This window comes from Paenibacillus sp. LC231 (assembly GCF_001860525.1).
Taxonomy (GTDB): Bacteria; Bacillota; Bacilli; order Paenibacillales; family Paenibacillaceae; genus Paenibacillus_AQ.
On sequence record NZ_JFOM01000017.1, the window covers coordinates 57,672 to 99,660 of the forward strand.

At 48.4% G+C, this 41,989-nt stretch carries 29 protein-coding genes; 24 read left to right on the plus strand and 5 right to left on the minus strand.

All coding sequences use genetic code 11. The features are described from left to right. Positions 1–9: 9 nt before the first annotated feature. From AK95_RS14315 to AK95_RS34520, 9 genes are all read left to right on the plus strand, one after another. Positions 10–906: a carbohydrate ABC transporter permease gene (locus AK95_RS14315; protein ID WP_071220662.1), complete on the plus strand. Its 897-nt coding sequence runs from the start codon at positions 10–12 to the stop codon at positions 904–906. 31 nt (positions 907–937) lie between these two features. Then, positions 938–2,608, plus strand: a complete 1,671-nt coding sequence (locus AK95_RS14320; protein ID WP_071220663.1) for an ABC transporter substrate-binding protein — start codon at positions 938–940, stop codon at positions 2,606–2,608. Positions 2,609–2,623: 15 nt separating this feature from the next. Continuing rightward, on the plus strand, positions 2,624–3,496 hold the full coding sequence (locus tag AK95_RS14325; protein WP_071220664.1) for a sugar phosphate isomerase/epimerase family protein: 873 nt from the start codon (positions 2,624–2,626) through the stop codon (positions 3,494–3,496). Positions 3,497–3,819: 323 nt separating this feature from the next. Beyond that, complete coding sequence (locus tag AK95_RS14330; protein ID WP_071220665.1) at positions 3,820–4,302, plus strand: RrF2 family transcriptional regulator; 483 nt, start codon at positions 3,820–3,822, stop codon at positions 4,300–4,302. 21 nt (positions 4,303–4,323) lie between these two features. Next, positions 4,324–5,316: an LLM class flavin-dependent oxidoreductase gene (locus AK95_RS14335; protein WP_071220666.1), complete on the plus strand. Its 993-nt coding sequence runs from the start codon at positions 4,324–4,326 to the stop codon at positions 5,314–5,316. Positions 5,317–5,456: 140 nt separating this feature from the next. Next, complete coding sequence (locus tag AK95_RS14340; protein WP_071220667.1) at positions 5,457–6,203, plus strand: DUF4184 family protein; 747 nt, start codon at positions 5,457–5,459, stop codon at positions 6,201–6,203. Between the two features lie 32 nt (positions 6,204–6,235). Further along, positions 6,236–7,090, plus strand: coding sequence for a protein phosphatase 2C domain-containing protein (locus AK95_RS14345; protein WP_071220668.1), 855 nt, complete (start codon positions 6,236–6,238; stop codon positions 7,088–7,090). Positions 7,091–7,253: 163 nt separating this feature from the next. Next, positions 7,254–8,447 (plus strand): epoxide hydrolase family protein, encoded by a 1,194-nt coding sequence (locus AK95_RS14350; RefSeq protein ID WP_071220669.1) that lies wholly within the window; start codon positions 7,254–7,256, stop codon positions 8,445–8,447. Between the two features lie 100 nt (positions 8,448–8,547). After that, on the plus strand, positions 8,548–8,718 hold the full coding sequence (locus AK95_RS34520; RefSeq protein WP_194542573.1) for a hypothetical protein: 171 nt from the start codon (positions 8,548–8,550) through the stop codon (positions 8,716–8,718). 134 nt (positions 8,719–8,852) lie between these two features. On the opposite strand, the gene AK95_RS14355 is transcribed toward AK95_RS34520, so the two are convergent. The 4 genes from AK95_RS14355 to AK95_RS14370 all read right to left on the minus strand — a co-directional run bounded on the left by AK95_RS14355 (position 8,853) and on the right by AK95_RS14370 (position 15,265). Further along, positions 8,853–10,085, minus strand: a complete 1,233-nt coding sequence (locus tag AK95_RS14355) for a Ger(x)C family spore germination protein (protein ID WP_162487577.1) — start codon at positions 10,083–10,085, stop codon at positions 8,853–8,855. Then, positions 10,054–11,586, minus strand: coding sequence for a spore germination protein (locus AK95_RS14360; RefSeq protein WP_071220671.1), 1,533 nt, complete (start codon positions 11,584–11,586; stop codon positions 10,054–10,056). Before AK95_RS14360 ends, AK95_RS14355 begins: the two co-directional genes overlap by 32 nt. Before the next feature lie 3 nt (positions 11,587–11,589). Then, positions 11,590–12,678, minus strand: a complete 1,089-nt coding sequence (locus AK95_RS14365; RefSeq protein ID WP_071220672.1) for a GerAB/ArcD/ProY family transporter — start codon at positions 12,676–12,678, stop codon at positions 11,590–11,592. A 532-nt stretch (positions 12,679–13,210) separates the two neighbouring features. Then, positions 13,211–15,265, minus strand: a complete 2,055-nt coding sequence (locus AK95_RS14370) for a GxGYxYP domain-containing protein (RefSeq protein ID WP_071220673.1) — start codon at positions 15,263–15,265, stop codon at positions 13,211–13,213. A 319-nt stretch (positions 15,266–15,584) separates the two neighbouring features. Between AK95_RS14370 and AK95_RS14375 the strand changes: the two genes are divergently transcribed. The 15 genes from AK95_RS14375 (at position 15,585) to AK95_RS14445 (ending at position 40,346) form a co-directional block, all read left to right on the plus strand. Further along, on the plus strand, positions 15,585–16,733 hold the full coding sequence (locus AK95_RS14375; protein ID WP_071220674.1) for a GntR family transcriptional regulator: 1,149 nt from the start codon (positions 15,585–15,587) through the stop codon (positions 16,731–16,733). 166 nt (positions 16,734–16,899) lie between these two features. Then, positions 16,900–19,119: a hypothetical protein gene (locus AK95_RS14380; protein WP_071220675.1), complete on the plus strand. Its 2,220-nt coding sequence runs from the start codon at positions 16,900–16,902 to the stop codon at positions 19,117–19,119. Positions 19,120–19,159: 40 nt separating this feature from the next. Next, the gene (locus tag AK95_RS14385; RefSeq protein WP_071220676.1) at positions 19,160–22,228 is read left to right on the plus strand and encodes an alpha-mannosidase; all 3,069 of its coding nucleotides are present in this window, start codon (positions 19,160–19,162) and stop codon (positions 22,226–22,228) included. Between the two features lie 52 nt (positions 22,229–22,280). Further along, entirely contained in the window at positions 22,281–23,207 is a 927-nt protein-coding gene (locus tag AK95_RS14390; protein ID WP_074961845.1) for an ABC transporter permease, read from the plus strand. Between the two features lie 12 nt (positions 23,208–23,219). Further along, complete coding sequence (locus AK95_RS14395) at positions 23,220–24,116, plus strand: carbohydrate ABC transporter permease (RefSeq protein ID WP_071220677.1); 897 nt, start codon at positions 23,220–23,222, stop codon at positions 24,114–24,116. Between the two features lie 72 nt (positions 24,117–24,188). After that, on the plus strand, positions 24,189–25,847 hold the full coding sequence (locus tag AK95_RS14400) for an extracellular solute-binding protein (protein WP_071220678.1): 1,659 nt from the start codon (positions 24,189–24,191) through the stop codon (positions 25,845–25,847). A gap of 164 nt (positions 25,848–26,011) precedes the next feature. Beyond that, complete coding sequence (locus AK95_RS14405; protein WP_071220679.1) at positions 26,012–28,015, plus strand: glutaminase family protein; 2,004 nt, start codon at positions 26,012–26,014, stop codon at positions 28,013–28,015. A gap of 24 nt (positions 28,016–28,039) precedes the next feature. Further along, positions 28,040–31,258: a glycosyl hydrolase gene (locus AK95_RS14410; RefSeq protein ID WP_071220680.1), complete on the plus strand. Its 3,219-nt coding sequence runs from the start codon at positions 28,040–28,042 to the stop codon at positions 31,256–31,258. A gap of 265 nt (positions 31,259–31,523) precedes the next feature. Continuing rightward, on the plus strand, positions 31,524–33,125 hold the full coding sequence (locus AK95_RS14415; protein ID WP_071220681.1) for a CehA/McbA family metallohydrolase domain-containing protein: 1,602 nt from the start codon (positions 31,524–31,526) through the stop codon (positions 33,123–33,125). 192 nt (positions 33,126–33,317) lie between these two features. After that, positions 33,318–34,133: a MerR family transcriptional regulator gene (locus AK95_RS14420; RefSeq protein ID WP_071220682.1), complete on the plus strand. Its 816-nt coding sequence runs from the start codon at positions 33,318–33,320 to the stop codon at positions 34,131–34,133. Between the two features lie 70 nt (positions 34,134–34,203). Then, positions 34,204–34,887 carry a DUF554 domain-containing protein gene (locus AK95_RS14425; protein ID WP_071220683.1) on the plus strand — a complete coding sequence of 228 codons (684 nt, stop codon included), beginning with the start codon at positions 34,204–34,206 and terminating at the stop codon, positions 34,885–34,887. 208 nt (positions 34,888–35,095) lie between these two features. Beyond that, a complete protein-coding gene (locus tag AK95_RS14430; protein ID WP_071220684.1) occupies positions 35,096–36,769 on the plus strand; it encodes a ribonuclease J in 1,674 nt (557 codons plus the stop codon). A gap of 276 nt (positions 36,770–37,045) precedes the next feature. Further along, positions 37,046–37,996, plus strand: a complete 951-nt coding sequence (locus AK95_RS14435; protein ID WP_071220685.1) for a carbohydrate ABC transporter permease — start codon at positions 37,046–37,048, stop codon at positions 37,994–37,996. 61 nt (positions 37,997–38,057) lie between these two features. Then, positions 38,058–38,927, plus strand: a complete 870-nt coding sequence (locus tag AK95_RS14440; protein ID WP_071220686.1) for a carbohydrate ABC transporter permease — start codon at positions 38,058–38,060, stop codon at positions 38,925–38,927. 39 nt (positions 38,928–38,966) lie between these two features. After that, positions 38,967–40,346, plus strand: coding sequence for an extracellular solute-binding protein (locus AK95_RS14445; protein WP_071220687.1), 1,380 nt, complete (start codon positions 38,967–38,969; stop codon positions 40,344–40,346). Positions 40,347–41,255: 909 nt separating this feature from the next. Here the strand turns inward: AK95_RS14445 and AK95_RS14450 are convergent. After that, positions 41,256–41,747, minus strand: coding sequence for an NUDIX hydrolase (locus AK95_RS14450; protein WP_071220688.1), 492 nt, complete (start codon positions 41,745–41,747; stop codon positions 41,256–41,258). Between the last annotated feature and the right edge of the window lie 242 nt (positions 41,748–41,989).

Sequence of the window (41,989 nt, forward strand, 5' to 3'; positions counted from 1 at the left end):
AGGACTTGTATGCAATCACCTGCCATGAAGGAATCCGGCTCGGATCGCGTTTTTACGGTGGTCAATTATGCGATGTTATCCGTTTTCCTAATCATTGTGTTATACCCGCTCATTTATGTAGTCAGCGCCTCATTCAGTTCAAGCAGCGCGGTTTTGTCAGGAAAGGTATGGCTGTGGCCCGTCGAACCGACGCTCGAAGGCTACCGTGCGGTATTCAAAAATACGATGGTTGCCAAAGGCTTCATGAATACACTGTTCTATACGCTGGCAGGCACTGTGATCAATCTTATTCTGTCCATCATGGCGGCGTACCCGTTATCACGCAAAGATTTTCGGGGCCGCAGCGTGTTCATGCTGTTGTTCGTGTTCACGATGCTGTTTAATGGGGGGCTGATCCCAACCTATCTGCTGGTGAAGGACCTCGGCATGATTGACACGATATGGTCGATGCTGATCCCGGGGGCGCTGTCGGTGTGGAATGTCATCATCATGCGCACGTATTTCCAGACGACCATCCCACAGGAACTGCTGGAGGCTTCACAGCTGGATGGCTGTACCGATTTTCGCTTCCTGTGGCGCATCGTACTGCCGCTTTCGGGTCCCATCTTGGCCGTTATTGCTTTGTTCTATGCGGTTGGACACTGGAATCAATATTTCAACGCCATGATCTATTTAAAGAGCGCGGATTTGTACCCGCTCCAACTCGTGCTTCGCGATATTCTGGTTCAGAACGAGGTGAATATCGAAATGCTGGGCGACGCTAAAACCGCTGCGGCCCGGCAAGGGCTGCGGGAGCTGTTGAAATATTCGCTGATTGTCGTGACCTCGGTTCCGCTATTGATCGTATATCCATTTTTGCAGAAGTTTTTTGTTAAAGGAGTCATGATCGGTTCGTTAAAGGGATAATCCATCCATTATTTCAGGAGGGCGGGACGTTATGAGAAAAAGAACGAGGGTTATTATGGGCGCTTTCACCGCATTCAGCATCCTTCTTGCAGGCTGTACGGGTTCACAGAGCCCGAAGGGCTCGGATGAAGCGCCAAATGCCGGTACCGAGCCAATCGCCTTATCCGAACCGGGGACCTATCCGCTGGTTCAAGAGAAAACCACTTTAAAGGTGATGGTGCGGGGAAATCCGCTGGTCGAGAATTTCGAAACGAATGATTTTACCAAGTGGTACGAAGAAAAAACGAATGTGCACATCGAATGGGAGGTCGTTCCGGAGCAGAGCATACAGGAGAAGTTGAATCTTGTTCTTGCCAGCGAGGATTATCCCGACGTCATTATGGGTTTAAATATTTCGCCGGCGCAGCAGATGATATACGGCTCGCAGGGTGCTTTTCTTCCGTTGAATGACTTGATTGAGAAGCAGGGGACGAATACGAAGAAAATGTTCCAGGACAATCCGGAGATCCAATCTGCGATCACGGCGCTGGACGGCAACATCTATGCGCTTCCGGAAGTGAATGAATGTTATCACTGTTCCATGAGCCAGAAAATGTGGATTTATGAGCCTTGGCTGAAAAAACTCAATCTGAAGATGCCGGAAACCACGGATGAGCTGTACGAGGTGCTGAAAGCTTTCAAGGAGCAAGATCCGAACGGAAACGGCATGCAGGACGAAATTCCTTTGTCGATATCTCCGAAATCCTGGAGCTCCTCCATCGATGCGTTCCTATTAAATTCATTCATCTATAATCCGGTTTACGGCTCGAGTTATAAGCATATATTCATTAAAGACGACAAGCTTGACGTGGCTTTCAACAAACCGGAGTGGAGGGAAGGCTTGCGGTATATGAACAAGCTGTATGCTGAGGGGCTTCTCGCTCCGGAGTCGTTTACGCAGGATGACAATCAATTGATACAGATCGGCGAGAACCCCGATACCGTGCTTCTTGGCGCTTCAACAGGCGGCCATCAGGGTATATTTACCCAACTCCTCGGCGAAAGCGGAAGATGGTTGGAATACAAGACCGTGCCGCCGCTCAAGGGACCGAATGGAGTTCGATACGCTGCTCTGGATTCCACCGGAATGAATCCGGGTGCATTTGTCATCACGAAGAAGGCGAAGCATCCTGAGCTCGCCTTGCGTTGGGCGGATGGTCTGTACGAGCGGGAGCATACGCTCCGAAGCGTGTATGGCCGCCCGGACCAGGAATGGCGTGAAGCGAAGGACGGAGAGGTCGGCATCAACGGGGAGCCTGCGGTCTGGTCTGAGCTAAAGTCTTACGGCACGGTGCAGAATATCGCCTGGATTCAAACCGGCCCAAGCTTGCGGACGAATGATTTCCGTCTGAGCGCTGTTGCCAAAGGGGACGACGATCTGGAAGTCGTTTTGTACAACGAGACGAAGAATAAATACGAACCTCACAAACCTACCGATGTCAGCACCGTGCCGCCGTTATTTCTGACCAACGAGCAGGCATCCGAGGTTGCGGATCTGTCCAAAACGATCAATGATTACGTGGATGAAATGATGGCCCGTTTCGTGATTGGCGATGCCGATCTGGATAAGGACTGGGATGGATACGTCCAACAGCTGGAGGCCATGAATGTAGCCCGCTATCTGGAAATCTACCAGGAAGCGTATGATGGAAGAAGCAAATAAAGGAGGGATCCTAGAATGAGGGTTGGTGTGAGTACCTACAGCCTGCTGCCGGCTATTCGTGCAGGCGAGATGACGGTGCTGGATGTTGTGGAATGGATCGCCGAGAACGGCGGACAGCACATGGAGATTGTACCCTATGGATTTACGCTGGAGGACAATCCCGAGCTTACTGACGCAGTGCGTGAACGGGCGGCGGAAGTTGGTATCGCGTTGTCCAATTATTCCATGCCCGCTAATTTCGTCCAGGAGAGCCGGGACGACTTTGATTCTGAAGTGGAACGAATCAAGCGACATGTGGATACGGTCAATCGGCTGGGAATGAAGCATATGCGTCATGACGTGACAGCTTTCACGCTGCCGCCTGAGAAGATGGGCATTGATTATGTGGAAACCCATCTGGATAGGATTGTGGAAGGGTGTCGTCTTATTGCAGATTACGCAGCCGGGTATGGTATTACGACCACGATCGAGAACCATGGCGTGAGCGTACAGGCGAGCGACCGTGTACAGCGTGTGCTTCAGGCGGTCGACCGACCGAACTTCAAGACAACTCTGGATATCGGGAACTTTCTATGCGTTGACGAGCAGCCGCTGGTTGGCGTGAAACGCAACCTGCCGCTGGCCTCGCTCATCCATGTGAAAGACTTCTATTATCGTCCGTTTGATCAGGACCCGGGTGGGGGGAAATGGTTCAGAACATCCCATGGCAATTACCTCCGAGGCTCGATCTTCGGCCAAGGTGATATCGATGTCCGCCGGATTCTGCGACTCATTAAGAATGAGGGTTATGACGGAGACATTACGCTGGAATTCGAAGGTATGGAAGAATGCCGGGAAGGAACCCGGCTGGGTCTGGACAATCTGAAGCGGTTATGGGACGAAGCGTAGAATCTTCCTCCAAATCCATTGGAGATTGAGTTGCTTCATAGTATATTGAATGCACAAAAGAAACCGTTCCTTTCGTAAATGGTGTGGGTAGCCCCGCCATTTTACCAAAGAACGGTTTCTTTGCGTCTAAATAAGTAGCATTCTGCACGACATAGCGGAGAGGGCGAATCGATTCCGGACAAGCGTAAGCGCTCGCTTTTACCCCGTTTTACTTTCCGTTCGAATTCATATAATATATAACGTGGACATTGTTTATCCGATTTAATCATGAATGGTTATATGAGTGTGTAGTTTAGATCATTTTCCTGAATGAGGTGCTGTTTATGCATATGAAAACCGGCGTGGAACAGTCGGTGTACGCCCTGGTTCTGCTGAATATGCTGCCGGACAAGGCCGTGCTGCCCGGGGAAGCGATCAGCCAACAGCTGGGGACATCGGCAACCTATTTTCAGAAACTGTTAAGGAAGCTGGTAACAGCAGACATCATCACGTCTGTTCCAGGTATCAAGGGTGGTTTTAGATTAAAGAAGAAACCCGAGGATATCCGTGTATACGACGTATACCTTGCGGTGGAAGGGCAGCAATCCCTCTATTCATCCCACGGAATACTGGTAGACATGCTGGACTTGGAAAAGGAAGAAAGCTGCTGCCTGTTATCCGATTTAATGGAAGAAGCAGAGTCATCCTGGAAAGCCGTATTAAAGCGAGAGACCATCGCTTCGCTGTCGGAAGAGATGCGCGGTGAGCGCTTTAAAGACAAGGTGGCGGCTTTAGAGGACTGGATCAATAACAAAATGGTCATTTGACCGAGGAAGGGATGAACTTTCATGAGATTAAGCGTATTAGATCAGGCACCCGTAACAAGCGGCAACACAGCGGAAGGCGCCTTGAATAAAGCGGAAGAACTGGCTGTCTTGGCAGATGAATTGGGATACAGCCGAATGTGGATGGCCGAGCATCATGGCGGGAATACCTTTGCCAGCTCCGCACCCGAAGTGACGGCAGCCCGGCTTGCAGCCAAAACCGACCGGATTCGCATTGGCACCGGCGGTGTCATGATGATGCATTATTCACCCCTTAAACTTGCGGAAGTGTTTAAGACGTTAAGTGCTTTTACCCCGGGGAGGATTGATTTCGGTGTAGGACGAGCACCAGGCGGTGATACGGGTGCCATGTACGCTTTGTCTGAAGGACGGCAGCTGATGCTTCATAACATGTATGATAAGCTGGCCGTTACCATGCAGCTCCTTCGTGACGAGATCCCGGAAGATGAACTCTACGCCAAGAACGCCGCTGCTCCAACCGGAGTTGCCCTGCCTGAAGTGTGGCTGCTGGGCTCCAGCGGCAATAGCGCGTTAAAAGCGGCTCAGATGGGAGTCGGCTACTCCTTCGCGCAATTCTTCAACGGAGCGATGAGCAACGAAATATTGGATCATTACCGCGATAACTACCAGCCGTCCATATTCATGGAAAAGCCTGAGATTAACGTATCTTATATGGTGACGACGGCCGAAACGAAGGAAGAAGCCGAGTATGAAGCGCTGCCGCAGGATATTTTCCGGTTGATGATGAGCAAGGGCCGGATTACGCAGGTGCTGACGCCCGAGGAGGCTCAGAATGTGTCCTTAACGGAAATCGACCGGATGGCTATCCAGGAAGGGCGCAAGATCCATCTTGTGGGAGCAGTAAAGGATATCGCGGCACGCTTACAGGAAGAGCAAGCGCACTACGGATTCCAGGAAGCCATGATATGCAGCATTCCGCATTTGCAGGAGAAACGGCTGGAGGTTTACCGACTGCTCGCACGCGAATTGCTGTAATATCAAGTAGATGAGGGATAGGCGGATGCCTGTCCTTTTTTTGTATAGGTATAATTTCTTTCTCCCTTACGAGTACGAATCTGTTAGAATAGTTAAAAATTAGCTATGTTCAACAACATTCGCAGCAGTTAGGAGATCTTATGCCGTTTACGTTCGCTCATCCTGTCATCACGATGCCTTGGTGGAAGAAGAAATCGCTGCCGGTATCAGCCCTCATTATCGGCTCCATGGCACCGGATTTTGAATATTTCATCCGATTTCGGGCATCTGGCATATGGAGCCACGAGGGTCCTGGCATCTTGCTGTTCAACCTTCCCGTGATCTTGCTCCTGTACGTTATTTTTGATACGGTGGTACGCCCCGTTCTATTCGTATATTTGCCTTCATGGTTTCCATACCGATGGGATCGGGGAGGGAAGGTGCCGGCCACTTTTAAAGGTTGGCTTGTCGTAATGATCTTGGGTTTAGTTGGCGTTGGCACACATCTATTATGGGATCAGTTTACGCATCAAGGTGCCTGGATCGTGAATCAGATTCCTTTTCTTACCCATTGGATACATATCGATTCCGTACAAATTCCGGTATATAAATTATGTCAGCACGGCAGCAGTCTGATCGGACTGGTCCTGATCGTATGGTGGATTCATCGCCATTTGTATGTAGTACCAGCGCAAAGAGAACATTCATATTCGGTTCTGCCATTTTGGTGCGTATTTATAGTGATCTATATTCTGGTTATGCTCATGGCCATGCTTACGGTTGTTGATGGTGAAGGGATGACGTTTGTATTCCAGCTTGTCGTTCCGGCTATCAGCAGCTTCATGCTGGCCCTGCTTGTAACATGTCTTGCCTTTTGGCGGGTTGCAAGGGTCAAGTTGCAAAGCTAGTAATTAGAATCGGAATCGACAGGAGGAGCGTTATGGTAACCGTTGAGCAATTCACGCATAGGGGAATCCATTTCTTAAACGAAGATGCACTTGTCATAAACGAACAAGCCTCATTGTATGGCGTGTTAGATGGAGTTTCATCCATCGTTCCATACCTCAGCGACAAGAAGGAAACCGGAGGTTACATCGCTGCCCAAACCGTGAAGAAGTACTTCGAATCACTGGACCGGGTTGTACAGCTTACGGATCATGTTGCGGAAGCGAACCAAAAGCTAAGAGAACTTATGCTGCAAGCCAATATTAACATGAAGAATAAAGAGGGCCTCTGGGGCACTGCCCTTGCTCTTGTTCGAATTCAAGAGGACCGTATGGAATTTATTCAGACAGGCGACTGCATGATTCTTGCCGTCTACCAAGATGGGGAGGTTCGCCCGTTAACCTGGAGACAAGTCGCTCATTTGGAATCTCCGGCCATCGCAAAATGGGAGGAGGGCGTGAATAAGGGATTATCCAATCAAAAAGACCTTCACGGGACGGTTATTGATATCATCAGGGCGAATCGCTTTCAGAGTAATACGAATGGAGGCTATGGCGTATTGAACGGAGAAGCCCAAGCTGCCCATTTTCTCGAATACGGAAAGATCAACAAGTCACGCTTAAAACACGTGATCTTGTTAACGGATGGTTTGTTCTGGCCTGATCGCGATGTTCCGAGTGATCGATCCTATTGGAGCTATATCGCGCAGTGTGTACTCGAAAAGGGGCTTGAGCAGTATGCACATGAATTACTTGAGATCGAAGAGGCTGACCCTGAATGCTTAATCTATGCAAGATTCAAAAAATCCGATGATAAAACAGGCATGGTGCTTCACTTTAACAAACCATAGATGGCCAATTATTTCTGCAGAACCCGCATATATGTCGGGTTCTTTCTTTATTTCGGAATGAAGAGGCACGCTCACATGATGATAAATCTTCCGCGAAACACTGACATATCGTCGTCAGTGTTTCGCTCTTATAATGGGGAAAAATCGAGAGCGAGGTAATCCAATGTCTAACAATCATCAAGATACCAAGTACCAAGATTCTGAAATCTCCACCCGCCCCTTTCACATCGACATTCCTCAACAAGACATTGACGATCTGCGAGCACGTATAGCTCATACTCGGTGGCCTTCCCAATTACCTGGAGGAGAGTGGAATCGTGGGATTCCTGTCGCGTATCTTAAAGATCTGGCGGAGTACTGGCAGAATGAATATGACTGGCGAGAGTATGAGCAAAAACTTAATGCATTTCCGCAATTTATAACGGACATTGAGGGTCAACAGATCCATTTTCTTCATGTACGATCTCCCGAGCCTCATGCCTTACCGCTGATCATGACCCATAGTTGGCCAAATTCCATTGTTGAATTCATGAATATCATTGGACCACTTAGTAATCCAAGAGCATACGGCAAAGATCCAAGTATGGCATTTCATATCGTGGCACCATCACTTCCCGGGTTCGGATTCTCGGCTTTTCCGGAGCGGACAGATGAGAGACCATGGAGCATCAAACGCGTCGCCCGTGTTTGGGCCGAATTGATGCGCAGGCTCGGTTATGATCGTTACGGTGCCCATGGCAATGATGCAGGCGCATTAGTTTCCCCCGAGCTGGCTATCCTTGATGCTGAGCATATGATTGGTGTTCATATTACAGGAGGGCTGGGTATCCCCATGGGAGATCCAAATGAATTGGAGGGGCTAAGCGAGGAAGAATTGGCTGAAGTTGCCTACTTGGCTGAACTGTTTTCCGGTGGGAGCGATTATGCATCATATCTGTCCAACCGGCCGCAGACGCTCAGTTATGGATTTAATGACTCGCCGGTGGCTCAACTGGCTTATTTTGTTGAGAGGTTTAAAGAATTTGACGGTTGGCCTATTAATGCGGAAGAGGTTCCGCTAGAGCCCATCCATAAAGATCTGCTCCTCACGAACGCAACGCTATATTGGTTTACGGAGACAGCTGCTTCGTCTTCCTGGACCTATTATGAGGGTGCAGCCGGGATGCCCACAAATCAAATGAAAGCACCGACAGGGGTTTCCCATGGGGGAGGTTCTGTATTCCGGCGTATTGCAGAAGCCAAAAACGACATTATCCACTGGTCGAATCGCGAAAGTGGCAGTCATATGGTTGCCATGGCAGAGCCGGAATCACTCATTGAGGATATAAGAGCATTTTTTAGCAAGCTTACCCGATAGGACAAGAATCACGAATACGATATAACCGTACTTTGCCTAACAACATTTTCATATCGAATTCATATTTTATGGTAATGGCATGGAGTGGGAGGTATGTCGTATGGGCCAAGGAACGCAAAGAAAACGCAGACAACAAGCAGCATCAAAAAAAGCTACGGTTAAGCAATTGGCGTTCATTGCAGCTATCTTAGTATTGATTGCCTCAGCTATAGGCCTTTACGTCGCATATGATGACTTGTTTGAGGATGACGATGTGGACGTTATCATCTAACCAAGATGTTATATACCAATATCAAAAATTCGCTTTATCATATATGCCATATGGAGTTTCCTCCAAATCAAAGGCAGCCGTTCTTGACTATAAGAACAGTCTGCCTTTATTATGGGTTCTTTAATTATAGAGTGTCAGGAGTCTGCTTCGTCTTTAGTCGTAGGTGTAATCGGACTATTATGATGAGGGAGCAGCTTCATGCCGGCGTGATCCAGATGGATTTCGACGTGAACTGTCTCCAGTGCGCTTGGATCGATCGCTTGAGCAGATGACTGATTGACTTTTTTCCAAAGCCGGGTGTTCCTCCTGAACAACACGTGCTCCAAGCTGAATAGGTCCGTTTTTGAAGCAGCTCCATTTTTAAACGTAGTCAAAATTTCCTCGCGTACCCCCTTAGCTGCCTGTAATTCAAAATCCGTTTTGTTCATATCATCGAGTGCTTCCACTACGTTTCCACTTAACTTGACGCTAACGCGGTATTTGGGCATGCCGTTGACAATGTTTAGTTTCACGCTGATTTTAGGGTTGGATAATACCGCGACTCCTGCTAATTCACCGTTCTGATTGGTAATCGGGATGTGGGAACGCTTAGTATCGGCTTCCAGCCAGCGCAAACCGGTAAGCTTGTCATTGGTGAATAAGCCATTGGATACCCCTTTGGATATAGCAAATACTCCGTTAATCTCTAACTTCGGATCTTCTTTTTGGTTACGGCTCCATGTCTCTGTATCAATCGTGAGATTTGGAAGCAAAACCGTCCAGCCTGGTTCTGTCATCAGTGCCATGAAATCGAAATATCGGATCGGTTCAATATATGATCTCTGATTATATTCGTCAATAGGTTCATGGGCTAATGTATTTAAGGGGGAGAGGTTGAAAAACGCCGGGATATTCATCAATTCCTCGATCGATTCCTTTGTGCCAAATACCCAAGGCGTCATGCGAACCTCCTGGTAGCGACCGATGGTATCCAGTTTCGTTAGGACATTCGATTTCAATACGTTATCACTAATGATAATACAGGAAATATGACTCCAGATCGTACGTTCCTGCGCAGAGTCATAAATGTTATTGATCGCCAAGTCCAAGGTTTTTCCCTTTGTTTTGGACGTCCAAATTTGAGAGGGCTTATCAGACTTTCCTGAATCAATTTTGGCTACGGAAGTGAAATCCATCATCTGGGTGTAAACGACAAAGTTCCCGTCTTGTTGATCGATCCCGATGGCAGTAATGTAATTGATGTCTTGAATCTCTTTAATGTCCCAGCAGCCGGTTAACAAATTGAGCACTACGATTAACCACATTAATTTTATGAATCTGACGCAGGTTGTCATTTCATCCAGGTTCCCTTTCTTCAGATGTGTCATCTATCGTTTGAAGCATTTGCGGTCGTTTTTTGTTGAAAGCCCATGGTTTTTTTAAGAGGGAACTCATCAGATCTTTGAACGTTAATGGCGATAGGGGAGCTAAGTAAGGAAGTCCGAAGGATTCGAGAACAGAGAGGTATGCGACAAGGCTTAATATGCCAATGAAGAATCCGAGCATACCCAGCAAGGCGGACCAGATGAGCACATAGAGTCGAATAATGCTGACCGTCCCGCTTAGCGTCTGATTGACTAAAGTAAACGTCGCGACCGCGGTCGTTGCAGAGACAACCAGCATGGTTGGTGAAGTAAGGCCCGCACGGATGGCAGCATCACCGATAATGAGACCGCCTAAAACCGCGATGGTTTGACCGACTGCTTTGGGCAGCCTGATGCCAGCCTCTCTGAAAAGCTCGAACATACCCAGCATCAATAAGATCTCCATGGGGGAGGAAAGCGGAAGCCCGAATCTGGAAACAGTGACGGTCGCAAGAAGTAGAAAGGGGAGCTGATCGATGTTATAGCTTGTCAGGGCAATCCAAAATCCCGGCAGCATAATGGCGAGAAAGAGACCCAGCAGCCTGAGAAGCCGTTCAAAGATTACAAAGTAGTAGGGGAAGTAGGAATCTTCAGGCGTTTTTAATAATTCGATCAAATTGCAGGGTGCAATTAACGCCATTGGTGAACCATCCACAACTATAACGAAACGTCCTCGAAGCAAACACTCCACTACAAAGTCCGGTCTGCCGATATAGTCCATCAGCGGAAACAGGGAGAGGGTGGAATCGGAAAGAGCCTCCTCCAGTTGGCCGCTGGTTATAAGTGCATCGACATGGATGCCTTTTAATCGCTCTTTAGCCTCGTTGACGACTTCAGGGCGTATGATATCGGAAATATATAGAAGTGAAACTCGGGTCTGGCTGCGATCTCCAATGACCATTTGTTCATTATGGAGTGTGGCCGTGCGCAGCCTTTTTCGGACAAGTGCCACGTTCGTGGTGATATCCTCCGTAAAAGCGTCCCTAGCCCCTTTTATGGCCACCTCGGTATTGGATTCATCAGGCTGTCTATTCGGACGAGCGGCGATATTAATGGAATAACAGCATTTTTCTGTTGTAAAAAACAGGATCATGTGCCCTTCGAACAAAAGCTTTACAACGTCGGCATGCTGGTTAATTTCACTCCATTCCATCGATTTATCCAATTCTCTGGCCAGTGGTTCCCACTCATTGAAGTGCTCCAGCTTTTCTTCCAGATCCGGCAGCACATATTGGGTCATCAGTGTGGGATCAACCATACCTTCGTTGTAGATGAGCAATGCAGGAAACGCTCTAACCTTCTTTGCCGGAAAGGATTTGATGACAACGTCTGCGGAAGAGGCAAACATGGAACGCAGGGCATTCTCATCCAATGTATCGAGAGCAGGCTTGCGGCGGTCAACTGCAAACGGAGCTTGTTTCGATTGTTGACGGAACATTCGATTTCGAGGTCTGTGATGTGTCATCGTCTACCCGCCCCCTTTGGTTTTAGGTTTAAATGTTACTAGGATCGCAATGAATAGCGTTAGCACAGACAGGAAGCCAAGGAATGCAGTAGAGTATTTGCCGAGAACGAATAACTCGATTTGTCGATCGATTACCGGTATTAAAGAAAAGACAGTCAGTGCGACACCCACCCCTAACAAATACCAAAGGCGTCGTTTGGATTTTTTAAATGTTATACCATCGGCCATAATAAACAGGAAAAGAGAGATGCGGATTAATGTCCCTGATATCCATTGGTATAGAGCCAGAAAATCGACATGCGTTATATATTTCGTAATGGTGACCAGCATCCACTGTTCGTATGCAGGGTAGCGGGATTCCATCGCGGGAACAGGACCGAATGTGGCGATTGCTCCCATCAATGGTCCTAGCGTCAGCCCGCCGAGAAGAACCGATAAAATAACAATCGAGAGGTAATTCATCTTTCGTTTCATATGATGCTGAAGAAAGATCAGCACAATCATCTCCATGAACCCGCCTCCGGCTACGATCATGCTCTTGAGCATAGGAGTGTAACCTTCAACGAATAGCGGAGTTAACAATGAGTAGTCCTTATATTGAAGATTCGACACAGCTACAAAATGGCCCAATACCCACACAACGGGGAGCAAAATGCCGGATATGATCGCTATCGAGCGAATCCCGTTATTGGCCACATAGACGCATAGCAGAATAATGGTCAGCGAGACGACCGTTTTCGGCGTTTGCGGCAGGTAGGTAACCCGAATCCATGTCACCGTTTCTCTTAATATGACTATGGACATCCAAAAAAAGTAGAGTGACATGATGCATATAAATATCCAGCCGATGATCGGACCAAAACCATCTTTGAACCAGGCGAATATCGATTGTTGCTGTGTTCGTTTCATGATAAAAAACAAAATGTAGACCCAGCCTATATGCAGGATCATGGTCAGCAGGGTGCCCATCCATGCGTCACGGCCCGCGTACTGCAGAATAAGCGGAATCAGGATAACATGATTGGTGATACCCAAGGACAACAGCATGATGAAATAGACCTCAATCAATGATATCTTTTTGCTAGTGGGCATTATACTAATCTCCATATGAGGGAATACATGCTAATCGATATAGTGAGTATTCACCATTTGCCGCATTTTATGTATAAGGGGAAGAGTTCGGTCTCCTGTCGAATGGATGTGGTTTTTGCGATTACCCAAGAAATAATCAGGAGAAATCATCTGGATGCAAGCTGCCGAGACTGCGGAAATCGGATGGGCTGTTGTGCGGAGGGAGAGGAAATGTACTGTTTACGGAGGATACATGGTGGAGATCATGGAGTGGCGAGTTTCTATTGCTTCATGAATTAGGAGGATGATCGTATTTAATTAATGTTATTAATTAAATTAATTAACCACATTAAATGAATACAGCGAATAGTGATTATGATATTAATTAACGGCATTAACTAACCATATTTAATGTCATTAATTACCCCTCCTAAATCCCGTAACCAAGGGGTGGGGAAGGATCTCTATTCCATCATAAAAAAACATCGCAGATCCCAAGAAAATCGGACCTGCGATGCCATTATACGTCTGCCACTTGTTTAACTGGAAATCGTCATTTCTTGATTGGCAAGTTGTAGCTTTCACGGATCAAGGAGAAATAATGATCGGCGCGAACGACTTTGAAATCTGCCCCGAGCTGTTCGGTCAGCGCCAGCGCATCGGAAGGGGTCATGCTCCATGCGAGCATACCGAGCGAGATGAACAACGGTGATTTACCATCCCAATTCGCTTTGGCATCATTGAGCACCTGCAATCCGTCTTGAACGGTGCTGATCCCCCGGATCGTAGACACGGGCAGGCTGTCGCCGATAATTTCAACCCCGTATTTGTCTTCATAACTAATAAATAAACCAGGTACGTTATATTCCTCCTCATAAGCTTTTGCTTTAAACGGTGATAACGGCACATTTTCGCCATCGATTCGGTTCAATACATAAGGGATTGTCATTCCTGTCTTTTTCATATATTTCTCGGTTTGCTGCAAAAACTCACGGAAGCTTGCGTCAGGCCATGGACTCGGATAGAAGTAACCGGCACCGGACGGTCCGGCAATGAGCAAATCGTTCTCCGTTGCCGTGTTTAGATAGTAATTCAATATGGCAGGGGCACCTTCATAGAGCAATGGACTTGAAGTCCAGTTTATCGGAACCTTGCCTCTGGCCGGGTCATCCCACATGACGCGCATGCGATGCTGATTATATTGAAAGTTGTCGCCTTCCGTAAAGGTATAGGTCACATAAATTTTGTTCTCAAGCCCCGGCTGTGGAGGTGTTTTCTCCAGCTTGAACTTCGGCTTGGTTCCTGAGAACACGGTCAGATTGCTGAACCAATCGGCTGCCAGCACATAGACGCCGTAACGGGAGGCTATCTCGACCGAGCTGAACTCGCCTTCCACATCATTGCTGAACCAGCCGAGGTAAGGGGTGCCCGGCTCCACATCGGACATGATTTTCTCGAAAAGCGCTTTTTGCTCAGGAACATTGGAATCGAGCCAGAATACCATCGCTTTATTGGCAACAGCGTAATCTCTTAAATAGCCATAAGGCTCCTGCTGCTCTGCAGAAGGCGGACGGATATTCCCCGCCGAAACCTTGTACTGGTTCCACATATCAACTTCTGCGGTCAGTATCTCGGTTCCCGCAGGCGGAGTGAATTCATATACAAAATAACTGCCGTTATCGGCAAAGCGGTGACCGCCTTGGCCTTCACTGAACTTGGAGTTTTGCCGATCATAGAGGTATGACTCTTCTTCAGGCGTTCCTGCGATGAAGCTTGCTATCTCTTTGCCGTCAGCCTTGATCGTAACTTCATGTACCGCGGGTCCCCAGCCATCCTGGGTAAAAGCATCATCAAAGCGCAGATAAACGGATGATTCTCCCAAGAGAGAGGAGAGGTCGAGGTTGTAAGTATCACGGTTGCTCGCATCTCGCACCTGCTGCTTCTCTTCCGCAATCGTTACGAACGATTCAGGCATTCCGGAAGGAATACGAATCGCTGTATCCGGATCCAGCCCGATCAGCATCTGATGAGTTGTCTGCTCCCACAGATGCTCATATTGCCAGGTGTATGCTTCAAGTCGATTATCGAATTTACCGCGAAGATCGTCCAGGATCTTCAAGTCGAATGGAGCTTTGGACAATTTGTCGGCCAGCTCAGGACTGGCAACGACCGCATTTTTCAAACCTGCGAGCGTGGTGGCGACATTAATCGTATCAGGAACTTCCGGATCATATACAATCATGCCTTTTGCCTCGCTGCGATATGCGGAGAACACATCCCAATAGTCTTCATGAAGCGTGTAAGGCACATCGATATCGTTAAGCCAGGTCAATTTCCCTTCTTCCTGGGATTCAATCAAATAGATTCGGGGCTGTTCCCTGTTTACGATTCCCTGCAAGGTCCCTAACAACAATTTGATGTCGCCTGGTGCATCATAAATATCTGCGACGTCCAGATGCTTAGGCTTCTTGAAACTTGGCAGTTCACGATGATTGGAGCTGTCAGTTTGCGCTGATTGTGGATTCGTTTTCGAAGCATAAGCTGCGCTGGTCGTTAATGAAAAAGCACATAGGATAGCTAAACAGAGAATCGTGAATCTACGAGCCATGGCGAATTCACTCCTTGTTATGAACTATGATCAGAATTTAAAGCGTGTGTTCATCCGCAAACATCGATCCTCCTTTTTCGGCCCAGTAGCCGGTCAACACTTCGCTTATCAACACATATTTAATATATTCAAGTAGGGTTTTACAAGTGGTTCGACAAAACTTCCTATAATTCTTGAAAATCAGGCAAATTAAACAGTGGTATATCAAGAGTTTGCCTTTCATGACTGGTGATCGTCTCATGCTTGTTTATTGCGCTTGTATGTGTAAGGATATATTATATATTTCAAATATCATGAATGAATTGGTGATGTGATTAGAATGAGTGCAAACGATCGAATTCCGTTGTATCAGCAAATCCAGGACTATATCCGACACGTCATAACAACAGAAAATATGAAGCCTGGGGACCGCATTCCGACAGAGAAGGAGCTGATGGATCAGTTTCATGTCAGTAAAATAACGGTTGCCAATGCCCTAACCGGATTAGCGAATGAGAAATTAATTGCCCGGGTGCCGGGTAAAGGCAGTTTTGTAGCAGAGGAGGCCGTTTTCTTAACTGCGGGCCAGTCATCAACTGCGAAGCTTAAGGGAAAAGAGGGGAAGCTGGCCACGGGCATTATTGGCGTGATCATGCCCACCATCCATGATTATTTCGCGATCAGGCTCATTGAGGGAATCCAGGCTGCGTTGAATGACGAAGGTTATCGCAGCATGATCATGCTAACCGACGGCAAGCTGGAAAAAGAAAAGAATGCCATCAAAGAGCTGAAGGCTCTCGGAGCCGAAGGCCTGTTGATTTTCCCGGTCGACGAGGAGAACTACAACGAGGAAATACTGGGTATGAAGCTATCCGGGTTTCCTTTTGTGCTGATTGACCGGTATTTGCCTGGGGTCGAGACGCATTATATTGCCGCTGATGGAAGGCGCGGCACGAGGCTCGCCGTTGAACATCTATGGGAGCTTGGACACCGGGACATCGCCATATGCTCGGATTCTCCCCTGCAAACGGTCACGGTTCAGGAGCGGATCGAAGGGTACATTGATGCATTAAAGGACAAGGAAGCATTAATCAATCCGGCGCATATGATTACGGATTTCAAACCGCTGAGTGTGCTCAAGGATGCCGAAGCTCATCCATTGTACCGATATATCCGAAATCGCATGGTTACCGCCTATATTTCGCTAAACGGAAGATTGGGCGTCCAAATCTATCAGATGGCCAAGCAAGCGGGACTTCGCGTCCCGGAAGACGTTTCGATCGTCAGCTTCGACGATCCGACTTCCATCGTGGAGGAATTCAGCATATTTACCCATGTCAAACAGTTTGAATGGGATATGGGATACCAGGCTGCCGGTAAACTGCTCGAAGTATTGCGCGGTCATGGAGAAGTAAAGAGCTACAGCAAATTGCTGATTGAGCCGGAGCTGGTCATTCGCCAAACGTCGGGTCATGTTCCACTAACGTAATACTTACGCTAAGGAAAAGCCTTTTCCGTTAACTAACGGAGAGGGCTTTTTTTATTTCTCACTAAAAAAACATATTGAATATATTAATATTATATATTATATTCTAGAAAATGATGGATAACCAAGAAGCAAGAGTGCAGCTAACCAGAGCAGGGAGGTTTAGAACGTGCCAAGAGACCGCAGAGAAGAACGAACCGGTTTTCAGGAATCGGCTCCGTATCATCCCGACTATGATCTTCAGACTGACTTTGTGATGGTCTACGGAATTGATGAAACGATGCCGGAGCGCATTCAGAAATGGAAGGATAAAGGATATATCGTCCATCTGATGACAGGAGTCGCATGGGGGACATACAACAACTACCTGGACGGGAAGGTTGACGGCTTATCTCATTGGGATGAAGCACAGACCGATCGTCACGGAGAGATGATCCTGCATGGCAAAAAACCGGTTATTCCTTACATGGTGCCAACGATTTCCTTTGGGCGCTATCTGGCGGATCGAATACGCGTCGCGGTTGATGCGGGCGTAGAGGCCATTCATCTGGAAGAGCCCGAATTCTGGGTAAATGGCGGTTATTCGGAAGCATTTAAGCGGGAATGGCTGCTGTATTACAAAGAGCCATGGATTCCACCGCACGCTTCTCCTGACGCGCAATACCGGGCTTCCAAATTGAAAGCGTATTTATACACACGCGTGCTGGACCGGTTATGTGCAGAGATGAAGGATTACGCCCTGCATCGTTACGGCCGAGTCCTTCGCTTTTACGTTCCGACTCATTCCCTGATCAATTACACGCAGTGGCGAATTGTCAGCCCGCAATCCGGGCTCGTAGAGCTTCCGTCCATTGACGGGTACATTGCACAGATCTGGACGGGGACATCAAGGACGCCGAATGTGTATGAAGGACTGCGCAAGGAGCGGACGTTTGAAACCGCTTACCTTGAATATGGCGTGATGCAGGAGCTGGTCCGCGGAACCGACAGACGCATGTGGTTCTTGCATGATCCGATTGAAGATAACCCGAACCACACTTGGGCGGATTACAAACAGAACTACTTAAAGACCGTGGTCGCCTCACTGCTGCATCCCGGAGTGGCCCATTACGAAGTTTCACCCTGGCCGCGAAGAATCTTTAAAGGAACTTATCCATCTGAAGACGGCTCGGGTAAGGAATCCATCCCGTCTGACTATGCAACGACGCTGCTCCAGGTCATGCACACGCTGGGCAATATGGACCAAGAAGTGATCGAATCGGCAGAGGATGAGTTGCAGGTTGGCGTTCTTATTGCCGACTCCGCGATGTTTCAGCGGATGAAGCCGGATCCGGAAGCGCCCGATGCCGGCAAATACGATGGTACGGACCCTGAAGGCTTTCAGGCGGAAGGGGACACGGAGCTTCTCGATTTTTCCCCTTTTTACGGTCTGTCGCTGCCGCTACTGAAATATGGAATCCCGGTTCGTCCGCTTCAGCTGGATAATGTAAGGCGGTATCCGGGTTATTTGGCTCCATACCGCGTGCTGGTTCTGAGCTATGAGTTCATCAAACCGGAGTATCCGGACATTCATAATGCTCTTGCCCAGTGGGTGCAGGATGGCGGGGCGTTGATCTATGTTGGCGATGACAGCGACCCGTATCACGGCATTCGTTCATGGTGGAACAATGACCGCAAGGATGAACCGTTTGGCTCGAAGTATAACTCGCCGCGGGAGCATCTGTTTGAGCAGCTTGGCCTGAAGGGGAAAGCGGAAGGCGTCCATCCGGCAGGAAAAGGCATCGTGTGCTGGTTGGATCAACATCCGTCTGAACTCACCCTATCCAAAGCGGGGGCAGACCGGCTGCGGCACGCCGTCCAAGCCACGCTGGAAGCACATCACGGCGCAGAACGACCGTGGAATCCCAAACATTATTTCAAACTCAAGCGAGGCCCTTATCTGATCGCTTCGGTTCTGGAGGAATCGATCTCCGATGAGCCGTTGAACATCTCGGGCCCGATTGTGGACTTGTTCGATTCGGAGCTATCCGTTCTGGATCAGGTTACGTTAAGCCCCGGGAAACAAGCGCTCCTCTATGATGTTGAGGCCGGACGTCATTCGGACGGCAAGGTATCCGTCATTGCCGCTTCCTCCCGAATCGAGGATCTTGTCCAGACCGAATCAGGCTTCCGATTCATTGCAAGAGGGCCGTCCAATCTGCAGGCAAGCGCGAGATTGTATTGCCCAACAGAGCCGATATCTGTTCAGTACGTTATTCAGGATCAAGCCGTACCTGCTGGATGGGTATGGGATCCGAAGTCGCAAACCGTGCTGCTGCAGTATGAACATGGCGGCGTGAATCATGCAGAGATCCAGGTGGATTGGACAGCAAGCGAAGTTCATATGTGAATCTGCAGCCGATTGACGCACTAGAGAGGAGCAAATCATCATGCCATACGAACCGATAAGGCCGGAACGGTTAAAACAAATGTTAAACCAGCTTCGGGAAGCGATATATGAGCCGGTTGCCGAGTTGGAAGTGAAGGCATGGGTTACGCCTGAGCCCGTATCGTTCATGGATCGAATGACGGGTGCGCCAATGACGCTTGTCCACGGAGAACGATGGGGCAACCTGTGGGACTGTGCCTGGTTCCGATTTACCGGCAGCCTTCCGGAAAATAGCCGTAAGGAAGACTACGTTCTTTTACTGGACATTAACGGCGAGTTGTGTCTGGTGGACCGGGAAGGATCTCCGGTCCAGGGATTGACTACCGTGAATTCGGAATTCGATTTTTCATTAGGACTCCCCGGCAAGCGTGTTGTCCTTCTTCATGACATGTACATGAGCGGATCTGACATTGAAGTATGGGCAGATGCAGGCAATAACGATCTCTTCGGCAAATACCAGGGAGGTACTTTGAAAGAGGCTGTCATCGCAGTCTGCCGGGAAGACATTCGAGGCCTCTATTACGATGTCGAAGTCCTCTTGGAAGCTGCCGAGCAGCTTCCTGCCGGAACCGCGCGCAAAGAGAGAATCTATCAGGCCCTCTATGACGTATCACTGAAGTTAACGGAATTCTCGCCGGAGCAGGTCAATCAAGCGAAGAAGCAATTGGGTAAACAATTAAGCTTGCAAGGGGGCGATCCGGTTTTAACGATCAGCGCGGTGGGTCATGCGCATATCGATCTGGCCTGGTTGTGGCCCATCCGCGAAACGATCCGAAAAGGCGCCAGGACGTTCTCGACCGCGCTTCGCATGATGGAACGCTATCCGGAGTATGTATTCGGCGCAAGCCAGCCCCAGCTGTACGATTGGATGAAGCGGCATTATCCCGCGTTATATGAACAGATCAAGGAGCGGGTACGTGAAGGCAGATGGGAACCGCAGGGGGCCATGTGGGTGGAGTCGGATACCAATGTGCCGGGCGGCGAATCTCTGGTGCGCCAGATCCTGTACGGCAAGCGGTATTTTCAGCAGGAGTTCGGTTTGGAGATGAAATCGCTCTGGATGCCGGATGTTTTCGGTTACTCCGCTAGCCTGCCGCAGCTGCTCAAGAAGTCGGGCGTGGATTACATGATGACCCAGAAGCTCTCCTGGAGCGAATATAACCGGCACCCTCACCATTCCTTTCTATGGGAAGGGATTGACGGCTCCGCCGTATTAACGCATATGCCGCCTGAAGATACATACAACAGCCCGGCAGCCCCGCGTTCCATCGCCAAAGCGGAGCGGGATTATTTAGATAAGAACGTATCCAGTCATGCCTTGATGCTCTTCGGCATTGGGGACGGCGGCGGCGGTCCTGGTGAAGAACATTTGGAGCGCCTTGCACGCGAGAAGAACCTGCTTGGTCTATGCCCTGTCATACAGGAGCCCTCGTGGAAGTTCTTTGAGCGATTGAACGAAGAACGCGATTCATTCCAGACGTGGCGCGGGGAGCTTTATCTGGAAAAGCATCAAGGCACCCTGACCAGTCAGGCGCGAAGCAAGCGGTATAACCGGAAGATGGAGAAAGCACTGCGCGAGCTGGAGTTTGCTTCCGTGCTGGCTGCCCGGTTAGGCAGGACATACCCGTCCGAGACACTGGAGACGATCTGGAAAGAAGTTCTGCTGTATCAATTCCACGACATTCTGCCGGGCTCTTCCATTAAGCGGGTATACGACGAGTCGTTGGTACGTTATGAAGAGCTGCTATCAAACACGGAAGCTATGATTGCCGAGACCTACCGCTATCTGGCAGAACACATTTCACACGATGCCAAAGCTTCTCCCGGAACGGTTGTATTTAATTCGCTGCCTTGGGAACGCCGGGAGTGGCTGCGCACGAATGGAAGATGGCATCACGTGTTGGTTCCATCGATGGGCTATACCGTCATACCGGATGTCGCCGATGCTGGAGCTGAAGATGAAGTGGCGTCAGGCATCGAAATGCTTCCGGAGACACCGGAAGCAGAATTAGACGTTACAGTTTCCGAGCGAAGCCTGGAGAACGACAAACTGATCGTGAAGTTTGATCAAAACGGGGGCATTCTATCGATCCTGGATAAGGCGGAAGCTCGCGAAGTCATCCAGCAAGGCCGCTCGGGTAACGATCTTCGCGTGTACCATGACGAGGGGGATGCATGGGATTTCCGTCATGACTATTCGGCGAATCCGGGCAAGCCGTTAAACCTCCTCGCGATACAAAAGCTGCGGGACGGCCCGCGAATCGGGCTGGTCTTCGAGTACGCATATGGCGAATCTGCGCTGACGCAGACCGTTGTGCTGACGGAGGGCAGCCAGCGTATCGATTTCGAGACGTCCGTCGATTGGAGAGAGAACGGCAAGATGCTAAGAACCTCGTTCCCGGTCAATATACGTACGGATCAGGTTCATTGCGAGATCCAGTTCGGCAGCTTGAGCAGGCCGACCCACCGCAATACGATGTGGGATTTTGCGAAGGACGAGATTTGTGCCCATCAATGGGTTGATTTATCGGAGCCGGATTATGGGGTTGCGCTGCTCAATGATTGCAAATACGGCCACCGGGCGATCCATAACGTGCTGGATCTCCATTTGCTCCGCAGCAGCTCTTATCCGGATCCGGATGCGGACCGTGCGGAGCACCGATTCACATATTCGTTATATCCGCATCAAGGGAACCATGTGCAAGCCGAAATCTATCGACGCGGCAATGAGCTGAACATCCCGCTTCGTACGATTTCCTTGGCTTCCATGCCTGACCAAGCGACAGGAAAGCTCCCGTCATCCAAAGCATTTCTGCGGCCGGATCATCCGAACATTATGGTGGAATCGGTCAAGAAAGCCGAGGATGGCGACGACATCGTGGTTCGTCTGTATGAAACATCGGGAACACATGCCAGCACGACACTTCATTGTGGATTTGAAGCGACCGAAGCCTGGACGACGGATCTGATGGAAAACATCCTTGCAGCTCTGCCGCTTGGCGAAGCATCCAACCAGATTGCGTTATCCTTTACGCCATTTGAAATCATTACGCTACGGTTGAGATTATAACTTGAATAACCCGGGGCGGCCCGTCCGCCCCAATGAAAGGAGAGGTGGGAATGTGAGCAAGTCACGATTAACCAACAACCGATTCATGAAACGAATCTGGCAGCACAAGCTCTTTTACTTGTTCATGCTGCCAGGCATCGTCTGGTTTTTTCTATTCTCTTACGTGCCCTTATACGGAATTCAAGTTGCTTTCCGAGACTATACCTTCGTCGGCGGCTTCACCGGGAGTCCCTGGGCAGGATTCAAGTATTTTGAACAATTCTTCAATTACTATCAGTCCGGTGACATCATTCGCAACACGGTCATCATCAGTCTCATGAAGCTGCTGATCGGATTTCCGATGCCGATCGTGCTTGCGCTCCTGTTAAATGAAGTTCGGAAGATGAAATTCAAGAAGACGATTCAGACTCTATCCTATTTGCCTTATTTCGTATCCTGGATCGTGGTTGTTACGCTCATGCAGCGTTTACTGACTCCATATGGCGGTCCGGTCAATGACTTGCTGGGATCGTTCGGGGTCGAATCGATCCAGTTCCTGAACAACCCTACCTGGTTCTATCAGATGATTGTCGGGTCCGATATCTGGAAGAACATCGGCTGGAATTCGATTATCTTCATGGCCGCCATTGCGGGTATCGATCAGCAGCTCTACGAAGCCGCCAAGATCGATGGCGCAGGACGCTTCAAGCAGATGTGGCATGTGACACTGCCTGGTATCCGCAACGTGGCCATCATCTTATTTATTCTTGCCGTGGGAAATCTGATGAGCGCCGGGTATGAACAGCTCCTTCTCTTGAATGGTCCTGCGACTGCCAGTATGGGCAGCGTGCTGGACGTGCACGCCATCAATTCCGGTATCCGGGAAGGGCGTCTCAGTTACGCCGCTGCAGTCGGGCTATTCCAAAGCATTATCGGGCTCATCCTGGTTCTGACCGTCAATCGCATCGCCCGCAAAGTCAGTGATGTATCCCTGTTCTAAGGAGGTGACGTAATGAAACGTAAATGGTCTTTTTTCTCGATGTTCAATTACACCGTTCTCGCCATCATCGGATTTTCGATGATCTATCCGTTTATTTACATTTTGGCGTATTCCCTTAACGACGGGAAGGATTCGATGATGGGGGCGATTTATTTTTTGCCCCGTAAATTCACGCTGGAGAACTACGCCCAGGTATTCGATAACGCCCGCATCTGGAAGGCGTACCAAATTACGCTCATGCGCACCGTGCTGGGTACATTCCTGCATGTTGTGCTGTGTACGCTCATGGCCTACGCGCTTTCCAAAAAGACATTGCCTGGCCGCTCCTTTTTCACCTTTTACATCTTCTTGCCGACGATTTTCAGTGCCGGGTTCATCCCGTTCTTCATCACGCTGCAAAAGCTGCATCTGATCAACAGCTTCTGGGTGTATGTGCTGCCGATGCTGTTCAATTTCATGCATATCGTCATCATCCGAACCTTCCTGCAAGGCATACCCGAGGAGTTGGAGGAGTCTGCCCGCATTGACGGGTACGGCGATTTTCAAATCTTCGTGCGGATTATACTGCCGCTATCGGGCCCGGTGCTTGCCACCATCTCCTTGTTCATCGGGGTGGCCCATTGGAATGATTGGTTCTCGGGTGCTTACTACGTATCCAACAAAGATTTGATACCGGTGCAGACCCTTTTACAAGAAATGCTGACGGAAGCTGAAGCGCTGTCGAATTCGATGCAGCGAGCCGCGCAGCAGGGCGGACAGACGATTGGCGGAACCAGCGGTGCTGGCGCGACGCCGGAATCGCTCCGGATGGCCTTGCTTGTCATTACGGTCTTCCCGATCTTGTGCATTTATCCGTTCCTGCAGCGATATTTCGTAAAGGGGGTTATGATCGGTTCAGTTAAAGGTTAGGTCATCCTGACCCGGAATTTGTCCAAAGCTTTACCAAGATCATTGATATCCATATTCCAGGAGGCGATTGGTTTGAAGAGGATTTGGTCGAAAGGCGTTTCCGCATTGCTCGTGTCCATCATGGTTGGAGGTTTGCTGATCAGCTGCACGAATTCATCAGGGAACGGAGATAACGGAGAAGGGGCAGAAGGAGAGAATTCATACAAACTCAAAATACTACACAATTGGAACGGTTCCAACGGTTCTGATGCCATAACGCCCGTGGAGGAAGTCATCAAGGAGAAAACCGGCGTCACCCTCGAGTGGGAATATACAAAAGGCAGTGAGACGGAGAAGGTTAACCAGATCTTCGCCACGCAGGATTTGCCGGACATTTATACCGGGCCAGCCTGGGGCGGGGAATTGGATGGCATCATTAAGGCTGCCAAAGAGGGACAATTGGTGGATATATCGGACAAGCTGAAGGATTATCCGAACTTGTCCAAATCGATTGCGGAAGAAAATGTACCGCCGGCATTATATGAGAAAGCGATAGACGCCTACGACGGCAAAAAATATTTGCTGCTGCAAAATCAGCCGGCCACGAACGAAGATGGCATGGATTGGCTTTATGGTTTCTATGTGCGCAAAGACATCGCCGAGAAAGTCGGCGTCGATCCGCAATCCGTTGTGACGAAGGAGGATTTCTACAACTTCCTCAAAAAAATCAAGGATGCCAATCTGCAGGAGAACGGCCAGCCGGTCTTTCCTCTGGGCGGTTTCAGTAACGGCTGGGCCGTTGGCATCGGCAACACCATGTTTTATTCCGGAGCGAGTTACGTCGACAAAGGCGACGGCACGGTTGAACATAACTTCTTCACCAAGGGTTATGAAGAATACACGCTGTTTTATCGTAAGCTGGTTGAAGAGGGGCTGATGGATCCTGAAGCCTTCACCCAGACAGACCCGATTGCCAAGGAAAAAATCAATCAAGGCCGCATTGCCATCCTGGCTGCGCACTATCCGGCCATCCTGGATGCTTCCAAGGAGTATGTCTCTTCGCATCCGGGCAGCGACTACATTCCTCTCGGCCCGTTGGAGCGCGCTGACGTTGAGCCGGACAGGCCTGTTGATCTGGGGATTCAGGGAAATAACGTAACGGCGATCACGAAGAACTGCAAAGGCGCTTGCGTTGACGCTGCATTGAAGTTCCTGGATTTCATGGCTTCCGACGAAGGCTTTATGCTTGCCCGGTACGGTGTGCAGGGCGTTCATTGGGACATGAAGGACGGCAAGCCGGTCGCCAATCAGGAATGGTTTGACAAATTCAGCACGGACACCAACATGAAGCTGTGGAAGAACGAAGGCATCAGCATCGGTCTGGAATCGCTGACAGGGCTTGACCGCATCAATTCCGCTGCGGGAGGAGACATCTGGGCGGAACAAGAAAGGCTTGAAGCGATGGAGAACGCTCGCAAAATCCTCCGTCCGAACGGCATTCACGTAATAACAGCTTATAACCCGGGTGATGTTATCACGAAGGCGCCGGAATGGGAGATGCTGAAGCCATCGATGGATCGAATGGGAGATGCGTGGAAGGAAGCGGTATTTGCCAAATCGGATGAAGCGGCGATGAGCATTATCAATGAACTACGGGAACAGCTCCGTAAAACCGGATATGAGAAAGCGATGCAGTTCACGAACGAAAATCTGATGGGGAAAGACGTGGTAACCGTTCAGATGCCGAACTGATGACTTCCAACGTCAAGGGAGCCCGGTAAAACGAAAGGCTTCGCAGCACCTTGGCCATCAAGGGGGCGGAGCCTTTTGGTGCTCTCCTTGGTTTTTGTTTCCCCATCACAAGGATATAGAAGGCATCGTCAAGAATAAACAAGACATGAAGGAGTTGATGTCAGATGACAACGAAATTCAGACCTCCATCCGTACCGCTGGTTACCGTAGATCCTTACTTCAGCGTCTGGTCCGCGGCGGATCATCTCAACGATGATCATACCCGGCATTGGACTAACAAGATTCAAGGTATGGTCGGCCTTGCGATCATCGATGGCTTGCCCAGACGATTTATGGGGAGGGTAGCAGCGGCGGATTCAGCAGAACGTCCCGAGCTTGAAGTTCTCCAGCAAACCGATTTGACGGTTGAGCCGGTAACTACCCGTTATACGTTCCAAGGGGAAGGCATTGAGCTTCAAGTTGAGTTCACCACGCCTTTATTACTGAATGATCTTGATCTGTTATCCCGGCCCGTAACGTATGTGACAGTTCAGGTTCGTTCGAAGGATGGGCGCGAACATGATGTGAAGCTCTACTTCGATGTTACAGGCGAATGGTGCGTAAATACACCGGATCAGCAAGTGACCTGGGAGCATCGCGTTATCGATGGACAATTGAATATGATGGCGATGGGTACTGTCGAACAGCCGATCCTGCAGCTTGCCGGAGATGATACCCGAATCGATTGGGGGTATATGGTGCTGGCGGTTCCCCGTACGGAACGCATCCAGACGGTCATTCATTCTGTGTCAGGCCGTGAGTTGTATGTACGAACTGGTCAATTACCTCCGGAAGATGATCAGCAGAAGCCGCGGGCCGTATCCAATCATACCCCCGTTATGGCAGCCGAAATTGATCTGGGCCCAGTACGGGATGAATGGGAATCTGAGTATCTGATGCTTGCGTATGATGATATTCATGCCATCGAATATTTTAACCAGCCGCTGGATGCTTACTGGAAGCGAAACGGATTGACGTTCCATGACATGCTGTTACAGTCCGCCGCCCAATATGAAGTCATCATGCAGCAATGTGAGAGCTTCAATCGCGAGCTGATGGCAGAGAGCCTTGCCGCAGGCGGTGAAAAATACCGGGATATCTTGGCCTTGACGTATCGACAGGCAGTAGCCGCGCATAAATTGGTTGCCGATGAAGCGGGACATGTGTTGTTTTTTTCCAAGGAGAATTTCAGCAACGGATGCATCGCTACGGTCGATGTCAGTTATCCGTCGATTCCATTGTTCCTGAGATACAATCCTGAAATGGTCAAGGGGATGATGCGCCCGATTTATAAGTATGCCATGAGCCCTGATTGGCCGTTCGATTTTGCGCCTCATGACGTGGGAACATACCCCAAAGCCAACGGCCAGGTGTATGGCGAGAACAAGCTGGAATACCAAATGCCGATCGAAGAATGCGGGAATATGCTCCTAATGGCTGCCGCGGTATGCAAATATGAAGAGAATGCGGATTTTGCCCGGGAGCACTGGGAACCTCTTACCGCTTGGGCGGGATATCTACTGCAGCATGGACTCGATCCGGATAATCAGCTGTGCACGGATGATTTTGCCGGACATTTGGCGCATAATGCGAATTTGTCCATCAAAGCGATCTTGGGCATTGCCGCGTATTCGTACATGTGCGAACTGCTGGGCTTACAGGAAGGGGCCTCTTATCTTGAAGCCGCTCGGAATATGGCGAATGAATGGATATCCATGGCCGATGCAGGTGATCATTATAAGCTTACGTTCGACAGCGCAAACGATACCTGGAGCATGAAATACAATCTGGTATGGGATCGCCTGCTGGAATTAAACCTGTTTCCAAAAGAAGTTGCTGCCCAAGAGCTGGACTATTATAAGTTGAAACAGAATCGTTACGGCCTTCCGCTGGATAGCCGCGATACGTATACAAAAGCGGATTGGCTGGTATGGTGTGCCTCCATGAGTGCCAAGCAATCCCAGTTTGAAGCCATGATTGCGCCCTTATGGGATTTCATGAATGAAACCTCTGCTCGCGTTCCGGTGACCGATTGGTATGACACGATTAGCGGCAAACAGATGAACTTCCAGAATCGCTCCGTTGTCGGTGGTTTTTTCATCCGGTTGCTTATGTCCCGGTCTGAATGAAATCTGTAATAAGACAGGTGATGCATGTTGAATAACGTTAATGTTCAGGCAGAAATAGCCCGTAAGGATCTAATGCAACTGAAGCAGCAATTCGAGAATCCGGATGCCACCTATCGCCCGCAGCCGTTCTGGTTCCTGAATCATGAGCTCACGAAGCCGGAGCTGGAAAGCCAGATCCAATCGATGTATGAAGCGGGTGTCGGCGGTGTTGTTCTGCATGCGCGTCATGGGATGCAAACCTCTTACCTGTCACCGGCATTTATGGAAGCTTTGGAGTTCTGCACCCTGGAGTGCAAGAAACGTAATATGGTCGTCTGGCTGTACGATGAGGACAATTGGCCAAGCGGAACGCTGGGCGGGAAACTGACGCGTCAGCATCCGGAATATCGCATGCGTTACTTAAGGATTGAAGAGAAAAGATATACGTTTGACGGACAACAACAAGGATTGAAGCTGGATTTTGCGCGTTATGATCACAATGAGCTTATTGCGATTTTGGCTTACCCTGCCGTCGAGTCAGAAGGGGAGTGGCTGCTCTGTGATGAACCGGAGGATCTTACGCATGTATGGGGCAGGGAATGGACGCCGACTACGGAGGATCCTTATATCGTGCTGGCCTGCTGGTCCTGCGAAATCGCGGAAGGCATTACGTTTGCCCAAGGTTACTACTTGGATACGTTGAATCCGGAAGCCGTTCAGACTTTCATCCGGATGTCCTATGATCCGTTTCAGTCCTTGCAGGAATACTTTGGCACAACGATTCAAGGTGTTTTTACCGACGAACCCGGGCTAATGATCCACGATGGTTTCTTTGGGGTAGAAGCGATTCGGACGGCAGTTGACGATGTAGGCGCTACCCTGCCGGGCATGGTTTTCGCTTGGACGGAAGGGATGGCGGAGCGATATCAGCAAGAGAACGGCTATGATCTCATCCCGCGGTTAGGCGCCTTGTTATATAACATGGCTGATGGCAGCCGGTCAACGAAGCAGCAGTATTATGATACGATAACACGCTGGTATGTTGAGGGTTATCATCATGCGATTCGTTCATGGTGTGAGCGGCATGGACTGCTCTACATCGGACATACGCTCGAAGAGCCGATCTGGGGACAGGCTAGATCGCAAGGCAATCAGACCCGGGTGCTGCAGCAGTTTCACTACGCTGGCGTGGATTATTTAACGCCCGGCATCGGCACGAAGGAGAATCCGCATCGGATCGTGTCGGTAAAGACGGCAGCTTCTGTCGCTCAGCTGAACAGCAAGGAACGGGTGATCTGCGAATCGTTTGGCGCAAGCGGTCACGGCTATTCCATGCGAGAGCGGCGACTGGATGCCAACTTCATGGCATTTCTGGGCGTTAGCCTCTTCATCCCGCATGCGTTCTATTACTCGTTTGCCGGGTATCGGAAGACCGATTTCCCGCCGACGGAATTCAAGCATGCGCCTCACTGGCCGCATTATCGTGCTTTTGCCGACTATCTCGGTCGACTGAGTCTGCTTGGCGCGAGCGGTAAACGTACACCGGAGGTTCTTCTGCTGTCACCTATCCATACGGTATACGAAAATATGTTCGTATCCGGTCAATCGAATAAACATCCCGCTTCCGATGCTCTATTCTCGCTCCTGTCGGATCGGATGCTTCGCAGATCCATTGATTACGACTATGTAGACGAATCTCAGCTTCGCGAAGCCAGCCTTATGGATGGAGAAGGGGTACGATTTAACGGGTGTACGAACATATATTCGGTTTTGATTATGCCGGAGATTGAGGTCATGTCGAAGGACATAGCCGCACAGCTCGTTTCTTATGTTAAGCAAGGCGGTACTCTCATTGCCGTAGGAGCGATACCGCGGCATAGCGAGTGCTTGCATCATGATCCGGAACTGGCGAAGCATATGCATGCGCTGTTTGATTCGACTCCGCAGCATAATGAATTACGATCCATCGGCAAGGGGTATACGCTGTTTTATTCCCTGGAGAACCTGCCATTTCCTGATCCGATTGATTCGTTGTGTGAACGTGTAAGCGGGTTATTAAGGAAAACTCCTGTTTTACGATGGAAGTTGATCGAAGGACAACATGAGGATTTGATTAGTGTGGAACGTGTGTTCGGGTACCGGGTATTTGTGTGGCTGATGAACTGGTCGGAGAATTCCGTTTCCATGAAGCTTGATGCAATGGAGGTGAAGTACCGAATCGAAGAATGGGGCTTAGAAAGCGGAGAAATACGCCGGTTAGCCAGCGATTTCGTTCTTACCTATGCACCTGGAGAGCTGCGAGTGCTATCGGTTGTACCTGAGGAGAGCACAATTGGTTCAATAGAACAAATGTTCGATATGGAGTGGGAAGACGGGGATGTAGTCCTTCTTGATAATCTATGGCGTTTCCAGACACTCGAACCTAATGTTCTATTACTGGACCAATGGCAGGTCACGCTGAATGACCGACAGTCCAGGATGAACGCTACGATGCCTGGGCAAGTGAACACGTATCGTACAACGTTTACCATGACGAAGGAATTGCTCGAACGCTTGCAATCACCGAGCGGTGGCGGGCTTCCGTATCAATCCAATAACAACCCATCACCGAAGATCGAGCTCATTCTGGACGATGTGGAGCAGAAAATCCCTTCCCATATCGGTTTCCTGCAGCGCAGGCGCAACCTTGAAATCTTCGTGAATGGCGTAAGACAGAATGCGCTGCAGCCCTCTACTTGGCAGGATCAACACTATGCTAGCGTGGATATCACGCCGCATTTGTTAGCGGGTGAGAACGAACTTGAGATTCTGACGGTTTCATTGCTGGAGCCGATGCCGGCCATTTCATTTCCTGCATTTTTGATCGGACCCTTTGTTATAGAAGATCGGGTGAGGCTAAACGCGAGTCCGGAACGTATGTTTGGTTGTTGGGCTTCTGCCGGCTATCCTTATTATGCGGGAGCGGGAGAATACTCCCAGCAAGTGGATCTGACCCAAGTTAGCTTGGCTCCAGGTGAGGAATTATGGCTGGAAGCTGAAGATATAAGGGAGACAGCTTCTTTATATGTGAATGATATGGAGGCAGGGATTCGATTGTGGCCTCCTTATCACTGGAATATCGCGCCATATGTTGAGCAGGGGAGCAATTGGATTACCATCCGGGCAGCCAATACGCTGGAGAACTTATATGGAAAGACTGCATTGCCTTCTGGGATAAATGGAAGGGTGAAGCTGGTGCGTCGAACTTTGTCTAAAAGATTGTAATCTTAAATGGATAGCTTTGAAAATGACTGCAGCCGAGTTTAGGTTGTAGTCATTCTTTTTAAAGTTTACATAATATTAAATATGTAACCCATAAAGTATAGAACTTGCGTATTTCATGTTTCAAGGGTGGTATTTTTTCATAGAGATATATTGAATAGGGAGCTTCATTCTTACACAATCAACGATTTACGATAACATTCTCTTCATCATGGAGGCTTACACTTAAGAAGTTTGACGAACGATATCAATTTGGAGGTGCCATGAAGTGCAGCTAAAGAAGAAAACCATCATGGTTTTGGCGCTCAGCTTGTCCATTTCTTCGCAAGGCATGATTGTTCATGCAAAGGAAGATGGGGCTAAGATTAGGCCGGAAGGAAACGGCAAATGGATGACAGGGGAGTATCACGCGCATACGTATCAATCCGATGATGCCAGCCAATCCCTGCAGGAATTGCTGGACAACGGATTCCAGAAGTATGGCCTGGATTGGATCGCGGTCTCCGACCATCTTAGAGTTTCTAAACGGGACGACGAGGGAAATCCCCTTGCCGGCGGATCTATTCCGTTCTCCATGGGAATGGGTCGATACCAGATTCCCAAGATTCAGCAGCTTCAGGAAACAGGGAAATACAAGAACAAGATTATCTTCTCAGGCTTCGAGTGGGACATGCCTACATATGAACATGTGGGAATCGGTATTATATCAGGTAAATTCGGTTCAGAATCGAGCCTCAAGGCAGCCCGTCAGTTCGAGTATCTGTTCACTGATCGCGATGAAGCGATGTTCAATCCCAAAGATGTCGCCGATTGGAATAAACAAGACAGCCGGGCCTATACGACTCCAGAAGATGCCCGGACAGCGCTGGCATGGCTTCAGAAAAACTATGGAAACCGCAGTTATGCATTGCTCAACCATCCTTCCAGAAAAACCGTGTACACCATCGCGGATATCCGGGATTTCAACAATATTGCGCCAAACGTGGTGTTCGGAATGGAAGGCATGCCAGGGAATCAGATGGAACCGGATCGCGGCGGACTAAACTTAACCACGCCGGAAAACAGAACGTACGGCGGCGCTGATTACATGATTGCCAAGGTTGGCGGCGTATGGGATGCGCTGCTTGGCGAAGGACGCGAATTTTGGAACTTTGCGAACTCGGATTCTCATTTTGAGATCAGTGAAAACCGTTTGTACTCCAGTGGATATTGGCCCGGACAATACGCTAAAAATTACACTTGGGTGAATGGGGACGACATGCAAAGCGTACTTAACGGTATGCGTTCGGGTAAATCGTTCTCCGTCTACGGCGATTTAATTAACGCGCTGGATTATCGCGTTCGTCACGGGAACAAGCAGGCCGAAATGGGGAGTAACCTGCAAGTGAAGAAAGGGAACCCGATCGAAATTACGATCCGATTCAAAAGTCCGAGTAAAAATAACAACGGTGATCCTGTAACCGTAGATCATGTCGATTTGATCTCAGGCGACGTAACAGGGAAAGCGCAGCCAGGTACGGCGGCTTACAGCAAGAGCACCAACGACTCGACGAAAGTGGTTAAACGTTTTACGAGCAAGGATTGGAAGACCGATCGGGATGGATACAACGTCATCACTTATCGGACGACCGCAACGAAGGATCAATACTTCCGTTTAAGAGGGACGAATCTTGGCGTGAATGTTGCTGGAGAAACCAGCAATGGCGACCCACTCATAGATCCGAAAACGGACATCGAAGACAACGAGCAGCGGTTTGCGGAAATTAATAAACGAAACTATAGCGACCTGTGGTTTTATTCTAATCCGATCTTTGTCAGCGTTGACGACAAGCCGGTTAAAGGCCCTAACAAACAGGGAAAGCATCAGTAGGATGCGAACCGCACTCGATTTATTTAGAAGACTGCCGATGGTTCGGTAGTCTTTTTGTTTTTTTACACGACGTATAGTGATGCATCTCGTAATATAGCTGATGAGACGTTGGTTGTATTTTGTTGCATATCCTATCATTTTATTGTGCAAATTTAACGAAGGGTATAGGCTGTTAAGGAGAGGAGAGATGATATGTTTACGATCGGTGAAATATCCAAGCTTTTTCAGATCGATATCCGCACCCTCCGGTATTACGACGATATTGATTTATTTAAACCGGCAACCGTGGATCATCTGACAAATTACCGTTATTATTCGGTCGATCAATTCGAGCAGCTGAATACCATTCTGTATCTCAAGGCGCTTGGCATCCCTTTAAAGGACATTAAGCTTTTTCTGGATGATCGGGAGATTGACCATATACTAACCCTGCTCAAGGAGCAGCAGCGCAGAACCGAAGAGAAAATTGAGGAATATCAAAGAATCCGGGCGAAGATAAAAAGCCGAATTGAGCAGATCGAAGATGCCTCGAATAAGGAAGAGCTCTACAAAATTCGGGAAGTCGAGTTTCCCGAGAGAGTGATGGTTTTGCTCAAACAGAACATACATAAAAGCGACAATCTGGATATGCCGATCCGATTATTGGAGAACAGCACCAAAATGAAGTCCACCATTTTCCTTGGCAAAGTAGGATTATCGATCTCGATGAATCGTTTAATGCAAAGTAAATTTGATCAATATGACTCCATTTTTGTCATTGTGGAGCAGGAAAGTTCGCGCAGCAGCTCTGAGGTCGATGAGAAGATATGGCCCCAAGGCACTTATACTACGATTCGGTTTGCCGGGACACACGAAGATGCAGCGCCTTATTATAGAAAGCTCCTGGATTATATCGAGGAAAAAGGATACAGCCTGATCGAGGATGCGTTGGAGATCACTTACATTGATTACGGGCTTACCGGTGATCCCTCTCAATTCGTAACCGAAATTCAAATGCTTGCTAAATAAACGATTGACCCTCCAGCTGCTGGAGGGTTTATTCTTTGTATCAAAACATATTTAGTAGGAGAGAACGGCTGTGATAGGAACCATTGTAAACGTAACAACCATTGTTGTAGGCAGTACGATTGGAAATGTATTTAAGAAGGGGATGAGCGAAACCTATCAGGACATTCTGATGCAGGCGATGGGTTTGGCCGTCATGGCACTTGGTGTGAATTCGATCGTGAAGTATATGCCGGATAGCCAATATCCCGTTTTATTCATTATAAGTCTTGCCATAGGCAGTCTGATCGGGGAGAAGCTCAACCTGGAGCAGGGATTTAAAAAAGCGGTGTCGAGGTTCACCAAGGGAAATTTGGCTGAAGGATTAACTACGGCCATTCTGTTGTTTTGTATTGGAACACTATCCATTATCGGACCGATCGAGAGCGCCTTGCACAATAATCATACTTATCTGTTTACCAATGCCATTCTGGATGGCGTGACATCCATCGTACTGGCTTCAACCTTCGGCATTGGCATCATTCTATCAGCCGTGGTCACATTTTGTTGGCAAGGGTTATTGTACGTGATGGCCGGCGCAGCCTCTGGCTTTATTACAACGGAGCTGTTAACCGAAATATCCATCATTGGCGCTATATTAATTTTTGCTTCAGGCCTTAACATTTTGGGCATACGGAACTTTAAAACCATGAATCTCACGCCAGCGTTGTTGATCCCGGTCATATTCATTACGATTAAAAATCTGCTCGGTTTTTAACATGAAACCCGGATTCAACCTTATCTTCATTTCAAGGATAGCCCGCCTACGGATGGCGGGTTTTTTGCTGTACTTCCATACCATGCTCACAAGAATGAACCATTGTATACCTTGGTGCATAAGTTCTGTGACAATTTCAATAATATAGGAGAACCGACAGCAACGAAGAATTGGACTAGGTGGATAGAGAGAAGGAGGCTTCATCGTTATGAATATAGCTGAACATCAATTGCTGGTCGCAGCGCTAGGCGGCGTGAACGAAATTGGTAAGAACATGTACTTCATTCAGTACGATCAAGATATCGTGGTCATTGATTGCGGCTCCAAATTCCCAGACGAAAACCTGCCTGGCATCGATTTAATTGTGCCTGACTTCACCTATTTGCTGGACCATGCGGATAAAGTCAGAGCCCTTATTGTCACTCACGGACATGAGGACCATATCGGAGGGATACCTTATTTGCTGAAGCAGCTCCCGATCCCTGTGTATGGGACGAAGCTCACGATTGAGCTGATTAAAATCAAGCTGAAAGAGCATCGCCTTCTGCGTGATTCCGAGCTCCACACGATCGATGCAAATTCCACCATTGAAGCGGGCGCCATCCATGCCTCTTTTTTTTCGACCAGCCACAGCATTCCCGACTGCGTGGGTATCGTCTTTCAGACACCTGAAGGCAATGTTGTTCACACGGGAGATTTTAAATTTGACATGTCTCCTGTGAAGGGACCATATCCGGATCTGCATCGGATGGCTGAAATCGGCAAGCAAGGGGTAAAGGTATTATTATCCGAAAGCACAAACGCCGAGAGACCGGGATTTACGCCTTCGGAACGACTCGTTGGCGGACATATCCTGGAAGCATTCGCACAGGCAAAACAGCAGGTATTCATCTCTACGTTTGCGTCGAACGTGAACCGTGTTCAGCATATCATCGATGCCGCCGCTGAAACAGGGCGAAAGCTCATTCTGCTCGGCCGCAGCATGGTGAATGTCGTTACCGTATCCAAGGAGCATGGCTACTTAAATATCCCCGATGACTTACTGATTGATGCAGGCGACAGCGAGCGTTATCCACCGGACAAAATTGCCGTGCTATGCACGGGGAGTCAAGGGGAACCAATGGCAGCTTTATCACGATTAGCCAACTCCAAGCATCCCCATATCGAGATTTTGCCTGGCGATACCGTTATCATTGCTGCAGGGGCCATACCTGGAAATGAACGGAACCTTGCTCATGTGATCGATAATTTGTATGTGCTGGGTGCCCAGGTCATCTATGGGTCCGGTTCAGCTTCAGGGATGCACGTATCCGGGCACGGCAGCCAAGAAGAGTTGAAATTAATGCTCACCTTGATGAAACCGGATTACTTAATTCCTGTTCATGGTGAGTTCCGAATGCTGTATCAGCATCGTCAGTTGGCGGATTCCGTGGGGATTCCTAATGAAAATGTGTTCATCATCCAGAATGGCGACACGATCCAAATCCAGCAGGGAATGGCCTCCTTAGGTCCAAAAATCCCTTCAGGCAACAGCCTGGTGGACGGATTGATGATCGGGAACGTAGGCAACATCGTTTTGCGGGACCGCAGGCAGCTGTCCTCGGACGGGATGCTCCTTATTGTAACTACTCTCAGTAAAACGGAAAAGCAGATGGTAGCGAAGCCTGAGCTCATATCCAGAGGTTTCATCTTCGTGAAAGATTCGGAGGAATTCATGGGTCGAATCCACGATATCGTCATGTCTTCCATGAAGGATTTAACGGAAACCGGGTCCACCCAATGGAATCTGATCAAGCAGACCTTGAAAGATCATGTCGGGAAATTCATATACAGCGAGACCAAGAGAAGGCCGATGATTCTGCCCATCATTATCGAGGTATAAGCCTTTTGAATTATAAAAAAAGCGCAGCCTGAAAGAGGCTGTGCTTTTTTCAGTGAGATTCGAAACATGGTCGTTGTAGGCATACACCCGGATGCGGGCCGCTGCATACACTGCCGATAAGGAATCGCTGAAGGTGTTGTTCTTCCATTCACGTCTGTGAAAAAAAGAATAACACATAATCCGGATTCGTCCACATAACCATTTACAGAATGGACATGAACGTCTTGTCCGATTACCGGAATGGATCCGGTTATTAACGAAAGGAGGAGGATCGGTTTGTCATCCACCCCAGAAGGGAAATGGACAGCGGAGCATGGAAATCGGGCTAAACGAAAGTTCAGATTTACGCGCAATGACTGGATGGGCTATCTATTCAGCGCTCCACTGATTGTTGGTGTCATCGTATTTGCCATTTATCCTATGTTCGCCGCACTGTTTATGAGTTTTCATCAGACATCCGGGCTCAATTTATCCGGCACCTGGGTGGGCCTGAGCAACTACCAATATGCATTAGAAGATACCTTATTTTGGCAAGCGCTTTCAAATACGTTTGTCATGGGGATATGGTCTGTACTGCTTGGAATTGCACTATCATTTGTTTTAGCGAGCTTAATAAATAATCTGAAATGGCATCTGGGACGTAATTTTTTCAAAGCGGTATATTTTCTGCCCAATGTCGTGTCAGGCGTTGCTACAAGCTTGTTGTTCTCCTTCTTGTTTTTTCCGTCCAAGGAAGGGCTGATCAACTTTGTGATTGGTTTGTTCGGCCTTGATCCTGTCGGCTGGTTCACGAACCCGGAAGTGGCCCGTTACAGTATCGTGCTCATGAGTTTATGGGGCGCGCTTGGGTACAACACCATTATTTTTCTGGCTGGTTTGCAGAGCGTTCCACGGGATCTTTATGAAGCAGCAGAAGTGGATGGGGCCGGTACCTACCGGAAATGGTGGTACATTACGATTCCATACTTGCGTCCAATCTTTGTGTTCATGCTCATCATGGGAACCATCGGCGGAATGAAACGGTTTACGGATGTATGGTTAATCGGCGGAACCGCTGGTAATCCGGGGGGAAGCCTGATGACCGTGGTGCTGTATATTTACCGAAATGCGTTTCTCTCTTCGCAGATGGGGCTGGCTACGGCCGTATCCTATCTGTTATTCGTCATCATACTCATCTTAACCGTGTTCCTTATGCTGCTCAACCGCCGCAAAGACAGTTTGGACTAACGCCATTATCCATGATTCGGGTCCGTAGGGGAACCTTATTCCAGAAGACAGGAGGGTAACTATGAGCAGTTCTGCCTTGCCCAAGGAGCCTGTGCGCCGTAAACGAATTACACTTCAACAGCTGATCCTAACACTGGTTCTGTTGGTAGGTTCATTCATCATGATTGTGCCATTCTTATGGATGCTGGTAACGAGCTTCGATTGGGCTGCACGGTTAAATATTTCCTTCCCGCCGAAAATATGGCCGGAGGAGCCTTCAATCCGAACCTATGAAGCCGCTTTCACCAATATCAATATGTTCCGATATATCGGCAATTCCACGCTTGTCAGTGCAGGGGTCATTATCATCAGCTCGTTGTCCGCGTTATTATCCGGTTATGCCTTATCCAAGCTTCGCTTCAAAGGGGCCAATTTCGTCCTGCTGCTGGCGCTAAGCACGATGATGATTCCGTTCGAAATGACCATGATTCCGCAGTATCTTTTGTTCAGTAAACTCGGGTTGGTCGACAATTATCTGGCATTTTATTTGCCCGCCATGAACTATGCGTTTGGTACTTTTTTAGCCAAAGCGTTCTTTGATCAATTGCCCAGCAGTTTAAGGGAAGCGGCCGTACTAGATGGAGCCAAGGAAATTACGGTATTCAGCCGGGTTTATCTGCCGCTATGTACGCCGATTATCGCCACCATGGTCATTCTGCTGTTCTTGGGCGTATGGAACGATATGCTGTGGCCGCTGCTGATCCTGAAATCGGCTGCCAAGTACACAATCCAGATTGGATTGGCCATGTTTACGTATAACAACGGTATTAACCAACAGCCATCCATTATTATGGCGGCCACGACCACGAGCCTCATTCCGGTTATCGTCGTCTATATGTTCCTGCAGCGCTATATTATCGAAAGCATTGCGCTTTCTGGTATCAAGCAATAATTCAGAAAAAAGCTAAATTTATGCGGGGGTGTTGATGTGATGAAAAAAGCGGTGCTGCTTATCCTGTCATTCGTGCTGGTGTTTACATTGGCCGCTTGTTCAGGCAGTTCGGGAAAAGATGTAACAGGCGGCGTTACCATTGAAAAAGTATCGGATATGGAAGGAACGGTTCGCGTTGCGCTGGCAGGCTGGCAGCTGGATAACGGAATCGATGCGCTGACAGGTAACCCGACCATCGGACTCAACGAATATTTGGATAAAACGTTCAAAAAAATGTATCCGAACATCAAGCTGGAGGTTTATCAGATTCCCTGGGAGAACGTAAAAGCCAAACAAACGGCTATGTTGCTCTCCGGCGATGCGGATGTCTTGTATACCGGGGGAGCCTTTGCATCGCAATGGTACCAGGAAGGGCTTTTGCGTGATCTGGACGACTTGATCGAAAAGGATACTTCGTTTGACCCGAGCATTTATCTGGAAGGCATCATGAACAACTCCTACAGCACCAAGTCGCCGGATGGAAGCAAGCAGTTTGGGATTCCTGCCGTTCTTGGCCGCCGGATGACCATTTATGATAAGAAGCTGTTTGAAGACTGGGGTGTCGAAACACTCTCGGCACAGCCAGGACCGGACGAAATTCTGGAGAAAGCCAAGCAAATGACCGGCAAAAACCCGAAAACCGGTGAAGACAATTACGGTCTGTATTGGAGCGGCAACTCATTAAACGGATCCACCTTTGTTGCATTAACCCTTGCTTATGGCGCCAAAGGAGCGGAAGGATCGCTGAAAGATATCAAGAACATTAAATGGCACTTGAATTCACCAGAGATGGTCAAAGTGCTCGAATGGCTAAAAGAAGCCGCACAACTGCCGCCAGCAGGTTTCGTGAATGCCCAGGGAGCTGAGAATTTCGGACTGGAGAAGAACAATATCGCTATTGCCCTTGATTCCACCGGCGGCTCTACGATGAGTGAATACCGGTCGAAGCAGAATAAAGAGCTGCTGGACCGTTTTGAGCCAGTGCTGAACATGGGGCCTAAAGGCGAAGGCTGGGTTGCGGTTGACCCGTTCATCATGGCGAAGAATGCAAAAGATGTGGATGCATCATGGGAAGTGTTAAAGTTTTTGACCAGCTACATGACGCAAAAATATATGTATGAAAACTTCTCCAGTACTCCGACACTTAAAAACGCTGATTTCGTAACGCCGGAAGACAAATTTGTCAAGAAAGCACTCGAAATCGCAAATGTTGGCCACTCGGAGCTCATGGATGAAGCCAATCCGTTCTACATGAGTGATATCGCTCCAGCCATTAACGGATTTATAAGCCAGGCTGCATCCGGAAACGCGCCGGATATTCAGAAATTTCTGGATGACCTGCAGGCTCGTGCTGAGAAATGGTCGGCAAATCTGAAGTAAAGCAGGAGGGGACTGCACTGGGTGCGTATTGGCGTGGTTGAAACGTAAAGTCTACGGAATCGCGGGTTTTCCGCCGCATGAGAAGACTTTAGAAAACCTTTGGTAATCTTATCCCTGCAGAGACGGGACTAATCATGATGATTATATGAGTCAAACAACATAATATATTCCAGTATTATGTAAAACGTGCATGATCTCGATGCTGCCCGGAAAAAAACCGACCTATATGGCCGGTTTTTTTGTGATATTTCGTATCTAGATCATTCCGGATAAGGCGGAGTTCGAAGCGAATAAAATAGATATTGAAATTACACATAAAATAACAATAAATGGTAAATAATAAAAATATAGAAGGGAGGCAACGTGAAAAATAACAAGGATAACAATGTTTAGGAAGTGCTAGTGATGATTATGAGTTCAGGGGTTAAATGCTTATGGACTCAAGCTTGTAAGAAACAAACAATAAATGCACATCAAATCTAGAATGTTCAATAAATAAATCCATAAACGGTGTAAATGATAACGTGAAAGAATCTGGATGATCAGACGAATTAAGATTTATTGAAAAATGTTTGAAACGACCTGCGATGATCGATATTTATGATGATTGATTAAACCTAGGATCCAACAGCAATTCAAATGAGCTTAAACGAATGAACTGAAAGTTGAAGTTAAGAAATAAAACAAACCGAAAGTGAGATTAAAAACGAAAGAGAACGATACTTAACGATGACTTAACATCTGTTTCACAAAACTCGTATTTTGTACATATGTCTTGTTGAGCTGCTGACTCGGGACAAGAACTTGTACCGATAAAACAAAAAAGCCGTTAGCGACTTTCTATGGGACCATGATGTTCTTGTCCTTCGACAGTAATCCTTTTCTATATTTATTTAACTATCAATACAACTAAACATTCCTTTGAAGCTTGACATCACACTCTGACGTTGTCGCAGTGACGTACTCCATATAATTCACTGAGCCGTTAAAGTTCAAATAAGCTTCATAACGCATGCGGATTGCGGGTAAAGTGATCAAATCCAGAACATTTTCCTTTGGAACCCACCTGCATTCGCTAGATTCTTCAGTCGATGTTGCTAACTCTCCACCCACAGCTTTGCACACGAAATCAAACATGACCTTCGTAGGAACATCAGTTTCACCGTCATACCACTTATGGATGGCTGTATTCGAAACAACACTAATTAAATGGCTAACAATGGCTTCTATTCCACTTTCCTCATTAATTTCACGGATCACGCCATCAATCAGGTTTTCTCCAACTTCAGTTATCCCACCAGGATATACCCAACCGTCGTCGTGGGCTTTTACTAATAGGATATTTCCATCTCCATCTTCTACAATTCCGCCTGCCGATACAATATGTGTCGGAAACGACATTTCTCAACCTCCTAATACTGATAATTTGTATATTTATTCCACGTGTTTCATGTACTTCCCTGCTTTCATGAACAAAAGCAGCCGATCACGTTGATCGGCTGCCTTCTTGTTTTTATTGAGCTATCGTTTCCCGTTAGAATTCCTGTAATACGAATATTTTGGAGATTGAACAAAAACGAGCGCCTCGGTACGATGGGGTTACACACGAGGTCATTGCCTCAAAAAGCCCATCCAGGAGCTAC

What these genes read in the sequence shown, in the direction of transcription:
- AK95_RS14315 (WP_071220662.1), top strand. Translation starts at nt 10, where the DNA reads ATGCAATCACCTGCCATGAAGGAATCCGGCTCGGATCGCGTTTTTACG.
- AK95_RS14320 (WP_071220663.1), top strand. Translation starts at nt 938, where the DNA reads ATGAGAAAAAGAACGAGGGTTATTATGGGCGCTTTCACCGCATTCAGC.
- AK95_RS14325 (WP_071220664.1), top strand. Translation starts at nt 2,624, where the DNA reads ATGAGGGTTGGTGTGAGTACCTACAGCCTGCTGCCGGCTATTCGTGCA.
- AK95_RS14330 (WP_071220665.1), top strand. Translation starts at nt 3,820, where the DNA reads ATGCATATGAAAACCGGCGTGGAACAGTCGGTGTACGCCCTGGTTCTG.
- AK95_RS14335 (WP_071220666.1), top strand. Translation starts at nt 4,324, where the DNA reads ATGAGATTAAGCGTATTAGATCAGGCACCCGTAACAAGCGGCAACACA.
- AK95_RS14340 (WP_071220667.1), top strand. Translation starts at nt 5,457, where the DNA reads ATGCCGTTTACGTTCGCTCATCCTGTCATCACGATGCCTTGGTGGAAG.
- AK95_RS14345 (WP_071220668.1), top strand. Translation starts at nt 6,236, where the DNA reads ATGGTAACCGTTGAGCAATTCACGCATAGGGGAATCCATTTCTTAAAC.
- AK95_RS14350 (WP_071220669.1), top strand. Translation starts at nt 7,254, where the DNA reads ATGTCTAACAATCATCAAGATACCAAGTACCAAGATTCTGAAATCTCC.
- AK95_RS34520 (WP_194542573.1), top strand. Translation starts at nt 8,548, where the DNA reads ATGGGCCAAGGAACGCAAAGAAAACGCAGACAACAAGCAGCATCAAAA.
- AK95_RS14355 (WP_162487577.1), bottom strand. Translation starts at nt 10,085, where the DNA reads ATGACACATCTGAAGAAAGGGAACCTGGATGAAATGACAACCTGCGTC.
- AK95_RS14360 (WP_071220671.1), bottom strand. Translation starts at nt 11,586, where the DNA reads ATGACACATCACAGACCTCGAAATCGAATGTTCCGTCAACAATCGAAA.
- AK95_RS14365 (WP_071220672.1), bottom strand. Translation starts at nt 12,678, where the DNA reads ATGCCCACTAGCAAAAAGATATCATTGATTGAGGTCTATTTCATCATG.
- AK95_RS14370 (WP_071220673.1), bottom strand. Translation starts at nt 15,265, where the DNA reads ATGGCTCGTAGATTCACGATTCTCTGTTTAGCTATCCTATGTGCTTTT.
- AK95_RS14375 (WP_071220674.1), top strand. Translation starts at nt 15,585, where the DNA reads ATGAGTGCAAACGATCGAATTCCGTTGTATCAGCAAATCCAGGACTAT.
- AK95_RS14385 (WP_071220676.1), top strand. Translation starts at nt 19,160, where the DNA reads ATGCCATACGAACCGATAAGGCCGGAACGGTTAAAACAAATGTTAAAC.
- AK95_RS14395 (WP_071220677.1), top strand. Translation starts at nt 23,220, where the DNA reads ATGAAACGTAAATGGTCTTTTTTCTCGATGTTCAATTACACCGTTCTC.
- AK95_RS14405 (WP_071220679.1), top strand. Translation starts at nt 26,012, where the DNA reads ATGACAACGAAATTCAGACCTCCATCCGTACCGCTGGTTACCGTAGAT.
- AK95_RS14410 (WP_071220680.1), top strand. Translation starts at nt 28,040, where the DNA reads ATGTTGAATAACGTTAATGTTCAGGCAGAAATAGCCCGTAAGGATCTA.
- AK95_RS14420 (WP_071220682.1), top strand. Translation starts at nt 33,318, where the DNA reads ATGTTTACGATCGGTGAAATATCCAAGCTTTTTCAGATCGATATCCGC.
- AK95_RS14430 (WP_071220684.1), top strand. Translation starts at nt 35,096, where the DNA reads ATGAATATAGCTGAACATCAATTGCTGGTCGCAGCGCTAGGCGGCGTG.
- AK95_RS14440 (WP_071220686.1), top strand. Translation starts at nt 38,058, where the DNA reads ATGAGCAGTTCTGCCTTGCCCAAGGAGCCTGTGCGCCGTAAACGAATT.
- AK95_RS14445 (WP_071220687.1), top strand. Translation starts at nt 38,967, where the DNA reads ATGAAAAAAGCGGTGCTGCTTATCCTGTCATTCGTGCTGGTGTTTACA.
- AK95_RS14450 (WP_071220688.1), bottom strand. Translation starts at nt 41,747, where the DNA reads ATGTCGTTTCCGACACATATTGTATCGGCAGGCGGAATTGTAGAAGAT.